This is a genomic window from Microcoleus vaginatus HSN003 (assembly GCF_022701255.1).
Lineage (GTDB): Bacteria > Cyanobacteriota > Cyanobacteriia > Cyanobacteriales > Microcoleaceae > Microcoleus > Microcoleus vaginatus_B.
In genome coordinates, this window is sequence record NZ_CP031705.1 from 1,432,955 (window position 1) to 1,490,625 (window position 57,671).

Consider the following 57,671-nt stretch of genomic DNA (forward strand, 5'->3'; position numbering starts at 1 on the left):
AAATGTGGAAAATGTAGTTCAAATGGTGGAAGCAATTCGGGATGCGCTAATCGAAGTGTCGCCGGAAGATCGGGAGAAGTTTACGCAGAATGCTGTGAAACTTACTCAAGAGTTAAAACGTTTGGATAGTTGGATCGAACAAGAGATTAAAACTATTCCCGAAAATCAGCGCAAATTAGTCACAAGTCACGATGCTTTTCAATATTACAGCCGCGCCTACGGATTGGGAAGTGCTGGAAGTTTGATCGGGATTAGTACGGAGGAACAGCCGAGCGCTCAAACGGTGCAAAAGTTAGTAGAATCCGTGAAAGCTGCGGGAGTTCCTGCTATTTTTGCTGAGACTACAATTAACCCGCAACTGATTAAAACTGTAGCGGAGGAAGCGGGAGTGAAATTGGTGGCGCAGGAACTTTATTCGGATTCGATTGGGGCGGCGGGAAGCGAGGGCGATTCTTATGTGAAAATGATGTCGGCTAATACTCGCGCCATCGTCGAAGCTTTGGGTGGGAAATACACGCCGTTTGAAGTTAGCAAGTAGCAAGTAGGGTGCGTCTGAAGAGTTTTATTTTATGTGCGGATATGGTGACAGCTAACTGATAGGGGTTTCAAACAAGAATGCAACTGTAGGTAAACTCCCAACGCCGATAGTCATCCTTGATTCCCCATCTACAATCTAAAATCTAAAATCTAAAATTGTATGGCGCACCCTACAAGTTTCAGTTTACCTGCTTCGACAAAATTAAATTAAGCACGTTCAATTCGTTGGAACTTAAAAGATATTTATCTGTGAAAATCTTTTCTCGACTTTGCTCTAAACTGTAGCTTCTAAACACGATAAATGGAAAGTCTCGATACTTGTGCCCGATCGGCATTACACTATCTACAGGGTAGATCGATCGCACATAAGCCGACAAAATATCCCGAAACCGCCTGTCTTCCGGTTCTTCCAGCTTACTGTCAGCAAAATACTCTTTCATTTCCTCCCCGCTGACAAAAGCAAACAGCGGTATGGCATAATAGCGATCGAACTGCTGACTCTGCTCTTCAAAATACTGAGTTTTCTCCACATCGCTGTTGAGAAATTGCAATAACTCGATCGCACCGCCTCTAATTGCCGATATTACATTCTCCGGGGACGAATCGCTATCCCTAATTAGACGCATTTTTTTCAGCAACTTCTTTTCTAGACATTCCTTGATTTCCCGATGCAGCGACATCTGGTATGTTTCTCCCAAAGTGCGATCGGCTAGAGGTACCATCAACAAACTACCGCAAACATGACCGATCTCTAAATTATCATAGCTCAGCAAACCATCAAGAGGATTGCACTTTTCCAAAAACTTACGATTAAAATCATCCCGCATTTCCAGATAGGAATCGCCCTTTTGACGAGACTTATCAGAATTTGTCAAAACAAACTCCCCGCGACCCAAAAGCTGTTCCAGACTCGTATAAACCTCCTTAAACAACATATTTCCTCGCTGGCTCTCGCTCTTTAATGCCTTAATTAGAGCAGCCATTTTGCTGCTAAAAGTATCCCCTACGGCGGAAACCGACTTACCACCAATCGGAATCATCAAAAACTTATCCCTACCTAAATAACCGTATCCCGAAATTCGCGTCATCACCGCAGTCTTCAGAATTAGCAATAAATTCAACAAACTCAATTTGCTTTCTTGCAGGGAAAGTTCCGCATCCTCAGCGTAATAAACTGCGGTATCAGACAGATAAAAAACCAATTCCTTATCTTCACCATCAAGGGTTTTACCGTTCTCATCTTCTCCGCGTCCCCGATAAATCACCTGTATGACTTCCATCAGATTTTTCTCAATTTGGAAGCGGGGAATATCCACTAAAATGTGCTTGGTTTTCGGGAAAGAAAGCCCCCGACTTCCCGATGCAGTCATAAAGATTACTTTAGCTGTATTTTTGTATTCCTGTATTTTTTCTTTCTCCTTTTCCGAGATATTCGCGTGAATTTCCAGATAATCGGTAAACTGCTCAAACTTTTCGCGACTATCTTTAATTTTTTCAATTAATTCTGCCAATCTTTGCTTGTTTTGAATATATACTATAATTTGTTCCACACCGGGGATGGCTAATCGCTGATTGATATCCTGAATTATTTCAGACTGTACCCGCTTGACTAAATTGCTCTTCTCTTTTAAAGGTGCATTTTCACTGTACTTAACCGTTTCTACAAATACCTTGTAAGTTATCTCTAAACTGCGGGCAGGGTAGGAATTAGCATTGATTACCGTTGCATCTAGATTCTTGAATTTAAAAGGAATGACTTGTAAAGGTTCAATTACATCAGAATTTTTGGCTAATTTTTTAAAGTAGATTTTATCCGGTTCCGGTGACGTGTTATCAAGGTGTTGTTTAATCACATCGGAGTCAACAATCGAAGCATCTGCCACAATAATTTTAGTATTAAAACCGTGTTCCCGCTTGTGCAACTCATATTTTTTTACAATCTTGGCAATTCCGTCTAAAAACTCAACGCCGCCGTCATCTCCGGTAATTTCATCTATCATAATGAAAATATGTTTGATGCGACTGGAGATTTCTTGCATCTTAGCGGTAATGACCCGTTTGTCGCGTTTATTGTAAGTATCTTGAAAAATTTTATCTAAATGCTCTAGGGTATTTTGCCGGTTCTCTTTCATCTTCACCGATTGAATAGAAACGGTAGCTACGATATTATTAGATACCTGACAATTTATCAGCGCGTATATACCTTCGCAAATGGTCTTAAGCACTCCATTTCCTTTGGGATTAACGGGTTTGATTACTGTTTCTCCCTTTTTTTTAAGTTCGGATTGATGATATTCCGTCCTCTGAATTTCTGAATCATCCTTGAGGAAGCGAACAGTTTTTTTGGGGAAATCTTCGCGATAGCTATTCGATGCGTACTTGACGGTACAGTGTCCTAAATTGCTTTTGATGATATCCGCGTTAGTGTTGATACAAAATAATCGATCGTCGCACAGCCCACCAGTATTTTTATCTTTGAATTTTTCGATGATATCTAAGTTTACTTGCTTGCGGGGACTGACGTATAGGAATAAGAAACCGTCGTCTATATGGGTTTTGAGGAATTTGGCGATCGCAGTTGTTTTCCCAATTCCCGGATTACCCGTCAAAAAGATATAAGTTTCATCAGATTGAAGCGCTTTTACAATCAATTGAGCGTGAGCCTTTCTCAGATGTAATCCGCGCTCGATTTGCAAGTTATCTGCCAGTTTATCTGATATAATATCTATGGAATTAGCAAAATTATCAATCCGTTCTTTATGAAAGACTGGGGCAGTATTTTTGCCAATTTCTAACAGAGGATTTACTAATTTTTTGCCGTCTTTGAAACTGCGAGCTGCGTTAAGTTGAATAACATCTAAAACTTCGCTGCGGGCGTCGCTAATCTCTTTATCTTTCGCTTCATTCTGGTAAATCTGAGCGCAAGTTGCTAACAACTTGATTTTGTCCTGGCGTAGGGAAATAGCGCTAATATTGCGATCGCCATAACCAACCACATTAAACAAAACCTCAGCATCACTTGAAATTATACCAGTTTGTTGTAGAAATCCATAGAAACTGTGAGCATAGCTACCAGCCTGAATTAACTTAGTGCTTTCCTTATCCTTATACTTAAAAGCTGTAAAAAATCGTTTTAAATCCTCCGAAAAATCAACACCTAAAGTGCTGGTATCCACCCGCAGATTAGAAAACACACTTTTCGATCGCAAATAGCTAATTTCTCTCATCAAATATTTGCGTATCACCTCTATTTCATTGATATCCTCCGGTTTTGGAGCTAACATCGGAGAAAACACAGACAAATCAACGCAGAGAATTCTAAAATCATTTCCATACTGTAACAGCATCAGCGTATCAGCCTGCAAAAACTCACCCTTTTTCGAGTAGCGGCGGATGTACGAATTAATCTCCTCATCTGATAAACTAGGTTGGGCAGTTTTTAACTGAGACAATAGCTCTTTAAACGATTCTTTGTCACCCTTGTTATAGGTTCTGATACTGTTAGAATCACTAAAACTGCACTGACAATACACAATTTCCAGCCGCTGCAAATTCCAGCCAGTAGATTTGACGTACTCCCGGAAAAAATTTAACCCACCCAAAAAGCCTTTTTGGACAAAGAATAAACTCCATTTCTCAACGATTTCAGCATCTAAACTAGCCAGCAGATTGGCTTCCCTGACGATTTCCGCCGTCATCTTTGGCAATTTGAGCCTCTGCAAATCCAGACGGTAGGAATCGCCAAAATTGTGACTTAAATTTTCCCGCTGAATATATGCCAGAATCCCGATATTGAAGCCTACCTCAAATAGCCGTCCCAAATCTTCACCGATCATTATTTTGTACCTCCCTCAGTTACGCTCAATACTTCTCTTACCTTATTCAAAAAAGCCAGCGAGTTAAACTCTGCACTCCCGGTCGCATGACGAAAAACAGATAAAGCACCAACCGAATCATCGCCAATTATCCGCTCGTAGGGGTCAAGTTTTAAACTAATGTTGTGGCGAGCTTCATACCTAGAAAAGTGGAAAATTGTTAGATAATGCAGCAAAGTATCTTTAATTTCACCATCATATATCAAACCTTGGTGAAGGTCTTGGTCATCCAGAATACCGTCGTATATATGCAACAGCGTCGAGTAAGAAATCACACCGTTGTAAAAGTTTTTTTCTCCCGGCTGCTTGACTGTAATCCCGTTAAACAAGTTGAAAAACATCACAGCTTGCTGATTGCCTTTTGCGGACAAGCTTTCAAGCTCCATTGCATCCTGAATGTAAAAAGATTTTCCTTTATCACCTAGGAAACTGCGAACAAAGTATTTGTCAAAAAATAGCGGATAAATTTTGATATCTCGCCGCTCTCCCTTCAAAGTTCGGAGCAATTTTTTTGACATGAAAGACAATTCCTCATCTTCCTCAGTCTTAGTAATGTGCAGCGTACTCATGTAAGGTGCTTGTGAAATATATGCGAAATTCCGATATCCTTGCTGATAAAGCTGACTCATTGCATCTTCAAGAATTAATGGTTCAGTATACAGACGGCTGACGCTGTAATTCTCGGAAAAGGTTTTCAGCATTTCGACTTGAATTGTAGTGTCGTCTAGGCGATTAATTCCGACAACTTCTCCGATGAAGCTGGCTTGTCTTTGCAAGCGGTTTTGATTACCTTTTCTCGCGTCGCTATCCCGACTGGAAACGACAAGAATCGCCAACTTATCCAGCTCTGGAGATAGCTGCACATTGTCGAAGCTAAACTTTTTAGGAAGTATTGAATACATGGAACTCAAACCGTTACGGATACGGAAACTATCAATTTTTTCTCTAATCCGAAATCCCTGAGAAGTTGAACGGTGTTTTTCACTCAAAATGTGAGACAATGTTTTGGAAAGTTTAGCCATAAACTCTTCTGACGGCGAAGGGTGATTATGGTCGCCTTCGTGAAGTCTGACCATCGGAATAAATAAGTTTTTCGCAGCATTTTCCAGCAAGATTCTCAGACAGATATAGGACAGCAGCAACATGGTAAATTTATAGACAAAAGCCGCCGCCGGTTGTAAACCTTTATCGCCACTGTCTAGTCGTCTGTCCTCATAAGGAAACAAGACTAATTTCGTCTGAAAATGCTGGTTGTAGATTTCTCGAGAACGATTTGCTTTAGGTGCAGAAAGTACAGGCAAAACATCGACACCTTCGATATTGTATTCCATGCTGAAAGTTTGGCGTTCATCAGTAGGAAAATAGCGGACATCTTCGATGGTAATATTGACTGGTAGCTGGCAAATAGATCTTTCGTTGACAGTAGGTTGCTCGACGGCAATATAATGGAGTGTCTGCTTATAATTTCGCTCCATAATATCATTAAAAAATTTCCCCGTCGTCAAAATATTGTCAATATCCTCTACCAGACCCATTTTGAGGTTGACGTGTCGCGTTTCAGTTCGGCTTGGCAAAATTGTTTGCTGTTTCAGAAAGTTTTTCAGCAATTCCTTGAGACGGTTTATTTTATGTTTAACATTAACTTCCTTAAACCGAGTCACAAAATTTCGGAAAAGTCTTTTTTTGATTTCCTCATTATCACGACTCAATACATCTTTGATTAGTTTCTCAAAACCAGGAAGAGGATTAAAGTCAAGTTCTAATTCAGGGTTGTAATTTTCCGTTTCTGGGTTGTGGGGAGATGCAAAGACAAAGTGATACAGCAATGCTATTTTTAACACCTTCCGGGCGAATGTTTCGGTAATGGAATCTTCCGCAATTGCTGCTTGGTGCTCTTCACTGTCAGGATTTAGTAGATTCAGATAATATTCAAATACTTCCTTTCCACCGAGCGATTGAACTGGGTTATTAAATTTGACTTTGAGAGCAAAGATAAATTTACGTTCGCTTTGAGGGGTGTCGGTGCTTTCTCCCAAGTAACCTTCTACAATTGAAATAATTGGCAGTGCATCTAAAACTTCCGCTCTGGCAAAAATCTCTCTGTAATTAAATCGGAATCCGGCATAATTTACTTCATATTCGCCATGGGCTTTACTGCTGTCATTGATGTATTGTTCTATCAATCTGAGGCGGCGAATCAAGTCTTGTAAATAGATGATACCTACAGTATCTTTGCTGCTAGCGCGGATGTGTTCTAACAGATACTCTAAATAAGTAATTTTTGCTTCTTTATTAAGTTGTCCCAGGGTTTCTTTGTCTACCAGTCGGATTAATTTGTGAAAATCTGAGTCGGGATTTTCAACCATCTCATCAAGACGATGGTTAAGTTCTTGCCTATCGTCGCTATTCTCGGCATTTTCCCTAATGTAGTTTTCCAAACCGTCCTTTAGCTGTTGTTGAAAAATATCGGTGTTTCGCACAGCAATCGTCAACTTATGCAGTTTTAAAGTCGCGTGGCTGCCCGAATCCAGGCGTTGCAAAGTTAGCTTTTCTTTTTCTAAAGAAGTGTGGCGTTTGCCAAAATCGTATTTAAAACCTAACTCTTGACCGCTTCCCCGAAAAGAAGGTGAATTCAAAGGAGTGATTAAGCTAGCGACAAACTTTTCTATAGAATCATTTTGTGGTAATTTAGATTCTAAGTGTTGCCGCAAACACTCTTTAATCTGCCTGACGCGAGCGCCAAAATGATCGTCCACTTCCGCAGGAAAATTAACAGTAGCAGCATCGGCGAAGCGTTCAAAAGAACCCAAGGGTTTCCGTACTTCTAATTTTGCAACCTCAGCAGCAATGGCATCAATATCGACGATCAGACGGCGGCGATCATCTGATATTTTAAATGGATTGTTTCCCTGCAAAACTTCTAAAATCTTGGCCAGCAAATCGCCATAGTCTACGGGGACTAAATCGCTGTCATCCAATCTTAAGATGTTCACCCTGTTAACCCCTTCAAAAAGCTTGAATCCACTCTTTCACATCGTACTCAGTCCAAACCCCATTTACCCAATAAGGATCGGCTTCCACCAATTGTCGCACCTGCGCCTCATCTTCCGCTTCGTAAATTGCAAAAACTTTTGTTAAATCTTTGGTTGGCCCGATCGTACTTAATACCCCCGATTCCTTCTGCTTAGCCAATCCTGCTAAATGAGCTTCCCGGAAAGGAGCGCGTTTTTCGATGACATCCTCGCAGTAACTTCCCCACATCACATATTTAGTCATATCTGTCAACCTCTCGAAAAATCTAAATTTCAGGCTGTCTATCTAAAATCAACCCGATCGCCATTGTCATAATATCATCTCGGTTCACCATCTTGGCAATTTCTTCAACATCATAGATTCCTTCAAAAGCCTCTAAAGCCGCCGACTTTAATGCAGATTCATAGGCATCCTCTAAAGTTTCGACTAATTCTTCTTCTGTGAGATAAGTGCCTTTCGCTTTATGCCGCTTGTTGGTACGTTGAATTTGTTTAACCGCATTAAAGATCGAAGTTTCCCAAGACTTAGTAGTACGGTTTTCAGCAAGTTTTTTGATCAGATGTAATAGCAGAATGATACCATAACTGAAAATTTTGTTAAGCTTATCGGACTTACTCATTTCTTCTAATTCTGCCACTAACACTAGAGCCTCTGCAACCTTGCCTCGCTGTAGCAACTCCTTTAATTCCATTAATTCTTCCATCAGGTTTAATATTGCCGCTATTTAATATATTATACTAAACGCCGATGGTTAGAAACCGCGCCTACACAAACAAAACCCACCTGCGTGGGTTCAAGAAGTTTTCCCTGCCAATGGAAAAAGATTATATTATAATATTACTAAATTCATAGAGGAGCAAGCTATGACTTTATTAGACATTCGTTTATTGACAGTTGAAGAATATCACCGAATGGCAGAAATTGGAATTATTGACGAAGATGAACGAGTAGAATTACTGGCGGGACAGATAGTAAAGATGGCAGCAAAAGGAACAGCGCATGGTGCAGCGTTGAAACGGACTGTAGAGCTATTACAGAACCTTTTATGGGGTTTGGTATTGCTAAGCATACAAGATCCAGTTCGGTTAAATGATTTCTCGGAACCGGAACCTGACATTGCTTTACTTGTGCGAGATCCACTTTACTATGAAGACCGCCATCCAACTCCGTCTGAAGTTTATCTCATTATTGAAGTTGCCGATACTACGCTGAGAACAGATTTGGGGATTAAAGCGACTATTTATGCTGAGTCTGGAATTGCTGATTATTGGGTTTTGGATGTTAATAATCGGCAACTTCACGTATTTCGAGATCCGAATCAAGATGGTTATCAAAGTATAGTAGTTCAGGGAGATGATGCGAGCATTTCTCCTTTGCAGTTTCCCAATATTTCCTTTATGGTTCGGGATATGTTGCGGCCGTTGGTGACAATTTAATTAACGTTAAAAATTGAGTTCGGCAGGGGTTGAAACCCGCATCAAAGCTGAATTCCTCGCTATGAGGACTGAAAAGTTCATTAGTTAGCAATTATGCACTTGAGACGGTTTTATTGCAAGAATTTGAGATGCTTCGCTTTGCTCAAAATGGCAAATTTACCTTGTAATCCGTAAGTCTTGTTAGTCCTCTTAAGAGGACTTTAGCTATCAGCCAGGGAATTCATTCCCTGGCGGTTTCCATTGGTGAGTAGCGGCCTATTTTAGCTTCTCAAACTAACGCCGAATTTCTCTACTAAAACATCGCGCACTTTTTGTTGTGCCGGTTCGACATCAGTTTCGCTCAAAGTTCGATCGCCCGCGCGGTAAACTAACCGAAAAGCCAAACTCCGCTGTCCCGCCGGCACGTTGTCGCCTCGATATTCGTCAAACAGTTCCACCGAATCCAGCAAACTACCCGCCGCCTTTTTCATCGCACTCTGCATATCTACAACCGGAACTTCAACTGGTGCGAAAAATGCAATGTCTCTGTCAGAAGCGGGGAAACTCGAATAACCAGCGAATTTGCGAGTTAATTCGTTCGATCGCCCTAATTCAGTTAACAGCACCGCCAAATCTAATTGAAACACGTAAACCTGCTCAGGCAAATCCTTTTCTCGCTGCAATTGCGGGTGCAACTGTCCAAAAACCCCTAAATGTTTTCCGTTTAACGATAACGCAGCCGTGCGGCCAGGATGCAAGCGTGTATTAGAGGAATCACTTTGATATTCCACCGACAAACCCAACTCCTGAAACACGCTTTCTAAAACCCCCTTAGCCTCAAACCAACTCAAAGGTCGATCGCGCCCTCCCTGCTGCCATTTCCACACAGTCGGATCGCCGCCGATAATCCCCGCAACTGCATCGGCTTCCTTCATTGTGGGGTGGGCATCCTGCCCGCCCTCTTCCTTCCAGAAAATGCGGCCGACTTCAAAACCGTTTAGTGCGCCATTTCCCTGTTCCAAATTGTACTGGAAAGCATCAATCAAACCCGACAGCATTTCTGTCCGCAAAGCCGAATACTCCACAAACAACGGGTTCGCCAGTACAACCTGATTATCTCCCTCAGTTTTCACCAAAGAATAGTGCATCAGTTCCGTCAAACCGGCCGCACGAAAAGCCGATCGCACATTCCGAATTGCCGCATATTCTACTGACAAGTAACCGGGTTCCGTTTGGCTGGGCAAAGTATCGCAGAAATTGTCATAACCGTGGAGTCTGGCAACTTCTTCAATTAAATCAATTTCCCTTTCTAAATCGCGGTAGCGGTAAGGCGGCACAGTCACATTCCAAACCCGCTCTTTTTCCGTCGGAACAACTTCGCATCCCAAGGCTGTGAGAATATTTTTTACCTCTTCCGGTTCCAGATATTTAGAACCGCCCGTTTCTCCTCTTTTCAACTGTCCCAAAACCAGATTTACTCGATCTAAACGCAATTCGAGCGATCGCGAAAAACTCAAATCCTCGCCGGAACTCGCCGTTTTCTGCCCCGTCGCAGTGCCTCCAGCCAACTCCAAAATTAGGGCGACAGCGCGGTTGCAGGCCGTCGCCAAGGCCGCCTGATTCACCCCCCGCTCGTAGCGGATCGATGCCTCGCTACGCAGGCCTTGAGCGCGCGCAGAACGGCGAATCGTTGCCTGGTCAAAAATCGCGGCTTCCAAGACTAAATTTTGCGTTCCTTCGTGAACTTCCGTATCTTCGCCACCCATTACCCCAGCTAAGGCAACTGGTTTGTCGCTAGCAGTAATTAACAGATTTTGAGCTTGCAAATTGCGGTTTTGTCCGTCCAAAGTTTTGAAGGATTCGCCTGTTTTGGCAAAGCGGACGCCGATGCTGATATCTTGAGTACCCGTGAAAGATTGTAGGCGATCGCGATCGAAAGCGTGCAGCGGTTGTCCCCATTCCAATAAAATGTAATTAGTTACGTCAACCACATTATTAATTGGCCGCACTCCCGCCGCCTGCAACCGCTGCTGCAACCAAGCTGGAGAAGCAGCAATTTTTACACCTTCAATTGCCGTGCCGATGTAAATCGGGCATCCTTGCGGTTCTGATATTTCTACTGCCAAACCAGGACTTTCTTTGCCCTCAATCGCCACACCATTCGCTTCGGGAATTCTCAAACTCGCCCCAGTCAGCGCCGCCACTTCCCGCGCCACGCCCACCATGCTCAAAGCATCTGCACGGTTGGCAGTTGCTGTCAAATCTAAAATTACGTCATCTAAACCCAAAAGCGGGCGAATATCGCTGCCCAATTCGGGATTTTCTAAATCGAAAATGTGAATCCCGGCTGACTCTTTAGATAGTCCCAATTCCGCCAGAGAACAAATCATTCCTTCGGAAGGAACGCCCCGCAATTTAGCAGGTTTAATCTTTAAATCAATAGTCGATAAATAAGTGCCAACAACAGCGACAGGCACGTAAATGTCTGCCCTAGCGTTCGGTGCGCCGCAAACAATATTCAAAGCTTCTGAGGAACCCACATCCACTTGACAAACTCTCAATTTGTCTGCATTCGGATGCTGTTCGCAGGCAATTATTTTGCCCAAAACTACGCCGCTTGCCCACGGGCGGCGGTCTTCAATTTCTTCCACTTCAAACCCAGCCATTGTCAGGGTTTCGGCTAATTCTTCCGGGGATATCGCCACATCCACCAATTCCCGGAGCCACTTTAGAGATATACGCATAATTTAGTCAGGAGTTAGTTGTCAGTGCTCGGTAGTTATTAGTCAAAAGTCCCCGCCGACAGGCTACGACTTTTGAGTCCCAGAATTTATTCGGGAAAGCTTTTAATAGCATACTAATTGAATTTTGTCAAGACTGACATAGTACACATAAGCCAAAAGGAGGAATATGTCTAAAGGTAGATGTCTAATGGGGGATGAGTAGCATTCTTATTCAGAGAATGAGGTATGCTAGAGACATCTAACAACGCAAAAAGCACCTAAGTTTAGAAAGACTTTACACAAAAAAGCACAACTTTAGCAAGTCTTTAAACTATCTTCAAGGATAATCAACCGAAAAAACTCAGACCAGCGAGATAATCAAAATAGGGAAAAGATATCGGCATAAAAGACTTAGGTGCAATTCCAATTCGCAATCGAAGGCACGACCTGCCGAAAACTGATAGATTAGTATGTCTACCAGAAGCAGGAACAGGCTATTTGTGCAGTCGAGCGACGCTGACAAGATCAGAACAACATAGGCAAACTCAATCAATATGAGCTACTGCGTAAATCCGGGCTGTCCCCATCCTCAAAACCCTGCTGACTCTATTATTCAGTGTCAGACTTGCGGTGCGCGGTTATTGCTGCGCGCTCGCTACCAAGTCATTGAACCGTTAGGACAAGGAGGTTTTGGAGCTACATTTCTGGCAAAAGACATCTCTTTGCCCGGTCAACCGAGTTGCGTGGTCAAGCAACTGCGACCCAGTAGTTCGTCGCCGCGAGTTTTAGAGATGGCGCGGGAATTATTCAAGCGAGAGGCGAAAACCCTCGGCCAACTGGGCGACCACCCGCAAGTACCGAGGCTGCTAGACTATTTTGAAACGGAACAGCAATTTTACTTAGTTCAAGAGTATGTTAAAGGCTCGACTTTGAAACAAGAAGTCAAGCAGTCAGGCCGTTTCAACGAATCGGATGTTAAAAAATTTCTATTAGAAATTCTGCCAGTAGTGCAATATATCCACAGCCAAGGAGTAATTCACCGAGACATCAAACCCGCAAATATTATTCGCCGAGTTCAAGACAGCCACTTAGTTCTGATTGACTTCGGAGCGGTAAAAGACCAAGTTAGCCAAACAATATTATTAGACCCCGCCGACCAAAGCGCCAACACGAAATTTTCAGTCGGCACATTTAGTTTTGCCCCCCCGGAACAAATGGCGCTGCGGCCGATATTTGCCAGCGACATCTACGCGGTGGGTATGACTTGCTTGTACTTGCTGACAGGAAAATCGCCCAAGGATTTAGATTTTGATGGAGTAACCGGCGAAATTGTTTGGCAGCCCCACGTTCAGGTGAGTGCAAATTTTGCGCGGATTCTCGAAAAAATGCTGAAGCCGATGGTTGGGCACCGCTTCCAATCGGCAGCAGATGTCCTCAGAGCTCTCTCGGGCCAATTTGAAGACCCAAGTCTTGTCGATGGCTTAGCAACTCAATTCAACGGCTCTTCTCGTACAGTTGAAGAACCGACAATATTTAATGACGAGGGTTCTTCGTGGTCACCGCCGAGGAGCAAAATTAATCAAGATTTACGATCGAACCACACGCGCGCTGGTAGAACTTCCTTCACCCAATCCGGGAACACGGGGATGCAGCCGAGAGTTTCCCGAACTCTGGCTGAGTCCGGCAGAACTTTCGGAACCGTTGGACCTTCTAGCGGCAATTTAGCAGCGTCAAAACTATCGAAAGTTGCTCCTAAGTGGGACCCCAACAGCGTGCGATCGGCATATTTTAAAGGAAAGCGCGATTTTTCTGACTGCGAACTGTCTGGCCTGCAACTGCAAAAAGCGCAGTTAGCGGGGGGGAATTTTTATCAGGCTAGGTTGGTGAAGGCAAATTTGCAAGCAGCGGATTTGTCGGGGGCGAATTTGGGTCACGCGAGGTTAATTCAGGCGAATTTGCGAGATGCTAACTTGACTGAGGCTTATTGCAGCACTGCCAATTTTGAAGGGGCGGATTTCCGAGGTGCTGACTTGACGGGGGCTTATTTGACTAAGGCGAATTTGCGGGGAGCAAATTTGTGCGGGGCGAATCTTACGAACGCTACAGTTTCTGAGGAACAACTGGCAATGGCAAAGACCAATTGGCTTACTGTTAAGCCGGATGGCAAGCGGAGTTTTGGATTTTAACAAGTCATTAGTCATTGGTCAGTAGTCATTAGTTAGTGGGTAGCTGCTACGAATAACAACAGTCAACAGTCAACAGTCAACAGTCAACAGTCAACAGTCAACAGTCAACAGTCAACAGTCAACAGTCAACTTCCCACTCCCCCAGTCAGGTGAGTCGTCAGGAGGAAGTTCGATCGCCCCAATGCCGCCTAAATTAAAAACTAGGAATGGAGGATTCGATCGCACCTAAACATGAAACTGCTCAACCGCCGCACTCGAACGCTTCTGTACACCGGCATCCTGGCCCTGGCCTACTTTGTTACCGGAAAACTCGCAGTGTCGATGCTGGGACTGGTGCAAGCCGAACCCTCCCCCGTGTGGCCGCCCGCCGGTATTGCTCTAGCAGCACTGCTACTGCAAGGGCGACGGATGTGGCCGGGAATTGTCCTCGGTTCAGTGCTGTTAAACTCTACCGCCGGTATACCGTCGGCTGTCATTGTCACATCTGCCTTTAGCGTCGCCCTGCAAGCGCTGGCTGGAGAGGCTTTGCTGACTAGGAGCGGATTTTCTACCAAACTCGATCGATTGCGAGATGTTGTGGCTTTAGTGGGGGGCGCTGTCATCGGGTCTACTTTCCTAGGCTCTATCCTCGGCAACTTGGGAACGTGCATTTTTGGTTGGGCTCAGTGGAGCAATTTCTCTCGCAACTGGTGGACTACGTGGCTCGGAGATGGCATGGGAATTTTGATTGTGACGCCCGTGCTGCTGACTTTGAATCACGCCGTTAACAGTTTTAAATTTCCACTAAAACTGAGATCTTTCATTCTTCTCAATTACTTGTTTAGGAACAGGCAAGATGCCTGTTCCACAAGAGATGAATTTGATTGTGGAACAGGCATCTTGCCTGTTATTGATAAAGGTTTAACAGGTGAGAGAAAATTTCGGATTATTTCGAGTTTAAAAGCATTTTTTAATAGGGAAAATTCCCACTTACCCATTAAAAATAATTCCCGCCGATTTTCTGCCACTGAAAACCGCTATCATCTTCTATTTTTAATTATTAATTATTCAGAAATAGCGCTCTGGTTGACTCTCTTGCTGAGCGTTAGCTGGCTGTTTTTTTGCTCGAAAATACAGGCGGCGATCGCTCAGTATCCGCTGGAGTATCTGCCTTTTCCTCTGATAGTTTGGGCCGCCCTGCGGTTTCAACCGGCGGGAGCGATTTTTGCTTATTCGATCGTGTCTTACATCGCGATTTGGGGAGCGGTGCAGGGAGGTGGCCCGTTTTTGGCTAAAAGCGATAATCTCAAACAAGCGGTTTTGTTTTTACAAGCTTTTACCGGTACGATCGCCCTTGTGGCTCTGATGTTGGCGGCCGCCGTAGCAGAACGCCAGCAAGCGCTGGTGGAGGTGCGCCGCACGGCGGCGGCACTGCGATCGCGGGAAGCTAGTCTGGCGAACGCTCAGCGCATCGCTCAGTTGGGCAATTGGGATTTAAATTGCACCGCCGTCGCCGCAACTGAGAACTTTCAGGAATCGTCAGAACACTCTACACCCAACAGCGAACTGCGGTGGTCGGACGAACTTTACCGCCTCTTGGGTTTTGCTCCGGGAACCGTCAAACCCACACCTGAAGTTTTTTTGCAGGCTGTACATCCAGAAGACCGAGAATTGGTGGCGCGATCGCAGCGCCAAGCTATGTTTGAGCGCAAACCCTATTGCATTAACTACCGAATTGTGCTGGCAGACGGCTCCGAACGCACTGTCTGCGAACAGTCGGCCATTCAGTCAGGGGCGATCGCCGCCACAGTCCAAGACGTTACCGAACGCCACCGCGCGGAAACCGCTTTGCGGGCGTCCTCCGATCGCGATCGCTTGCTCTCAGAAATCGCCCTGCGAATTCGTAACTCCCTCGACCTCGAAGAAATTCTCAACACTACTGTTGCCGAAGTCCGGCAATTTTTCAAGGCAGACCGCGCTTTCATCGGTATTGTGGACGCGGACGGGGTACATCTTCCTAGCCCGGTGTACGGTAAGGTTGTGGCTGAGTCTGTGGGAAGCCAATGCCGTTCTATTCTCGGGTGGGTGCTCGCTGATGAGAATCACCTCGAAAACTTGAGAACGTTTTATGCCACCAACCGTGTCCGATCTATCTCCGATACTGCTAGCGTTCAACTCAGCGGTGCAGTTGCCAAAATATACGGCGACTATCAAATTAGAGCGACGTTAAATGTGCCGATCGTCCTAGGGGATGAATTGTTCGGGATCTTGGCCGTCAACCAGTGCTCCGGGCCCCGCCAGTGGCAGGAATTTGAAATTGATTTGTTAGAAAAACTCGCTACCCAAGTGGCGATCGCTCTTCAGCAAGCCCAACTTTTACAACAGGTAAAAGCTCTCAATGCCAACTTGGAATCTCAAGTCGAGGAACGCACCGGCCAACTACAGCAAAAAATGCACGAACTGCAAGAAAGCAACCGCCTGAAAGACCTATTTTTGCACGCAGTTTCTCACAATCTCCGCACTCCAGTTATGGGAATGTTAATACTGCTGAAAAATTTGCTCAACAAATCGGCCTCTGATTCTCTACCAGATGTTCCGGTTTCTCGATCGATTTTGGAGCGCATCGTTCAGGGCAGCGAACACCAGTTGACTATGGTTAATGCCCTGCTCGACGCTCACGCTAGCGAGGTCAAAGGTATTGTTATCAATACTGTACCGCTGCACTTACAGTCTTTAACTTCAGCACTTGTTGGCGATTTAGAACCGATACTGGCCAAAAACCAAGCAACTTTAACTCAGGAAATACCGACGGATTTGCCGAGAGTCTATGGCGACAGCAAACACTTGCAGCGCGTGCTAGAAAATCTACTGACTAATGCTATTAAACACAATCATCCGGGAGTTAATATCACTTTTAAAGCCGAGGTAATAGAAGTTGAAAAAACGCTAAATTTTGAAGTAAATTCACAGGTTTTAACATCTCAAAATACTCAGCTCGCCCGCTGTATCGCTAATGGGATATCTACTGCGGGCGATCGTCCTGGGGTGTGCGAAACCACCCATAAAAATCAGGAAACCCTGGCCACATTTAACCTCGATGGCAGTTGCAAGCTGCCCCGCTATCAGGGTCAAATTGGCAATATCGGCAGCAAATTGCCCGGAGTCACCGTAAAAATGGTTCGCTGTACTGTAACAGATAATGGAGTGGGAATCAGCGCCAAACAGCGGGAATCTCTATTTGAACTTTACGTTCACGACCCTAATAGCCGACAATTAACAGGGCTGGGTTTGGGCTTGTACCTCTCCAAGCAAATTATTAAAGCTCACGGGGGCGAAATCGGCGTCGAAAGCACTCGCGGAGGTGGCTCGACTTTCTGGTTTTCCCTGCCTGCTGTCAACTCGGACGATCTATCTTTCTCAATCTAAAATCTACAATCTAAAATATAAAATGGTATGAACTATTTGGGCAATGCAAAATCAGTTCAGGGGTTAACGGTTTATGAGGTGTGGCGCGATCGCTTCCTCCGAGATCGGCTGCGCCCTGCTGTCGGAATTGCCATCTTTTTTGCCTTGACAATAACTGTGTATTTTCTGGGCGAAAGATTCTTCGCTGACCAGGAGTTTAAAAGTGTTTATTTGTACACGAGCGCTGCTGTAGAATTGGGTTTGTTGACCTGTTTTGTGTTGCAAAAAACCTCCTTCGGACAGCGCTATCCCGGTTTGCTATTTTTGGGTTTTTCATGGTCGCTGACGGTGGTTGTACAGCTTGGGCTAGCTGTCGCACAAGCCGGGGAATTACCCATTTTTACCTGGAGTTTAGCGTTTCTGATCCAAGCTACGCTGATGCCCGTCCGCTGGCGCCTCCACCTGATTTCTCAACTCGGCGTTTTGTGTTGCCACGTCGGAATAAATTTGGTTTTAAATCTAAGTTTTGCTAAGTATACTCCTTTTAAGTTGACCGGGTTTTACTTATATTTGTTTTGGTTTTGTTTGATTTGCGATTTGTCGGTTTATTGGTACGAATGTCTGCAACGCAAAGAGTTTAGTACCAGGCGTGAGTTGGAATCTGCTTACCAGCAGTTGGAGGTGGCGGAGGCGAAGTACCGTAGCATTTTTGAGAATGCCGGCGAGGGAATTTTTCAAAGCACTCCCGACGGCCGCTACATTACTGCAAATCCAGCTTTGGCGCGGATTTACGGCTGCGATTCTCCCGAAGAAGTGACGGCAAAGTTTACTGATATTGATCGGCAGTTGTATGTCGATCCGGCTCGCAGAAATGAGTTTTTGCGATCGATCGAGAAAAGCGGCACAGTATCGGATTTTGAATCTAAAATTTACCGCTCAGACGGCAGTATTGTCTGGATTTCTGAGAAGGCGCGGGCGGTACGGGACAGCAGCGGCTCCCTGCTTTATTATGAGGGTTTAATTGAGGATATCACGCAGCGCAAACAGGCACAAGAATCACTGCGGCTGTTTATCCACGCTCTTTCTCACGACTTGCGAAACCCGGTGGCGGGAATGTTAATGGTGCTGAAAAATTGGCAGACGAAAACCGGGGATGCGATCACAATTCCCCGTTCAATTTTGGAGCGGATGATTCAAGGTAGCGAGCAGCAGTTGCGGTTGATAAATTCGCTGTTGGAAGTTCACGCCGGGGAATTGCGCGGTTTGGTTTTGCACTGCGAATCGGTTGATTTGAGGGCGGTAGTTGAGGCTGCTGCGACCGATTTGGAGCCTTTAATAAATGAGGGGAAAGCTACTTTTAAAAATTTGGTTCCGGATGATTTGCCAGCCGTGAAGGCGGACAAAACTCAGTTGTGGCGTGTGTTCTCTAATTTAATTGCTAATGCTTTGAAACACAATCTGCCGGGATTGAATTTAACAGTTTCGGCTGAAGTAATTAAGGCGGGGAAATTAATTATAAATCAAAGCACAGCAAAACAAGACATCGACAAATTACCGATTACCAATCCACAATCCCCAATCCCCAATTCCGGAAGTAGGATGATTTACTGTACCGTGGAAGATGACGGGGCGGGAATATTGCCGGAACAGTGCGAACATCTTTTTGACCTTTACGTTAGGGGCGATCGATCTCGACACTCCGTCGGTTTGGGTTTGGGTCTATATCTTTGTCGCCAAATTATTGGCGCTCACGGCGGCCAAATTGGTGTAATTAGCACTCCCGGTGCTGGGGCAAGTTTTTGGTTTACTTTGCCGCTGGCTGAGAATTTTCGGTGATTTTTTTGTATTTTTAATTACATTTTATCAACCAATCGTGCCAGATATTTAGAACGTTATTAATTGCTAAAACCCTTGCGAAATATGCTTCTGCCTTCGGTCTGTGGCTATACTTTTGTTGTGCCGTCGCAGGTGCTTTTTGAGTGGTTCAAGCCAAATCAGTCGATCGGACTATTCCGATCGGACTATTGATATTAATTTAAAACCATGGTATAATGCCCAAAAGTTTTTAAAGGAAAAATAAATTTTCAATCTTCACATTTTCTTTAGAAACATCATTTAATCTAGAAAATCTCTAAAACTAGATAAAAAATATGCAATTTATGTGTGTCGAGCAAAGCTCAGAAAATACAGCTAAAGACGATGGAACTAAGTACGACTCAGCTAAATATAACGAGCGGTCGTTCTCAACTTTAATTCGGGCGCTCCGTCTTTCCCAAGGTTACTTTTCTTTTGTTTTAGTTAACTGCAACTCGCTGGCTTTGCGGCAGCAAATAGTCGATCGGCTGCAAGCAAATTGTTCCGTGAAACCGCGGCAACTGTTTTTGCCCAAATCGGCGACAACTCTTTACAGGACGATCGCAGCAGAAATAGACGGCGAAAAGCCTCCAGCTTTAATGCTCCTCGGTTTGGAATCAGTGGAGACGATCGATCGATTGCTGGTTTCTACCAACCTATTATGCAGCGAATTCAGCAAAACATTTTCGTTTCCCCTCGTCTTTTGGGTGACGGATGAGCTTCTGAGAAAAATCATTCGCACCGCCCCGGATTTATACAATCGGATGACGACAATTAGATTCATCAGTAATTAGTAATCAGTCGCTCGATTTTAGATTTTAGATTTTAGATTTTAGATTTTAGATTTTTAACAGTCAACAGTCAACAGTTAACAGTCAACAGTCAACAGTCATCAGTCATGAGTCAAGTGTTAAATTCGGCTTCCCAAATCAAGACTAATTCTCGCGCCGCCGCAGTTCCCTCCGCAGGAAAACCTGCCAAAAAGTCTTTATCCGCCGCCCCGTCGTAAGGCCCTTCCTTAAACTCCAAAATCACAGTATCCTGTGTCAAAGCTACTAACGTGTGGATAGTACCCTCTGGAAGTTCGACAGCGCGAGTCGGGCCGGCCGCGCTGACTCGCAAAGAGCGCAGGATTTGACCGTTTTCGTTCAAAATAACAATACCGACTTCTCCTTGAATCACGGCAAAAAACTCAAAACCCTTAACTCCAGGCGGGCGCAGGTGTTGGTGAGGGCGGACGTAAGTGCCCGGTTGCAACACGTTGACAAACCGCTGCACTTTTTCAGACAAATCGTCGTGGAAATTGTAGTTTTGTCGCTGGCGGGGACTGCGGCGGGAGGAAGCGGCAATTTCGTCTAGCAATTCTTGCGTCAGCAATTTGATCGAAGGGGGCTGCACAACAGATATCCTGTATTTAATAGTTTTTGAACAAATGGGCTAGTCTGGGATCATCGTTATCAGCATCTCTTGACACATGGAAATCGCAACTCAGGTGCGTATCACTAAGGCAATGCGTTTGTCAAGTATCTTTACAAAAAGTATTAGCCCGATCGCCCTTTCGACTATTCTAGTCTGCGCCAGTAACGTTTCTGCATCTGAACCGAGGGTGGCGGCACTTTTGGTTCAGCAGGAATTCCCACAGCAGCAACTGAAAGACGAAATTCGCGATCGAGTTCAAGAAGAAGTTGACATTGCTTTCGGGCGCACAGCCGTACTGCTGAACGGGCTGATAATTGCCTTAACTTTGTTTCCGACAGCAGCTGGAGTCGGTGTGTGGTTTCTGTTGAGCAAATTGTCGAAGCAGACAACAATTGCTCGCCAAGAAATAGAAAGTCTTCATTACGATACAATCTCTCAATTAAAACTATTAATTTCGGACGCTGAAATTATCTTAGGCGAAATTCAACAGCAAAGTCACCCCGCAGAGGTAGAAACAGACCTGTTATTCCCCGATGCCCAAATTCAAGAATTTGCTCCGGTTAACTATGGCAATTACCAACAGTTATTGACGGCCGGCGACTATGCTAAACAGGGAGATGCTTGTTTCTTTGAAAACCGTTATGAAGATGCGATCGCTGCTTACAATCAGGCCCTGCAAATTCAGCCGGATTTAGCCGATACTTGGAATAACCGGGGAGTAGTGCTCACAAGAATGCAGCGGTATCCAGAGGCGATCGCCTCTTACGAACAAGCTACTACAATTCGTCCGAATTATCCCGATGCTTGGAACAATCGAGGCGTGGTATTGTTGGAGTTGCAGAAGTACCAGGAGGCGATCGGCTGTTACGAACAAGCAATTCAAGCCAAACCAGATTATGCCGATGCTTGGAACAACCGAGGCGTTGCTTTTTCCAAAATGCAGGAGTACGAACAAGCAGTAATTTCTTACAATCAAGCCCTACAAATTAAAAATGATTATACTGACGCTTGGAACAATCGAGGCGTTGCACTCTCTAAATTGCAAAAATACGAAGCTGCGATCGCTTCCTACGACAATGCTGCTAAAATTAGACCTGATTTTTACAGAATTTGGTACAATAAAGCCCGATGTTATGCACTGCAAGGTAAAATTGAATTAGCAATTGAAAATTTAAAGCGCGCCCTCAATCTCAATCCGAATGTGTGTAAAGAGTTGGCAAAAAGTGAAGCTGATTTGGAGAAGATTCGCGAACACGACGCATTCAAGCAGTTGATTAATTGAGCGGAACTAAGTAGATGAGTAAGAAAATACATACAGCCTATTCCAGGTTTATGAAGTTTAGGGACAAAGGTTTTCGCCTTTTCCCTACGGGGATAGAACGATAGGCGGGGGTACTTCATAAACATAGAATCTGCTTTAAGTAGTCAAAAGCGAGTGAAACAAAGCTATTGGCTTTCGGTTCTGGCAGTTGTACATTCGGTTATACAGCAAGGTTTATTTGTGCCTACCTACTTACTTGTGTTTGATTACTACCAAAGTAATGTCATCAAATACTTTTTGCTCCCCCATGTATCGCCGCACGTCGTCAATAACAGCTTGCTTGATTTCTGTTGCTGACTGTTCCCTGTTAAGGACAACAACTTCAATCAAGGGCTCGATACCGTATTGATCTTTCTTCATATCAAAAGCTTCGGTAATTCCATCTGTGTAGAGTACGACAACATCCCCCGCATTCAATTGTATTTCAGTAGTAGCAATGAAATCAGCAATATCTGGTTCCAAGGCGATGGGAAAGCCTAACTCCATGGTATCAATCCGCTCTACTTCGCCGCTGGAACGCACGACAATCACCTCTTCGTGCTGTCCGCTCAAACGCAGGATGTTGTCCCCCCGATATTCCAGCAAAGAAAGGCTCATACTTTTACCACAATTCATGCGCTCTACGTTGTCAAAAAGCGTTTGGTTGACTGTCTGCAATAATTTAACTGGGTCGGTTTCATTGTGAACCAACAAAGTGCGAATTGCTGTTTGTGCCATAATCATTAACACGCCGCTTTCTAAACCGTGTCCTGTCACGTCGCCGATGCCAATTGTGGCTTTACCCCCGTGATTTAGTACGTCGTAGTAGTCACCGCCAACTTCATCAGCCGGTTCCATGAATGCAGCTATTTCTAGCCCTGCAATTGACTCTAATTCCTGCTGTTGAGGCAAAATCATTTGTTGCAGGCGGCGGGTTACGTCTAGTTCGGCACTCATGCGAAGGTTTTCTACTTTTAGCCGTTCGTTCAAAAGCAATATTTCTCTATTAGCTTGGGCTAATTGTGCGGTGCGTTCTTCTACTTTTTGTTCGAGGGTTTGATAAAGTTGGGCATTTTCTAGGGAAATAGCAGCTTGGGCAGAAATTATGCTCAATACTGCTAATCTGTCTGCTGTAAAAGCGCCAGTTGCGAGATTGTTTTCTAGATACAAAATGCCGATGAGTTTGCCTTGATTGATGATGGGCGCGCACAAGACTGATTTAGGTTGATTAATTGCAATATAAGGCTCTGCGGTAAAGGTTCCTTCGCGGACGGCATCGTTTAAAACTACATCTGACTGAGTTCTTGCGACATAATTGATAATAGATGTCGGGAGATTCTCACTCTTATTAACAGCAAGAGATTGCAAGACTTGGACGGAACCGTCAACGTCCCCGGCAGCTTCAATTCTGAGTTCGCCCCTGCTGTTTAGCAAGATGAGAAAACCTTTTTGAGCTCCGGCATTTTCAATGGTAAGTTTAATTAAGTTTGACAGTAAGGATGCTAATACTACTTCGCCGGATATTGCTTGCGATGCTTTGATTACTGTGGTAAAATCCAGCATAAACGAGTTGCTGCTGCCTGTCGAGGTTGGCGGAAGGGATGTGGTGGTTATGGCAGAAAGGTTTGTACCTGTTGATGTTTGTCTCAGCCATAGCTGAGGGTAGCGCTTTTCTAAGTCTTTAACTTTGGCGGCTGCACCCCAGCGGAGATAGTAAGAGCGGGCATTTTGCAGGTAGGTATTGGCAATCAATGTCTTATTTTTAGATAAGTAAAATTTGGCAGCTAGTTCGTAGGAGAGGGCTTCTTCGTTGATGTATTCGTTTTCTCCAGCGGTGGCTATCGCGCGATCGTACCAGTCCATTGCTTCAAAGTTTTCCCCTTTAATGCGGCACAATTCTGCTTCTATTAGTTCTACTTTCTGCAAGTAATTCATCGGTGCGTGAGTTGCCAATACTTTCAGTTTATCCAGATTAACGGTTACTTGTTCTAACATTTGTTCGCGATCGCTCTGGCTGACATCAAAGTAAACCGCAAGTCGCACGAGAGAATCGTAGAAATAAAAGAGAGGAGCGAGAAGCGAACCAACTACTCCTGCTAAGTCTTTTGCTGCTAAGTCAGCATATTTTACAGCTTCAGCAAATTCTCCAAAGAGATAGCAGAGAATGGTTTTTTGCAAGTAAATAATGTAAACCGCACTGCGATTTTTGGCTTGCACCATCATTGGCAACTGGATGTCTTCGTTATAAGCTTCACCGATTAATTTACAGGGATTTTCGGAGTCCTCTATTAAATTGAGAACTGCCTGCCGATAGATTTCATTAAAATTCAAATCTGCTTCTTGCTTTAGTTGGCGCATCATGTCGCTGTAGGCAGCTAGTTCTCGTTCAAGTTCTGTTAATTCTTTGCCGATGAAATATGCGTGCAAGGCATACATACTAGCCGCGTGACAGGCATATTCTATATCTCCCGTTTCCAAGCCGATCGCGCAAGCATCCTGCGACAGTTTTAAAGTTTTTCGGACCGATTCTTTGCAATGTTTGACAAAGCCATTCACAATGTGAAGTGTTTCTGCTTTGACTTCGTTGGAGTTAATCCTGTCCAGCAAATTTAAAGCCAGTTCGCCAAATCTGTAACCAGATTCGATGTCATTGAAAATCGCGCTCAAAAGCAGTCCACAATTAGCATAACCTGGCAAAGAATAGGGAGCATTGCCGTATTCTATCGATAAATTGACTTGTTTAAACGCAAACAGCGGCAGGATTTGAGGAAAGGAAAAATAGGCAGCAGCAAAGGTGCTTGATATCATTTGCATGGCTGCTAATTTGTCTGGTGCTGTCATTGGCGGCAAATCGATTAAATCTTCGATTTCTCTGCCTGTTAGGGCTGCCTGAGTTGCTTGCAGCGCCGCCTCAATATCTGTCGGATTGGGGTGTTTGGGAAAATATATATCTAACAGTTCTAGCACTGATAAAGCTGTGTCTACTGCTTGCCGGAACTGGCTTTGCGCTAACTGAGCGAGAATTTTTGCTTGATAGACTTTTACTTTGTCTAACACTGTTTTAGCTTGTTGCAGCACGGGAGTTGCTAATTCCTCCATCTGCTCGAAATCGGTACTAATATAAGCGGCTTCTGCTGCTTCTTCGTAGATATTCAGGGTTAAGTCGTATTGGGTTTGCCAACTGTCTGCACTTAATAATTGCCTGCCCGCCGCGAAGTAATCCAGTGCTGATTTATAAGCAGCCGAAACTTTGGCTTTTTTGCCTGCTAAAAGGTTTAGTGCTGCCAGTTCATTGCGCTGCGGCTGTGCAGTAATTAATTCGCTGCCAAAGTTTAGGTGATTGACGATATCAAAGATTTTCTGTTCTCGCTGTTCCGGCGCAGTATTTTCCAACAAAAGTTGTCCGACTCGGTAGCGGACAACTTGCTTTTCTGGTTCGGGAATTAGAGAATAGGCGGCTTGCTGCACGCGATCGTGCAAAAATTTGTAATAAACAGTTAAATCTTCTGAATTTTGCTCTAATTCGAGAAATTTGTAATCATTTCCCACGGGAATAATTAAAGTTTCCCTAACTGCTTCCAAAAGTTTCCCGTTAGTTGCTTTGACTGAATTTTCACTAACAATCGCCAAGGTTTTTACGTCAAATTGATTGCCAATGCAAGCAGCCAATTTTAATAGTTGCTGTGTTTCCGGCGACAGTTTTTGAATTTTTCCTGCCATCAGCTCGACTACATTATCAGTAATTCCCTTGGCTTGAATTTGCTCTAAATCCCACTGCCAGCCTCCCTTGGCCCCCCCAAGCTTCGGAGAGGTTACTCCAAATTTCAACAGTTTCTCAGCATAAAGTGATTTGAGAAACTCGTTAATAAAAAAGGGATTGCCTTGAGTTTTTTGCAGGACTAACTCTGCTAAGGACAGGGCTTTTTCGAGATCGCATTTAAGAGTATCTGCAATTAAATGATTGACATCATTTAACTTTAAAGGTAAGAGGGAAATTGAATTAATAACGCATCCCGTTTTCTGAATCTCATTAATTGTTAACATCAGCGGATGGGCTGCACTGACTTCGTTATCCCGATAAGCCCCAATCAGAAACAGATATTGCATATCTGGGTCGGTGATTATCAATTGAAGCATCTGCAAACTTGCGGAGTCTGCCCACTGCAAATCGTCGAGAAACATGACTAAGGGATGTTCGGGCTTGCAAAATACGCGGATGAAGTTATGCAAGACTAAATTAAACCGATTTTGCGATTCAGCGGGAGGAAGTTCGGATAATTCTGGCTGCTTGCCAACTATCAATTCTAATTCGGGAATTACATCAATAACGACTTGACCGTTAACTCCAACTGCTGTTAATATTTTTTCGCGCCACTGTTGGAGTTTAGCTTCTGTTTCTGCGAGCAACTCCCGCACTAATTCTTGAAAGGCTTTAATGACGGCGCTGTAAGGAATATTTCGCTGAAACTGGTCAAATTTCCCGGCGATGAAATAACCTTTTTTTCGGGTAATGGGTTTGTAAATTTCTTGAACTAATGCTGATTTGCCAATGCCGGAATATCCGAATACTAACATCATTTCGGAATGTGGTCGGCTGTTGGGGGAGGGCTGAGTTTCTGAGGTTACACTTTCTGCTTCTTCCTGCAAGCTACCGGCAACTCGCTCAAATGCCGCCAGCAGGCTTTCTATTTCTGTTTCTCGGCCGTAAAGTTTTTGAGGAATTTGAAACTTATCTGAAATATCGTGCTGACCAATAGTAAAGTCTTCTATCTTGCCTTGAGTTTGCAGTTGAGTGAGACATAACTCTAAATCTGCTTGAATTCCCCAAGCGCTTTGATATCGATTTTCGGCGGTTTTTGCTAACAGCTTCATTACGATATCTGAAACAGGTTTAGGAATCTCTGGATTGAGTTCTTGGGGCGGAATGGGTTGTTTAGCGATGTGACAGTGTACTAATTCAATCGCGTCATTACCTTCAAAAGGCAGTTGATTGGTTAGCAGTTCGTAAAAAGTAGCGCCCAGGGAATAAAAATCAGCGCGATAATCAATGGCGCGATTCATTCTTCCGGTTTGTTCGGGTGCGATATAAGCTAAAGTTCCTTCTAAAACATTGGGACTTTTTAGGGTAGGATTTTCTATAGACAAGACTGTCGAAATGCCGAAGTCAATAATTTTGACTTGCCCGGTTTTGGGGTTGATAATTATATTAGATGGGTTAATGTCTTTGTGGATAATATTAGCGCTGTGAATCTGACCCAAAATCTCGACAGTTTTGATCGCGATGGGGAGAAATTTCGCTAAGGTTATTTGATGTTGCTGCCGCCATAAACTTAAAGATTCAGCGCCATCATCCTCGAAGACGATGGCAAGAGAATTATGATATTTTTCTAAGCTGTAAGCTTTAACAAAGCCTGAAAAATTCAGAGTTTGACTGATTTGGTATTCCTGCTGGTATCTGAGCAGTTGTGCTGGCGTTGGCAATTCTTCTTTCAGCAGCTTGAGGATGATCGGTAGGCGTTCGGCGTAGCCGTCACGTAGCGAATCGCGATCGCGAATTCCGCGATAAACCAAGGAATTCGCGCTTTCATAGATTTGGGAGAAAATCTGATATCCAGGAATGCCAAGCATAGTTTAAATTGTCCGTTTTGAGCTTTTGGGCTTTCTGTGCAGCAGTTGCGACCTTATCTTGCCATTATTGCTCATATATCACTGCAGTGGTAGCTCGATCGCTGCCCCTGCATAAAAAACGACTGTTTGCAAAATCGGGGTGCTTCCTAGTGCGAGAGATTCAAAAGTAGCTAGAGAAGAGCTTTGGATATTTTCGGAGATGTCTATTGTTAAAAAAGTTGATAGGAAATGGATCTTACTCCTGACTTCTGACTCTTGACTCAGGACGAATGCTAGATATACAAATATTTCTGCCTTCTCCCCATGATGTAGGGTGCGCGCTGCACACCTTACACATGGGGAATCACCTATAACCTAATGATTGCAACTTAATTTCAACTACAAATACTTCTGCAATAGCAAACCCATTTTCTCCTTAGTTGCGGCCGGCACTTGATCCAGCCGAGTCAAAATTGCATATTTCAAAGCTGAATGCGACTCGGAAACGGGGGGATTTTCTGTTAACCTCCGTACTGTTTCTTGAATAACTTTTTGGGCATTTGCGGCATTGCGGTGCAAGTTTGCAACTACCATTTCTACAGTTACGCTGTCGTGATCCTCATGCCAGCAGTCGTAGTCTGTGACTAATGCTAAAGTTGCGTAGGCAATTTCTGCTTCTCTGGCTAATTTTGCTTCCGGCAAATTAGTCATCCCGATGACTGTCGCCCCCCAACTGCGGTAAAGGTGGGATTCTGCTTTTGTGGAAAATGCGGGGCCTTCCATGCAGACGTAAGTGCCGCCCCGGTGGAGGGTAACGTCGGGGAGGTTCAAAGATTCGATCGCACTTGCTAACACTTTAGCCAATTCGCCGCAAACCGGATCGCCGAAAGTGATGTGACCGACTATTCCTTCTCCAAAAAAGGTAGAAACTCGATTTTTTGTACGATCGATAAACTGATCGGGCACTACCATATCTAAAGGTTTCGCCTCTGCTTTCAGAGAACCAACCGCCGACGCTGAGATTAAATACTCAACTCCCAAACTCTTCATTGCATAAATATTTGCGCGATATGGCACTTCTGAGGGCAAAAAAGTGTGGTTGCGGCCGTGTCTAGCCAGAAATGCTACTGGCGTACCGTCCAATTTTCCCACAATTGCGGCATCCGATGGCGCTCCAAAAGGTGTATCAATTTTCACCTCTTCAATATCTTTGAGGGCCTCCATTTTATACAAACCGCTGCCGCCGATAATTCCGATTTTTGCTTGTGCCATTTTTACCCTCTGCTGGAGTTTTACAACAGTGATTCTATCGGGCCATCGTTAAGTTGGGATAAAGATAATTGAAGATTTCCTATAATTGAAGATTTCCTGACAAAAGTCACCCTGTATACACTATTTTGTCACAAAAATTCTGTGATCATAATCACCAAGCAACTTCACAAAATCTTTAAAAATAAAGATACACAGTTCTGTTACCTACTTTTAGCGTGTTAAGACCATGACAGTCAGTTCTGGTAACGTCCCCAAAATCACGATCGAGGCGATCGTCCAGCGCATTTTTGCTTTTCGCCAAATTACCCCCCTTGACAGACGGCTGCTGAAGTCAGCAATGCTATCCGAGAAAGGTCTTAACGAAAAAGACCACTCTCACATCAACCGAGTGTGTCAGGGCATCCGAAACGGATTGATTTTAGTTGTAGAATAACTTCGCAGCACTATCTCTTGCTGACTCAAGAAGCTGTTTTAAAATTTATGCTTGAGTCTGTATCGGCGGGAAGTGAATTCGGGCGGTGTTTTACTATTTTTCGGCGCGCGATCGACCTCATAAATAATATTATTTACATTTTATCGCTCAAAATTTAACAGCCAAAAGCCTGTATAAGTCATGCCACTATCATCGGGCTGGACTAACAAAAAATGTAATCCTTTAGTTAATTGCTTACGCTGTTGGTAAATTTGGGCCGCAGCTTTCACCTCGCTATCTTCAAAAGTAGCCACAACCCACCTCTCTACTAACCCAGCTTCCAATATCAATCCGTCGGGTTCTCCAGCGATATAATTCAAAGCAAAAGGTTTGGCATCCTGAAGCCATCTAGCCAACCGCATAGACTGGCGTCCGCCGTCAATTACAACTCCCGGTACGGGTACTGTTGAGGCCAAGCCCAAATTCAGCGGTAACAGCAATTCTGGCATTTCCAAAATTGGCAGGGGACGCCCTTGGAAAGCATCTTCAATGTCGCCGGCGGGTAGGGAAGCAAAACGCCAGCCATCGCCCCAGAGGTTTTCGGGTAAAGGCACCGGCGGCGGCGAGTCAAGGGCGATCGCACTGTAAGTTTCACCTGTATAATTAGGCATACTCGAATATTCCTTTGCGCGTTGTTGCAGCAGCAATTTCAGAGCCGCAGTGCGCCGAGTCGCTTCTACCTTGACACCCAAAACTTTGCCCGCCGCTTCGATTAAGCCCAGAGACTGAGGCCTAAATACTTGAATCAATTCGGGCAAATTTTGGGTTTGAGCTTGCTGCTGCAACTGCGAAGCTAGCCAAGTGGAATTTGCGTCCCCCTGGCGGCAAACAGCGCTAAATTGAAAACTGCCTTCCGAGTCGCAAATTAAGAGTTCCCAGAGTGGTTTGCCAGTTTCGTCTTGGAGAGGACGGCGGTAAAAATCGGCTTGCCAAATACTCATAAATAATTAAAATTTAAAATATACAACTCGATCATTTTAATATAGCTTGGGGGCACTGCGATACAATACCGCTCCTCTGAGAAAAAACTTCGATCGATATATTCTCAGTTCATAGTTGAGTTTTATTTCCATATCTAACGCCCGTTAAAAAAACTGCAACTGTAGGCCAGTGATCCAAACCGTGGTAGTAATCACTAATTCCCACTTCCCCATTCTAAAATCTAAAATCTAAAATCTAAAATCGAATAACTGCTCGCTTAGCCCTTTTCCCTTAGCAATTAGCCATTCGCAAATTTATTTAAGATGGCGAACCAAATACATATCCAATTCGCCCTTATTTTTAGCATAAATTTTTCCTCGGTATTCGCATTCAAAAAAATCTTTAACGAATTCAAAGGTTGCATGAGAGATATTGATATTTCCAGGTACGCCGGAAGATTCCATCCGAGATGCAGTATTGACTGTATCTCCCCAGACATCATAGGAAAACTTTTTATTGCCAATTACCCCAGCAAGTATTGGGCCTGAATGAATGCCAATGCGGATATCCCAATAAGGGATATTTTGTTGAGCTTTCTGTATTTTTCGCAAAGCCATGAACTGTCGAATTTCTATGGCAGCAAGTACAGCGTCAAAGGCGTGTGTTTGGCGAGGGGTAGGAATTCCCGCCGCGCACATATAGCTGTCGCCAATAGTCTTCAGTTTTTCCATAGAGTATTTATCCATCACGCGATCGAAATAAGAAAAACAATAATCTAGTTCGTCAACCAACTCTCGCGGCGTCATTTTTTCAGATAACTGAGTAAAGCCTTTAAAGTCAGTAAATAAAACCGATACGTTATCATAATAAAGTGGTTCCACTTTGCCGTTATTTTTGAGCTCCTCGGCAATTTCAAGCGGGAGCACATTCAACAGTAGCTGGTCAGATTTGTGCTTTTCGGCATCGAGCTCGGAATACAGATTATTTATCTCTTTAAAGCGTTCAGCATTGCGGATGGCTGAGGATAGTTGCAAAGCCAAAAGATAGCCAATCCGCAAGTCTTCTTGAGTGTAAGCCCCCGGCTTGGTTGTGGCAAAATTAATGGTTCCTAAAACCTTACCTTCGCTTTCCAAAGGAAGGATAATCTGCGAAGCGTAGGGGGATAAAATAGCAGTAGCATCCGCTTGTTGAATTAATTGAGGTTGACGTGTTGTGAAAGCTTTTTTAATAGGGCCGCCCTCTGTCAGGGCTGAAATATCTACAGGGATATGCGGGCCAAATAAGGTCATGCAAGCGTTATTGCTGTGCAGGCAAACGCTACAGTGCTCAAAGTCCAGCAGCCATTTGGCTTGCTTGCCTACTACCCGCAAAATCTGACCCAGATCGAGGGTGCGGTTAATGGCAGTGGCAATTTCGTTGACAGCGGAAATGCGGATGGAAAGCGCTTGAGCTTCTGCTAACAAACGGCGCGCTGTCAACAGAAGTTCTTTTCGATCTTGATCTTCTAGCCGATCGCCCATAATAGGGGTATAAAATATAGATTACAAAGCATCTATTTCGAGGGCTATTGAATCCGTATATCGGTTGACAAAGCTAAACAAGTCTGCTGTTGCAATAATCTCAAATATTTCAGAATCATCTAGCCCTAAATCCCGCAGGTTTTGGTAATCAGTTTCTGTCATTTCCAGGGGCTTTGTAGCAGCGAGCAAGCCAAACCTAATTACGGCTTTATCACGTTTTGGCAAAGGGCAGTTGGCAAAGTCAGAAACTAGGGTTCGCAGGATTTCTTCGCTCATCCCCAAGGCTGACAATCCGTGCAGATGAACTTGGAGAGCGTACTCGCTATTATTTGATTGGGAAATAGCGACACCGACCATTTCTTTAAGCGTGCGGGGTAAGTCTCCCTGCAGAATGGTTCCCCGGAATTTTTTCCAATTTGCTTCTAATAGGTCAGGGTTGATTGCCATTGACTTGAACAGGTTGGGGACAATACCAAACCCCAAGTCTGTCAATATTTCTTCGTACACTCCTTTGGCTTTAGGATCTGTAAGTTGCTCGTATTCTATAAGTGGAAAGTGGGTCATTGTTGTGTTGAACTTGACGGCAGTTAAGTTTGGTTGGGATTTACGTATTTGTTATGTAACACCACTCAAAGGGTGAGGTTAGGAGCTATCTGGGCTTTAGTCGCATTGATGATAAAATGCACCGCTGTCAGCAAACCGCGAATCATGAAAATGAGCTAGCAACAAATCTGATTCTTGAGGCTGGATTAAAGCTGCAATTATAGCAGTAACCGGAGCCGATAAAATTCTGTTGCGATCGGGTTATAGTGCTAATCTTAGATGTTTGCAATGGCTGCTGTCAAGTATGGGCAATTCATGGGGCGCGGCGGTGTGAAATCTTACCAAAACTCTTGAATTAGATAATGCTGTTCCGTTCGCTAATTTTGAGGCAAAAAACACTGTGCGATCGCTCGATCGGGCTCCACCAATGCCCTGAATCTTATGATCCGGCGCGCGCAGAGGGGAAAAACAAAATGCTGTGCGATCGAGTTTATTAAATTAATCAGATGCTCGATCGACAACCCATGTCCCAGACAAGCTAGGCTAACACCTGCGACTGGAGTTATCATGGGTAAACTGTAAACTTCTATCATTGTCGCTGCATTTGCTATGAACCCTGCCCTGACTCAATTTGGCGCTCAGATGTCCCACCTCACGGGAGTTCGGGCAATTATGAAAGATATTATTGAAACACTCAGAGCCGGCAGCGGGCAGGAGTTTATCAATTTGAGCGCCGGAAATCCGGTGATTTTGCCGGAAGTCGAGCAGTTGTGGCGCGACTGCACTGCGGAACTTTTGGCGGGCCCGGAATACGGCGAGGTGGTTTGTCGCTACGGTTCGAGTCAAGGCTATCAGCCGTTGATTGATGCGGTGCGGACGGATTTTAATCGCCGCTACGGACTGAGTTTGACCGATCGCAATATCCTAATTACTCCCGGAAGTCAATCGATCTATTTCTACGCAGCCAACGCTTTCGGCGGCTACACCGCACCCCCCCCATCCCCCCCTTACGAAGGGGGGGCTAGGGGGGGTAGCCTTAAAAATATTGTTTTACCGCTGAGCCCAGACTACACCGGTTACGGCGGCGTTAGCTTGATTCCCGAAGCGGTAGTCGCCTGCAAACCCACCCTCGATATTGATGCACCCGCCCACAGGTTCAAATACCGGCCGGATTTCAGCCAATTGTCGATCGACCAAAGCACAGGTTGCGTCATTTTTTCCCGTCCCTGCAACCCCACCGGCAACGTTCTCACCGACGACGAAGTTAAGAAAATTGCCGATTTAGCGGCCGCTTTTGACGCGCCGGTGTTCGTTGATTCCGCCTACGGCCCTCCCTTCCCGTCCTTGAATTTTACCGAAATGACGCCGATTTTTGGCGGCAATATCGTGCACTGTATGAGTTTGTCGAAAGCCGGATTACCGGGAGAAAGAATCGGAATTGCGATCGGCGATGAAAAAATCATTCAAATATTAGAATGTTTTCAGACCAATATGTGCATTCATTCGCCGAGATACGGACAGGCGATCGCCACTCGTGCCATTGCTTCCGGCGCTCTTGCCGACATCTCCATCAACGTAATTCGCCCATACTATCAAAGCAAATTTGCGATCGTAGAAAGCACTCTAGAACAAGCAATGCCGAAAGATTTGCCGTGGTTCTTGCACCGGGGCGAAGGAGCAATTTTCGCATGGTTGTGGCTGAAAGATTTGCCAATGACTGATTGGGAACTGTATCAAGAGTTGAAAAAAGTCGGCGTAATTGTCGTGCCGGGAAGTTCTTTCTTCCCCGGTTTGCGGGAAGATTGGCAGCACAAACATGAGTGTTTACGCATCAGTTTGACTGCGACAAATGATGAGATTGAAACTGCAATGAAACGCTTGGCTCAAATGGTAGAAAAGCTTTATCAGTCTTGATTTATTATACCAAATCCGCAGAAATCCACCTCCTTTCTGATTCGGCGGTGGAAACCGCTCTACAATTCAAACTTTCCTCCGCCTCCGCAGACAAGCGAGATCAAGGGGGTATTTAAGCCGAATTTGGTATGATTTCTCACTCTTGCGTAGGTGGAGTTCGTTTGTGTAGTTTGAGGTCAAAAGCGATTTCAATCGCCGACTATGAGCGAGGAGTTTTTAACAATTAAACCACCCGATAAACAAAACTCAGACTTGCCCAAACTTTCACATCCAAAGCTAAATCGTCCGTCGATATCCCCGCTTTCTGCACCCCTGGAATGCTAGCCGCGTGCAAATCTTCGAGTACCGCCCGCGCCACATTTAAAGGATTCAACAACACTCGAATTGGCAGGGCATCCCTCGTTTGCTGCATTTCGGCTTCTATTGCAGCCAGAGTTTGAGCGAAGGGACTCTCACTAAATATAATGAAAGTTTCCGCAACTCCGATCGGCGCAGATACCGCCCACCCGTTAGCGAAGCCCTCGAAGAGGATCGCCCCAGCCGCCGGCACCGTCACATTCTCCCCAGGAGCGATCGGCCGCGACATCCCCCCCACACCGTTTTTGCTCTCAGCGCCGATCACTGACAGCCGTCCCGCGCTGCCCGAGTCAAACACCGCAAAGTAAACCGGGCGATCGCTGTCGTTATACAATCTACACTGAAGTCGGCTGCTTTTACTCATACTTAGTATATGAGCATTGGCTGATTTCTCGCTTTCCCCGCTCAAAGGTTCCAGGCGGTAAGACTTTTCGGTCCGCATCGGCTCTCGCTGCGCCACGGCCCGCGCTTGCGGTGCGGTAGTTGCCAGCTCCGCCCGCACCTTCAGGCGTGAAGACCCCTCATTGACTGTCAGCCGCAGCAACTTCCCAGCCTGCAGCGCTTTCAACTGCGGAGTCAAGCGCTGCACCGCCACCTTGACTGCTTCTCCCCCGTCGCCCTGAGTATCGGGAATCAGCATTTGAGCCAAAGAAAACAAACCGTAACGCCTTTGAGACAAAGCAGGCTCGTGAGGCGAGACTGTTTCGGCTAAAGTTGTTTCCGGGACTCTGCCGAACCGACAGTCAGCCAATTGCTCGCTCCCTACCGCCGAAACTTGTGGCACAGTCGCAAAGGCACTGGTAGCGTCCACCCGCTCGATGCGTTCCAAACCCGAGTCCAAAGCTACTGTCAAACCGATGTTTCGCGGCAATACCCGAATTTCTTCCCTCACCAGTTTGCCGGCTGTTAATGGGCTGTTTGTTCGATCGAACCCGTCTAAAACTTGGGCTTTAGCAGAGAGGCCCGTGCGTCCCCGCAGCAAAAGCCTCGCGCCCTCGGAGGAATCCACAGCAAACACAGAACCCCCGGAGCACTCCAAAACCCCCGGCGACAACCCACCCAGCCACAACTGCACAGTTTTGCCCCCGTCTTCCACCGCCGTTACAGCGCCGTCAGATGCAGGGGAATTCAAAATTAAATTTGAAAAATTCACCGCCGGCGCGGCTGTTAAATCGTGATTGAGAATTTGCGGTTGCTGCGATAACCCCGCAATTTCCTCGACATTACCCGCCGCGCGACTGAAATTGACGCTGAAGCTGCTAGCGGGAGTTGCCCACCACAAAGTTTGGGTGAGGGCGTAGGTAAATAAACCTGCGGTAAATCCGTTCCACTCTTGTTCGGCGGCGAGTTCGGAATTCGCACCCGCGGCCAGTACGGTGGCGGCAGGACGGAGATTTGTGCCGGATCTGAGGTCTTCGGCGAACGTTAATTCTGCGAGGCTTGGCTCGCCGATGGTGGGGCGGGGGCGGGAGCGAAGGCGAAAGTTGCCGTTTTTGGAGAAACCCCGATAGGGGTAGCTGGCGTCGAGGATGGCGATCGCATTTTCTGTCGCGAGCGATCGCATCAACAGCAACAGCGTTTCCTCTAAAATATCGTTCACCGCCCGGTTAGCTAACAACGGCAAAACATCATTCACCGGCACCAAACTGTTGTGCATTATTCCGGGAGACTCGCCCAAACTAATTCGACTACCGCAGCCGCTAAAGTGAAAAACTACCACGTCACCGGGTTTTGCTTGTTCCCTCAAGTGAGTTACAAACGCCGTCTCGATATTCTCCCTCGTAGCTTGAGCGTCAGTCAAAGTCAAAATGTCAGACGGCACAAACCCAAACCGATATATCAGCAGTTCCCGCTGCAATTCCACATCGGTGACGCAGCCGTGCAGGGGCGAGTCTGGATATTTGTCAACGCCCACCAACAAAGCCAATTTCCTGGCTGTCGGCTGCGCTAAGGCTTGGAGGTAGCGATCGCCCAACGGCAGCCACAGGGCCTCGCTGATTCCGATGGCGGCCAGCACCCGGCCAGCTTGCTGCAAAAATTCCCGCCGCTTGAGTCCCATTTTTAAATAGCTTTGAATTTTAAGTTTTGAATTTTCAGTTAAATTCCCCTCAATAATTTTAGGGGATTTAATAGTGTTTAGTATTAAAATCGCATCCGGTTGCATCGAAATGATTAAACCGCGAAGGCGCAAAGGACACGAAGGAAGAGAAAGAAGAAGGTGCAGTTCTTCCTTCGCGCTATGAGCGTCTTCGCGGTTCATTTAATCTTACGACCTAACAGAACTCGATCTAATACAAGTCCGAATCAAACGGAGCTGATATAAGATATTTTTTTTTAGTTTTAACTTTTGAGCTTTAAGTTTAAAACTGTAAAATTTAAACTCAAAACTCAAAATTCAAAACTCTTGAGAATGTCGCCCACACCAAAGTTCAAGATTTAAATCTCGTAACTAAAAATATTCATGGCCTTGGCTAATTCAGCAGCGACTTCCGGCCGAGAAAACTGCGGCGGCGGCAATTTTCCAGCGCGCAGCATTTCCCGAACTTTGGTTCCCGACAAATGCACCCGTTGTTCGGGAGTGCTTGGGCTTGTTTTAGTTGTAGCCATTTGTTCGGTCAGCGTGCAATAGAAAGCGTGCTCGAATTTCATCGGCACAATTCCCAATTCTCCCGGCTCAAATTCGTCAAAAATATATTGGGCATCGTAAGTGCCGTAATAATCGCCAACTCCAGCGTGATCGCGCCCCACGATAAAGTGAGTGCAGCCGTAGTTTTTGCGGATTAAAGCATGAAAAATTGCTTCTCGCGGCCCGGCGTAGCGCATCGCCGCCGGATTAATTGCCAAAATTACGCGATCTTTTGGATAGTATTTTTCTAGCAGAATTTCGTAGCAGCGCATCCGCACATCAGCCGGGATGTCGTCTTCTTTTGTCGTCCCGACTAGCGGGTGCAGAAACAAGCCGTCTACTGTTTCTAAGGCACATTTTTGGATGTATTCGTGGGCCCGGTGGATGGGGTTTCGGGTTTGGAAACCGACTATGGTTTTCCATCCTTTTTCTGTGAACAGCATTCTCGATTTCGCCGGGTCAATTTGGTATTGGGGAAAGCGGACATCTAGTTCGCGTTCCAGTAGCCAAACGTCGCCTGCGAGGTTAACGGGTCCGGATTGGTCTACTACCTGGACACCGGGATGTTTGAGATCGTCGGTGCGGTAGACGTTAAGGGCTTCTTCTTCTTTGCTATAGTGGTATTTTTCTGCGAGTTCCAAGAGTCCGACAAATTCGCCCGCCGGGGTGTCGAGGCGCACTAAAGTTCCTGCTTTCAGGGGGGCGGCGACTTCTTCTGTTACCGAGAGGGTGATGGGAACCGACCAGGGAAGGCCATTGGAGAGGCGCATTTGTTTAACGACCGATCGATAATCAGCTTCGTTCATGAACCCTTTGAGGGGACTCAGGGCGCCGATGGCGATCATTTGCAGGTCAGAGATCGATCGATCCGAAAGCTGGACTCGCGGCAAGACTTCTGCTTTATCGAAAAATTCTTGTCTTTGGTCTAGTGTGGCAATGCGGTTGACCAGGGTGCCGCCGTGAGGGGCAATGCGGTCTGAATGCTGGCTCATGTCGATTCGGGATTTTAGATTTAAGATGTTGGACTTTAGCTGCCAGACTATATCCTACCAAAGTATTGTTACCATTAATTAATTTTCCTCAGTAGGTCGGCACACATGGTTTTGAATGTTGGGATTAACCATAATTTATTTTGCCACTCATGACACTTTATAATTTATTAATGAAATCTATCGATTTCTGGCAAAAGCATTCAGGATTGAGAAATCTCAAAACTCATATTCTTCTCAAATCCTCTACTCTGACTCTTTAGCGCTCAATTTAGGCGCCTATTTCGGTTAATTTCGCAAAGCGACAACTCGCCACTTCACTTGTCGGTGTTACCCCATATAAGCACTTACTTCTGTGTATTCTCAACTCCCAGAAAATCGCTTAGTTAAAAATTTTAATTAGGCTATATCAGACCGAAAAAAGCCATTAAAAATATATATTTCCGATCGTCGAAATGTAATAGTATTAGTCAGGAATCTGCTAGTGTCTACGGCCTTCAGGGAGAGATATCAGTGGATGGTATCACTTTAGAAACTTTTCTGAACAACCAGAGAATCGAGTTAGTTGATTTGTTAAAGATAGATATTGAAGGTGCTGAAGAAGCCGTTTTTAACTCAACTAGCGATGCCACGCTCTGCAATGTTAAGCAGATAACTATATAGTTTCACGATTTTATGCCAGCTTCTATTAGCACTGAGGAAGTTAAGAAAATTACCAACAGGTTAAAAAGATTGGGTTTTATCTGCATCCCATTTTCATACCTGTTCCCTGACATGGATACCTGTGATACCAATTTCCTAAAGTAGTGCTACAGTTAGTAGGTGTCTGTGTTGTCAATTAGTACCCAAACATAAGAAAGAAAAATGTCAGGAGTTGCCAAGATTGAAATTCGGGAAACAGCAGCAGAATTGAAAGCTCTTCTGCGTCAAGAAAAAGATGCTCAACGCTATGAAAAACTGCAAGTTCTGTATTGGCTCAAAACTCAAACGGTAGAAAGTGTATTGTCGGCTGCTGTGCGATTAGGTAAACATCGTACCAGAATACAAAGATGGCTGTCTAGCTATCGCTCGGGGGGAATAGAAGAATTATTAATCCAGAAACCCCGTTCGGGAAGACCGAGAATAATGAATCCCGAAACCGTAGAGAAATTATCAAAGGAATTGCAACAACCCGAAGGATTCAGTAGCTATAAAGAAGTACATCAATGGTTGACAAGCTGCTGTGAAGTAAAACTAGCATATCGAACAGTACATCAGTGGGCAAGATATCGGCTCAAAAGCAAATTAAAAGTGCCGCGCCCAGTAAGTGAAAAGCAAAAACCAGGAGCACCAGAGGAATTTAAAAAAAACTGTCATCCTTAATCAAAGGCAGCCTGAGTCAGAGTGAGAGCTTTTTAAAGCAGTGGAAAAAAGTGCGATATTGGAGTGAAGATGAAAGCCGGATGGGCTTGCATACAATTAGGAGAAGAAAATTAACAGGTCGCGGAATAAAACCGCAAGGAAAAGTGCAATGGGATTTTACTTATTTATGGCTGTACGGGGCAGTGGAGCCACTAACAGGAGAGGGTTTTTTTTACGAGTTTACCCATCTGGATACAACGTGCTTCGAGAAATTCTTGGAGCTATTTGCCAATAAGTAGGGTTTGCTGAATAATCGATCGCAAACTAAGAACAGGAGCGATCGATATATTCAAGCAGAGTTAAATATAAGTTTTTTCTGGATCGAGTCCCCCCATCTATAATTGGGGATTATCTTCAACCCAAAAACAGGTGTTCTTTTTCCAAATAGACATAAAAACACACAAAAAAGCCGACGCCACCAGGTAGCAAGGTTCATTACCAAAAAACTAATTGCAATAACTGTACCAGATGTATTATCAAGTTTTGCCATCACTCGATTGAGACCGAATCTTCGTTTCCCTTGCCCAAACTTGCCCTCAATTGCATTTCTAATTCTCTCATCTTCCAACGCTTGCTTCTTTTTTGATTTACTCACATTTGCTGGGGGTCTTCCTAGAGGGGGCCCACTGAGCCTAATTCCTCTTTCTTTGCACCACGCTCGGTTTGATATTGTACGATAAATGCGATCTGCATGAACTGACTCTGGATAATATCCTGTAAATCTATAATAAGCTTCTACTTGTGCTTTTAAGTCCCCTGATTCGTTAAAGTTATCCCAGCTCATCCGGTCTAAAAATACATATCCTTCAAAACAACTGGCTGACAGTTTGGCTCCAAACTCTACGCTTTTCCCGGCTTTTCCTCTGACTATAGGACGAATATGGGGTTGACTTAAACTTACTATTCTATCCTCAATACTCTGTTTATCGTTGTCAAATAACCACTGTTGTTGGCGAGCGACTTCTGTGAGGACTAGCAAAGTTTTATATTGCTTTTTATTCAGACCTTCTATGGTCGCACCTAAATCGATTAGCTGTTCAATATGAGCTAGGTTTCTTTTGATGTACTGAAGTTGTTTTTTAATTGCCTGTCTTCTTTTGTTTCGGGTGGGTCGTCTTTGTTTGGCTACTGCTAAGTAATCTTTTCGGGCGAGATTACGGTAGGTTCTTGGTTTTTTATGGGTTTTTTCTTTGATTTGTTTATAGAGAATGTCTAGGATTTTTTCTGTATGAACTCTGGCTCCGTTTAATAGTCCTAAGTCGGTCGGATAACTAATATCGGCTGGGGCACAGGTTGCATCTACGATCAACTTACCGCGATTGGGTGACTCATTTTTGCCGTCCGAAGCCTTTTTTTTTTCTGGTTTGATTGGGGTGAGAGAGCGCATTTTTTCGACCATGCGTTCGTTGACTTTATTGATGAGGTTCGGACTGATTCGTTGCCGAAAGTGTACTAATAGAGATGGGTCAAATGCGAGTTCATTACTGTAGCTTGATTGACCGATAAAGTATTGCAGATAGGGGTTTTCGCGAATCTGTTCTACCGTTTCGCGAGCGCTAATTCCCAGTTTTTCTTTGATGATTAATGCTCCCAATGCCATCCGAAATGATTTGGCTGGTGCGCCCTTTTCTGTGGGGAAGTTTTGGGCATATTCTGCTTCAAACTCTGACCAGGGAATTAGTTCGGCCATTTTTACCCAACGGTTGTCTGATGACAACCTTCCTCCAAAGGGCAGTTCAAACTCGGATGGGGGACTTGAGGCAAGCTCAGCTTTTCTGTACACGCTCGCACTGGGTGATGCAAGGCTTTTGTACTATTTTACCTGTTTATCTTGCACACTTTCCTTGATCGGACGATCGCATAACCAAGCCGTGTAACCTTTCTGCACTTATCCAGCAAGCCCTAAGTATCCTCGGGATTTACATATCATACAAGTAGATAATGGAGGGTTTCATAACTCCTTAAATCTGAGCATACCCGAGAATGTTATTTTGCTATTTCAGCCAGCCTACAGTCCCGAAGTAACTCCAATAGAAAGACTGTGGGGGTATGTAAAAGAACAATTAAAATGGTTGAGATTTGAACACATAGAGGAGTTGAGAGCAGCGGTGCAAAAAGAGTTAAACAAGTTGACGAATGAAGTCATTGCTTCTTTGACGGGATGGCAATTCATTTTAGATGCCTTATCTGTAGCAGAGCTTTAGGAAATTGGTATGACTTCTTATTTATTAATACGAATCGATGTAAAATTCCGTATAAAGACGGGCTGGGTTTTCAAATGATTAACTTGCTTCTAACAATAGAAAAAACTAAGTCGTCTCTACTCCGCTCCGCTTTCAAGCGCGAACAAAGTATTGCCAATTAGCGGGGTGAATACATCGACGGCAAAGTCGAGCGGAATCCCATTCAAATCTATCACTTTTATTTCTCTACAATCAGCTCTGGCATGGCAATCAAGCAATTTAGCCCCGGGCTCCCCGGATTGATTCCTTCGCAGACTCAGGAGGGGAGTAATTCTCCCATCCAAAATCCAAAATCCAAAATCTAAAATCGGCTGACCATTTTTTCATGAATCATCTTCATCTGTGACAGTTCTTCCAGCAGTCCCTGCGGTAGAGGAATTTTCACAGCTTCCAGCATACTTTGAATCCGATGTCTCCAATCGTGACGGGCTAAACTCTCAACATAGTTGCGTTTGTATATAGAATTAAGCCTCACCTCGTCCTGTAAAAGTTCATTAATGAATTCAACACTTTTTTGCGGGTCATCGGGCAACTCAATAGTAGCATCTTCCCAATTCATCAACTCATCCATTAGATGTGTAGTTGGACGCTTCCCAACTACCGCACCGCCAGTCGCAGTACCATAAAACCAACGCAGTGTAATAAACGAGTAAGGAAACCGACGCATACCAGGATAGAGCGTGTCAAATGCCAAGGTGAGTTTGCTATGTCTGAGAATGTGGAATAGCAGCAGAGTATCTGGCTCGTCTCTACGCATTTCGTAAGGCAATTTCGGAAATTCCTCTGCTTTTCTGGGCGTAGATTTATAGTAAATTTGTTCGGAACCAGGTTGATTGAATTTATTGCAAAACACAGTGTCATAGTGTGAGGGTATCCGCCCGAAGCTTGTTAAATCTATTGAACGCTTGAGTTGACACGAACCCTGAGCGAGAACATCAGCAGCAAAAGGGATCAGCGATACTGGTATACCAAAACGTTGTTTCAGTTCATCTATAATTTCTGGAAGTGCAACGAATAAATGATCTAAATGATAGACATTTTTTGAATAAATTTCCGGTGCCCAAGAATCGAAAATATAAGCGATGACAACATCAAAACGCTCCCTCCACTTAGGTATACTTGAGAGTAGTTCCAGATCGCCTCCTGATAAACCAATAATCAGTAAAACATTGGGTTTGTCCGACAATTGAGATAAAAGTGGTAACTTATATAAACCTGTAGTAGACTTAACAGCTTTACGGACTATTCGATTGGCTAGGGGATAAAGTGTGGATGACCACTGGATTACATCGCGGGCCGATGGTACCAAAAGTTGTGCGTTGCAGGTTCGTACAACAATATTTTCTAATTCAAAAAGAGGGTCCCAGGATACAGTTGAGGATAAAGCCCGTGAAGAAAGTACAAAAATATTCATAACTGGATTTTAATTTTATTAAATTATCCCGCACATTATACCAAAGACGAGGGGATTAGGGTAAATTCAATCGTGCTGGACGCAACAATCCTATGGATAGGGGCAACCATGGGGGGATTGTCGCTACAAAACGCTATATGTAAAGGCTTTGCGTCCAGGACTGTTTAATTAAATTTGAAATGTCAATTCCCTTGAATCAACTTCCCAATTTACTTAGCTACTAGCTAGCAAATCTAGCCGATCGCACTTATGGCAGCACTTGCAGTGGGTGAATCTATCCCGTAATCAGGAAAAACAATAACACATCTATGGTCTCAATGTCAATATTGATGATTTTTTAACAATATGTATTTTGCCGCTGAGTCGCGATCGCGTGTAGAAAGAGCGGGTTGATAAATGCTAAAGTCCCTAGGATTTATGAACCTTTTCCTTCTTCGTCTTTCCCCTTCTTGAGACTAAACATTTAACCACTCAAGGAGTACCCTGGGCGCCGGCAACAAAATCATTAACAAAAGCCCGATCGCCATTAGCCCCAAAAAATCCCGCCGATCGTCCAATTCACTAACATCATTCAGCGCAGGTTCGTCGTTTAGTGGCGTGAAAAACAAAATAATTGCCCACAGCAGCAAACCCTGTTCCAAAAAAGAAAGCAGCAGCATACAAAGTCTAGCAACTTGCCCGATCGCCATACTCGCTCGCTGGCCGAACATCGCGTGTACGATGTGCCCGCCGTCGAGTTGTCCCACCGGCATCAAATTAAACGCCGTCACGATCAAACCCAAATAACCCGCCACCGCTACCGGATGCAAATTGATCGCAGTTTCCGCATTAAAAGCGCCGCCCAAGGTTAACTTGCTCAACAAAGTCATCAGCAGTGAAAAACTGGGTTTGAAAGAGTCAAAATTTAACATTCCCGACTTCTCAGACAGCGGTACAATAGTCGAATGATTCAAACCCCAAATTAATAATGGCACTGTCGCCACTAAACCCGCAAGGGGGCCGGCAATGCTAACATCAAATAAAGCTCGGCGGTGGGGAATAGGCCCCCGTATTTGAATGAAGGCGCCAAAAGTTCCCAAGAAAAAAGGAATGGGGATAAAATAAGGCAAAGTCGTGCGAATTTTGTAGAATCTGGCAGCTAAATAGTGGCCGGATTCGTGAATTGCTAAAATTGTAATTAGAGAAAGCGAGTAAGCCAAACCCTGGAGCAATATTGATGGGTTGGACTGCAAAGCTTGTTCAGTAACTCCAGCAAGTCGCGCCCCGACAAGCGTAGTCGTAAACACCGTGATCAGCAGCAAAGCTAATGCGAAAAAGGGCCGGGTTACAGGTTCGGTTTTGACAGGAGTTTCCCCTGGTTGGTGGCTGGGATTGGGAACTATAGCAAAAAAAGGTTGACCGCTCAAGCTGTTTTGAAATACTACTAAAAAGCGATCGCCAAAAAGCCTCTCCACATTCTCCCGAATTGTCTGATAAGCAGCCTCCGGGTTCGTCCGCAACTGTCCGCGACAAATTACAGCCTGCGGCCGAAATTCCAAATCTCGCAAAAAGTAAATTGACCAAGGAAAACAATCGCGCAAACTCGCTTCTTCTGCTGCATCGATCGGCCGCACGGGCGGTTTTGGCTTGGCAGGTTCAGTCGCTTCTTCTGCTAGCTGCTCAGCAGTTTCGGCGGTAATTTTCTTGCGCCCCAACTGTACCAAAAACCAATACAAAAAAGGGCAAACCAGAAAAGGTATAATTACCAACTCCGGCGGTACAGTTTTGCTGGTACCGTAAACTAACATCCAACCACTCCAAATCAGCGCCGGCGCCATCATTACCAGCCACAGCAGCCATATCGGAGTCCTGGTGATGCGGCTGGTGCCGTTCTGCAACAAGTAGTACGATATCAGCCCCAATACGAACAACCATAGTAAAAAGAACATAATATTTATCCCATTCCCTTCTGAAATACTTCCTTGAAACAACAGAGTTTAGTCTCCAAACAACCCAGGCCCGTGCTCGACAATATCCTTGCTTTCCCGCCTAACCGGGAAACTCTGGGTGCAACAGCCTATTTCATTGTAGAAAACCAAACTAACATCCTGGTGGATTGTCCCGCTTGGGATGAGATTAACCAAACATTTTTGCGGGAACACGGCGGCGTGCGACTGCTGTTTCTCACCCACCGTGGCGCTATCGCCAAGGCGCGGGAGATTCAGGAAGCCACGGGGTGCGAGATCCTGATTCAAGAGCAGGAAGCTTATTTACTGCCGGGTTTGAAGGTGACGGTTTTTGAGCGAGAATTTGTTGTGAGCGATCGAATGAAAGCATTTTGGACTCCTGGCCATTCTCCTGGTTCCTCTTGCCTTTATCATAGTGGCAGCGGTGGAGTGCTGTTTTCGGGTAGGCACTTGCTCCCCAACCGAGAAGCCGCCCCAGTACCGCTGTTGACGGCAAAAACTTTTCACTGGCCCCGGCAAATTAACAGCGTGAAATCAATTATCGATCGATTTTCGCCAGAAACTTTACAGTATATTTGTCCCGGTGCAAATACTGGTTTTTTGCGGGGAAAAGGATCGATGGATCGAGCTTTTGAGAAATTAGCCAATCTGGATTTAGCTGTTTGTTTGCAGTCAAAACCTGAACCCTAAATGTATTCTGCAACATCAAAAAATGATCTGACGCGCTAATTATAGCGGTAAGGTGCGCCTAGCGCACCCTACATTATTCTTCAGTCTCTCAGAGAGGAAGTTCGTTGGTGAAGTAGCGGTTTAACCGCCGATTCTTACATGGGAAAAAACTGTGGAAAAAACCGAAACCCAAAAAATGCTCGCCGGCGAATTGTATTTAGCTGCTGATGAGCAATTAATTTTAGATCGCCAGCGAGCCCGCCGCCTCGCCCGAATCTACAATTCTACCCGCGAAGACGAACCAGACAAACGGTTAGAAATTCTCGCAGAATTGTTCGGTGCAGTTGGCCCACAAGTTGAAATCGAGCCACCTTTCTACTGCGACTACGGCAGCAATATTTATGCTGGAAACGGATTGTACATGAATTTTGGTTGCGTGATTCTCGACTGCAATCGAGTTAATATTGGCGAAAATTTATTGTGCGGGCCCAACGTGCAAATTTACACCGCTTTTCACCCCACAGACCCGGAAATTAGACTTTCTGGCCGAGAACTCGCCGCTGAAATTAATATTGGCAATAATGTTTGGATGGGTGGCGGCAGTATTATTTGTCCAGGAGTGACTATTGGCGACAATAGCACGATCGGCGCGGGCAGTGTTGTTGTCAAAGATATTCCCGCAAACGTCGTGGCGGCAGGGAATCCTTGCCGCATCATCCGGCATCTACCTTGATGTGGTACGATCGACACAATCGTGCGATCGGCTCTTTGGAGCTTAAGCCAAAAATTTTAGGTATTAGAACAGCCGGTTTGAGATTTTTTAGGTAAAATCCCCGAAAAAAACGCTGGAAAAAATCTAAAATCTCAAATCTAAAATCGCTTAATTTCTCGTTCCCGGTTTCCACACTACCAAGCTTTTCTTATGACGACTGCAACAGTTTATCCCAACGCTCCTGATCTCTGCACCGACGACTACATAGCAGTCGGTGTAGCTACCTGCTTCATCAAAGAAGAAGGCGAAGTTTTTGAAGTGCAAGTAATCGAAGCTATTCCCTCAGCAGCTTTGGAAGCAATTTTGAAGGGAATTCCCACATCTTATTTAATGATTTGCGGGACGACTTTGGGAGCAGTGCTCGACGGCGAAACACCCAAAATGTTGCCAGAATTCCCTACCTCAGCTCAGTTTAGCGAAGAATTTGGCTTTCGGGCGATCGCCGCTGCACGCACTTACAAAATCCGCCCCCAAGCTCAACTTCACATTCCCTTGGGAACAGTTCGCAACGACTTTACTTATTCCTTAGAACGCAAAAGAGTGCTCAACTCCGAGCGCATCATTCGCACTGAAGACAATGTGAAACAGCACGAACACACTCACAAGGTTCTTTAAACAAATCGCGCAACTGGGGCAATTTAACAGTGCCTCAGCCAGCGGATGCACCGAAAATAGTTTCGAGTTTTGAGATGTAATATGAATTCCGGTTGCACTCCTCGATATGATTGTTGACTGTTGACTGTTGACTAAAATTATGCTGTCCGGCTAACTGACTGTTTGGATTTTTGAAAAATACCCATGCAACCGGAAACGATGTAAATTAAAGATTTAACAAGTTTTTAGTTCATTAATGAAGGAAAAACTTTTAATATTTCGTTATTAAGACAAACACCAAACATCTCAATGTAGGGTTCGCAGTGTTCACATCACCTAATTAACATAAATTATTAACGACTGTTAAGAAAAATCTTAAGTTGTTAATGAAAAGTTTTAATTCATCAAAAAAATGGTAGAATATTATTCCAGTTTAACAAGGTGAGCCGGCCGGCGGGAAAAAATTAAAAAATCCCACACTTATTGAAGGCTAGTAGTTTCAGACTACTGGCAGGCGGGCTAGTACATCGCAGGTGAGCTAAGGATTTCAATCTCACAAATTGGTCAAACCATGCGAAGCTTTGCGAAAGTAAAGTGGTGGAAATTAACTCGACTATTGCCAGCGGGATTAAAGGGCGAATACCATCTTGGGTACCAAACTGCGCTCTTAATTTTGGGGGGAACAGTTCTGGCAGCTAGCATCACTGGTTGTATCAGCTATCAAAGCGTTCAGCGCTTGATTATAACCAAAAGCCAGCGAAATGCTTTGTTAGAAGTTAGGGAGCGGGCCAACAAGATCGATCGCTGGCTCGACACTAGAAAGGCTGAGATCGAAATCCTCGCCAACACTCCTCCCGTTCGTTCAATGAATTGGTCAGTGGCAGAGCCTTATTTAAAATCGGAAGTAAATCGACTGCAAGAATTCCAGCACTTGGCATTAATTGATCCCGACGGTTCTTATTTCACCACAAAAGTGGGCAGAGCCTTGATTAATGTAAGCGATCGCCAACACTTTAAAAAGGCGATGGCTGGGGAAGTCTATGTTTCAGATCCTACCATTTCTCGCACGCTCAAAGGACAAAGTATTGTTCCCATTTCGGCTCCGGTGTGGTCAAATTCGGCAAATTCTATTGATAAAAAAGCACAAAAGCCGATCGGAGTAATGAACGGCGTCATTACCATCGACAGAATTGCCGAAGTAGTAGGAAAGCTGGAATATGGGGCAGGAACTTACGCTTTTGTTCTCAATTCTCAAGGAGTGCCGATTGTGCATCCCGACGCTGGATTAATCGGAAATATAGACAAATCGGCTCCTAGTCTTTTAGAGTCGGCAGATGCTAATTTGGCAAATGTAGCTCGGGAGATGGTTTATCAAAAAACGGGCATTGTGCTGACTCAAATCAACGGCGCCAGAGTTTATGTTGCCTATCTTCCTTTAGAACAAGCTGAATGGTCGATCGCCCTCGTAATTCCCCGTGACAATCTCGAACAAGAACTCCTTCCTTTCAAGATACTAGCAGTAGCCGCAGGCGTACTTGCCGCCGCAGCTATTTTCGCAGCAATTGTGGCGCTCAAGCTGTTTGCCCTAAATTGCATTCGCAGTCGCACAGAAGGCCTTCTCCACCGCTTGACCGGCCGGATTCGCGCTTGCTTGCACCTCGATCGCATCCTCCAAACTACAGTAGACGAACTCGGTACTTTACTGAAGCTCGATCGAGCAATTTTCGCATGGTACGATCCCCGACGAGATACTTTAGAATTTGCCTGGGAATATTGCCGGGAAGGTTTGCCGACGGGCTTGGGAATCTTTGGTGTTGCAGGAGGGCCCTCTGGAGATTTAGCTGCACGGCTTCACCGCTGCGAAACGATACTGCTACATAAAACAGCCGCCCCTGATGCCACAGCGTCTGAGGAACACGCCCATATCGAACTCACAAATAGTCACTACGCAGCAGTACCCGTACTGACTCAGACTAATCGGCTCGGATATCTGTTGGCCTGTGCAAATCGGCGGTTTGGGACTCCCGACGAGGTGGAAGTTTTGGAAGCAATTGCCGACTCGCTGGCGATCGCAATTTCTCAATCCCAACTCCACGGGCAAATTCAAGAAGAACTCAAACTTTTGGAAGAAGTATTAGCCAAACTCAGAAGAACCGAAGAGCATTTAGTACAAAGCGAAAAAATGACAATTGTCGGTCAACTAGCCGCCGAAGTTGCCCAGGAAATTAATAACCCGATTAACTTTATTTACGGTCGCCTGATTCACGTTAACGATTATATCAAAGATTTGCTCAATATAATTCGCCTCTATCGCGAACAATATCCCGAGCCTGTGCCGCGAATTGCCAAAGAAATAGAGGCCTGCGACCTAGATTTTATCAGCGAAGAGTTGCCGCAAATTCTCAACCTTTTGAAAATAGGAGCCGATGGCATTCGCCAAATAGTCCTGGCTTTGCGAAAATTTTCGCTTCCTGACGAACCCAACAAAGAACACGCCAACCTAAATGAAACCATCGACAATATTTTGCTGTTGCTAGCGAGTCGGCTGGAGCAAAAAATATTAGTAGTCAAGGAGTACCACAACCTGCCACCCATTTTGTGTTATCCCGGTCAACTGAGCCAGGTATTCGCGAGTCTCCTCACCAATGCTATTGATGCTCTTAAGAGTATGGAAAACTCCGCTCAAATTATTACAATTAAAACAGATATTGTCGAGGATTCTCCAGGCAGGTTTATTGCAGTATCGATCGCCCACAACGGCTCCCGAATTCCGCCGGAAATTCAACACAGAATATTTGACCAGTGTGGCCATACTAAATCATTTAAAAATTTTACAGGATGGGAGTTGTCGGTTTGCTATAAAATTATTGTAGAATTGCACGGTGGCCGCCTTACAGTTGAATCTCCAGTGCAATCTCAAATTAAATCTCAAACTGGGGGCGGTGCTGAGTTTATGGTAAAATTGCCGATCGTTTGATATCGCATCTTGCCACCAGGGAAACCCGTCGCAAATCTTGCCAGCAAGCTCTGCTAAAAGCTTAATTTGGCTTCGTACTCAAGACTTTAGCCCTCATAAAACAGAGCGCTGAAGTCCTCACTACAAACCTCATGATCATTTGTTAACCCAAATTGCTATGATAGGATTATATCGTTTCCGGTTGCATCGGAATAATAAAATCGAGTCAACAGTTAACACTCAACCATTCAGTTTTTCGACCCGCCCGTCAACAGTCAACAGTCAACAGTCAACAGTCAACAGTCAACAATTCCGGAGGAGTGCAACCGGAATTGAGATTAGGGAAATAATAAAGGTGCAACCACCGCAAACAACCAGCCTCCCATTACCAAGACTTCCGCAACAATTAATAAAATATTTTTGTTCATTTTCAAATTAAGCATTTTTACATTAAGAGCGATCGACCAAAGAGCGAATTTTCTTCCACCAAGCAGCCGGCGAATCTTCCGGGCGATATGCGGCATCAAACATCGACAAAATTAGCGGCAAACCCCCCACCTTCGCACTCATCAACAAGTGCATTGCCAGACACAACACCAATACCACCCAACCAGAAGCGTGTAAATAATACCAAACCCGCGTCAATTCCCCAGCCGGCAGCCATTCTTCCTTAACCATACTGCCAGAAGCGAGCGAAAAAGTCAGTGCCAGCAACATCAATGTATTCACAATCCGGTGCAAACTGTACCACCAAATCGGTTTTCCCAACTGCGTTAGTTGCCCAAAAGAATCCGGCTGCACCAAGCGTTTTTGACCTGCGTGGAAACTGTACAATGCAAAAGCCGGCATTATTCCTAACAGCAACATCTTGCCAAAAGTGCCGTGAATCCCGATAATATCTGCAATCTGAGGTACGGGGACTTTGCCAAACCGCCCATCGTAGGTGTTGTAAACCAGAAATGCGCTCAAAATTGCTAAAAGGGCGATCGCAGCGTTAACCCCATGCAGTAACCTGAGCAGCAATGGCTGGTACGGTCTAGATTGCGGCATAGTCAATTCTGCTACTTGATAAATAATCTTTTACAGAATACAGCTAAGCGCTGATATTTTCAACCCTCGCCACTTGTGAAATAAATTGGATTCAAAAATGAATAGATTATGATAAGAACGTAATTATATCAAAATTTAGTGTAAACTAAAACAGTCAAGAGGAACACTTTATTTATAACACCTAAGAGTTTACACAAATGGATGCAGCCACTACCATATTACTTTCCTTGGGACTAGCAGCAGATGCTTTTGCTGTGGCTGTTTCGAGCGGTTTAGCAATCAAACACATGAAGGTCAATAAAGCTTTAAAAATTGCCTTATTTTTCGGAGGTTTTCAAGCTTTAATGCCCGTAATAGGATGGTTAATCGGTCTTAGTTTTAGTTTTTTGATAACACCGATCGACCATTGGATCGCTTTTGGGCTTTTGAGTTTCATTGGCGGGAGAATGATTTATGAATCGCTGCAAAGTGAAGAATGCGAGAAAAAGTTCAATCCCTTAGATACGGGGACTTTGATAACGCTGTCGGTGGCGACGAGTATCGATGCCCTCGCAGTTGGCATCGGATTTGCTGTCCTGAAAGATTCTATCGCTCTTGCGGTGACTGCGATCGGATTTATTACTTTCTTTTTAGCCTTTGTAGGCGTGTTTATTGGGCACAAGTGCGGCAACTTGTTTGCTAATAAAATTGAGATATTGGGCGGAGCAATTTTGATTTTTATTGGCAGCAGAATCTTGTTTCTGCACTTGACAGAAATACCATTAGTTATCGGTCATTAGTTATTAGTCAGGAGTCATTAGTCGAACATTGACATCAGAGTCTCTGGTGACTTCAATTCCCAATTCCCAAAAAATGCTATAACAGCAATATTGTGTTAAAGGATAAAAATTCGGTGCTGAAACTTTACGGCGGAGCCCGCAGCAGGGCCTCAATTGTCAAGTGGTATCTAGAAGAAATAGGAGTTCCCTACGAATTCGTCATGCTGGATATGCAAGCAGGGGCACACTTGCAGCCAGAGTATCTCGAAATTAACCCGATCGCCAAAGTACCGGCAATTGTTGACGGAGATTTCAAACTTTGGGAATCCGGCGCAATTCTGTTGTATTTAGCTCAAAAACATGGTAAAATGCCCGATAATTTGGAGCAGCAAGCTCAAATCGTGCAGTGGGTCATCTTTGCTAACGCCACCCTCGGCCCGGGAATATTTGTCGAAGCAAGTCGCGATCGCGAAACTCCCAAGTTGTTAAAACCGTTAAATGAAATCTTCGAGAAACAGCCATTTTTAATGGGTGATGAATTTGGCGTCGCCGACGCAGCAGTCGGGTCAATGTTGGCCTACATTCCGATGATGCTAAAACTAGACCTTAGTGCTTATCCGGCTGTTGTAGATTACATCAAGCGGATCTCAGAAAGACCGGCTTTCAAAAGTGCGATCGGCGGTAGCTGAAGGCAGAAAGAACAACGAAACAAAACTTAATATCTAAAAGCAGGGGCAATTCAAAAATTGCCCCTGCTTTTTAATGAAATCAAACTTATCTAAATCCGACAGCCGCCTGCCAAACAAAAGCCAGCAGCAAGAAAAACACGGGAATGACCGGCAAAACATTAACCAAAGGCTCAAAAATCGAATAAGCTTCGGGCAGTTTTGCTAAGAGTAATGCAGCTTCCATGAATCAACCTACCTATCCAACACAATTTTCATAATTGTCGCATATCTTCACCCAAGGCAATCATGATTGATCGACTCTCGGTGCCAGCCAGTAGGCAAACTCTTCAGTAAATCGATCGGCAAAAATCGCCTCCCGCATCCTCCCAGTAAAGCGAATCAACTCCGTGACATTGTGAATCGCCAGCAAAGTATACCCCAGCACTTCGTTAGCCCGCGCCAAATGAGCCAAATAAGCCCGACTGAATTTTTGGCAGGTATAACAAGGACAAGACTCATCCAGCGGAGCAAAATCCTCCCGGAACCGAGCATTTTTCAAACTCCAGCGTTCCCCACCCACAAAAGCCGTCCCGTGGCGGGCCAGCCGAGTCGGAATCACGCAGTCAAACATATCTACACCACTCGCCACCGCCAGCGCCATTTCCCGATAAGTCCCAATCCCCATCAAATAACGCGGTTTATTTGCCGGCAACAGAGGCGCAGTCACCTTCACAATCTCTGCGATCAAATCCCCCGATTCCCCCACACTAACCCCGCCGATGGCGTAGCCTGGTAAATCTAAATCTACCAACTGGTTCGCCGCGCGCGATCGCAAATCGGGGAAAACGCCCCCCTGGACGATTCCAAACAAAGCTTGATCCGGGCGCGAGTGAGCTTGAATGCAGCGTTGCAGCCAGCGGTAAGTGCGATTTGTCGCCGCCTCCACCTCTTCCCGCGTAGCGGGGTAAGGGGGACACTCGTCAAAGGCCATAATCACATCAGCGCCCAACTCATTCTGAATTTCGATCGATCGTTCCGGCGTCAAATTAATCATGCGGCCATCGCGGGGAGAGCGAAAAGTCACCCCATTCTCAGAAATAGTCCGCATTTGGCTCAAGCTAAACACCTGAAAGCCGCCCGAATCCGTCAGCATCGGGCCCGGCCAAGCCATAAATTTGTGCAATCCACCGGCGCCTGCGACAATCGCTTCCCCCGGCTGCAAGTGCAAGTGATAAGTATTGGCCAAAACCATTTGAGAACCCGCCGCCTCAAGATGTGCCGGTGTCAAAGTTTTGACATTAGCTAGCGTCCCCACTGGCATAAATTTAGGTGTTTCCACAACACCGTGGGGAGTTGTAAAAACCCCTGCACGGGCTTGGGTATGGCTGCAATTAGCCTGACATTTAAAAGTAAATCTCGCGTTGTCTTCAGTCATTAGTCCCCGACGATCGTTAACCGCTACTCGGCCGTCCGTGTTATCTAATCTATTGTTGTTGACATCGCGACAAAAAACTCATGACCCCGCCCAAAAACGGATACAAGTTTCCCACAATCGTCGTGGAGGGCAAAAAATTTTAGACCTTAGTTCTAACTCCCAGATTCAATGCTGCAAGTAAATCTAAAATCTAAAATCTAAAATCTAAAATCGACTGACTGACGATTAAAAGGGGGAATCATCATCATCCAATTGCAGATCCCAGTTGCCTGAGAGTACCTGATCGACAACCGCATCCAAAGCCGCAGCATTTAAATTCCGGGCGACTTGCTCTTGCAAAGGATTGGAAAGGGGAATTAACCGCAACTGCCGTCCCTCTTGAATCAGGTCAAAATAAGCACCATCTTCAGGGGACTGTTTCAGTTCCAGGTAATCAAAACTATACACGTTCAAATAAAGCGCATGGTTGGCAATCAGGGTAGAACGGTGGGGGTTGGCGAAGACTTCGAGTACATAACCTTCCCCTTCGCTATAAATCTGGCCATCTTGTATGTGAAGGTAGCGGACACGTCCTAAATCAAACAGCAATCTTTTGATATCGCGTTTGTTGACGACAATCCCTGTATCGATGATGCAAGGAGCAACTACCCTGTTATTCAATTGATCGTGACTCATGGAGTAAAAGCCTCTGTTGTAGTATTTTCCCGTCTTGAACATCAGGGAGTTAGCTAGAATTCTTGGGAAGGGAAACGCGGATATTGAGTTTAGTCATTTTAGAGAGGGAGCTTTGGGATCGCTGCCGACAGACGTTTTCCGGGGAAAAGAGCGGGCGACAGGAGGGAGCAACGCTCGATCCAAAAAACTAGGGTGTTACAGTCCAATTCTGGCACACGCTAATCGATTGACAACTGCATACCAGATGAAAAATTTTCTATCTTATGGTGCATGATAAATGGGTTCGCTCTACGATCGACTTTTTCCGGAATCAAGGCGCTGCCATAGCAGCCGCAGTCGCTTTTTATACTTGTTTGCCGGTACCGGTGTCTTGGACTTTGGAGTTTCGGGGCATTGCCCGCTTGGCACCGGCGATCGGGCTTTTGATTGGCGGGATGGTGGGACTGGCTGATGTTGGGTTGCAGTTGTTGGGAATGCCTGCTCTGACTCGATCGGCCTTGGTGGTAGTCTTGGGCATCGCCGTGACTGGCGGGCTGCACCTAGACGGGGCAATGGACGCGGCGGACGGGCTGGCTGTACCCGACCCGGTACGCAGGCTGGAAGTCATGCGGGACAGCGTTACAGGAGCCTTTGGGGCGATGGCTGCGATCGCCATCGTGCTGCTGAAAACTGCCGCTCTCTCGGACTTGAATAACTATCGGTGGCTGGCTTTGATGGGCGTCGCCGGTTGGGGAAGGTGGGCCCAACTGGTGGCGATCGCCCGCTATCCCTATCTCCGGGCCGAGGGTAAGGGAGCTTTTCACAAGGAATCGATTTATTCTCCTTTTGATTTTATCCCAGGAGTGCTGTTGCTGCTTAGTTTGAGCGTGGTGCAAGTTGTCTTGGAGGGCGATCGGTGGCTGTTGGCGGTGGGGATGGCTTTGGGGGGAAGTGCGATCGGAATTTTTGCCGGAGCCTGGTTTAACCACCGTTTGGGCGGCCACACGGGCGATACTTACGGTGCTGTAGTCGAGTGGACGGAGGCTTTGTTGCTGTGTCTTTTGGCGGCTTTGGAAGGTTAAATTGTTTCTGAGTTAACGGCACCATTCTGCATCATCCAAACGAAAAAGCTGAGGATTTGCTCGACTGGGGGCAGAGGATAGACGGATAAGTCGATCGTCACAGTTTGGTTTTCGAGTTTGATAAATTGCCATTGAATGCCATTGCTCACGCTCCCATAGATGATGGGGATGTTTTTTTCTTTGGCTTGATTGAAGCGTTGAGCGGCAACCATTTCGGCAATACACTGACCCAATCCGCTTTTGAGGTCGGTCTTTTTAGCTTCGACAATTACAACGGCGGGGGCTTCAATTTCTAGCACTTCGGACGATCGCGTCAGCAGAAAATCAAACACTCCATTCAGTCCGACAGCTTCGTCGATGGTGAAGTCTTCGCCGGAGAAAAGGCTAATTTTGCGATCGAGAATCCGCCTCACTTCCAGCAGTACGGGATAGATGATTCCTTCCGATCGCGCTTTTTCACTTCCCGATGTGGCGACGATGGGGAGGCTATCTTTGAGGGTGCCGCTGAGGATGTCTGAGGGTGCGATCGGGTTTAGCGGAGGTATAAAGCGAGCTCCCTCTTGGACTGTCAGACCGAAAGCTTGTTTCGCTTTGGCGATCGTAGTAAATTGACTGTATGGCATAATTTTTTTAGTTCACCATTATAGGTTTTGTTTCGCTATTAATTACTGTAAATGAGATGAATCGGGGCTACAATTCTCCTCGAACGGCACAGTTGCTAGGCGAAGAGGGCATCGAGTTGAGTAAGGGATTCTTGGTCGGGTTGTCCAGTTTTGTCGAGTACATTGCGACTCGAAACTCTACCCAACAAAAACTTTACCGCACACCCCACACTACAATTTCCCGAGCGCTGCTCACAAGAGTTTGCCCATCCGAGCTGATGGCAACGGATTTAACCTCGTGTGAATGTCCTTCGAGAGTTCTAATCAATTCCCCGGTGTGCAGGCTCCAAACTTTGATAGTGTTGTCATAACTTCCACTCACAATAGTTTGCCCATCAGGGCTGATGGCGACGGAATTAACTGATCGTGAATGTCCTGCAAAAGTTCTGTTCAATACCCCGGTGTGCAGATTCCAGACTTTAATTGTTTTGTCGTAACCCCCACCCCCGCTGACAAGGGTTTGCCCATCCGGGCTAATGGCTATGGAACTAATTAAATCTGAATGTCCTGCAAGAGTTCTGATCGATTCCCCGGTTTCCATATTCCAAACTTCGATGGTGTTGTGGCAATCTCCACTAACGAAAGTTTGCCCGTCCGGGCTGATGGCAACGCAATTAACCCCCTGTGAATTTCCTACAAGGGTTTTGCTCAATTCCCCTGTGTGTAGATTCCATACTTTGATGGTGTCCCAACCGCCACTCACCAGAGTTAGCCCATTCGGAGTGATGGCAATAGAATTAACCTGGTGTGAATGTCCTTCAAGAGTTCTGATCAATTCTCCGGTATCCAGATTCCAGATTTTGATGGTTTTGTAACTCCCACTCGCAATAGTTAGCCCATCCGGGCTGATGGCTGCGGAATTAACTGCATCTGAATGTCCTTCAAGAGTTCTGATCGATTCCCCGGTGTGCAGACTCCAGATTTTGATAGTTTTGTCCCAACTCGCACTCACAAGAGTTCGCCCATCTGGGCTGATGGCAACGGAATTAACTACGTCTGAATGTTCTCCAAACGTTCCGATCAATTCCCGGGCTTGCAGATTCCATACTTTGATGGTTTGGTCCCCACTCCCACTCACAAGAGTTTGCCCATCTGTGCCGATCGTTACGGAATTAATTGAGCTTGAATGTCCTTCGAGAGTTCCGATCAATTCCCCGGTGTGCAGCTTCCAGATTTTGATAGTTTTGTCCCAACTCGCACTCACAAGAGTTTGCCCGTCCGGGCTGATGACGGCGCAATTAACGCTCATTGAATGTCCTGAAAGGGTTCTGGTTAATTCTCCCCTGTGCAGATTCCTGACTTTGATAGTACGGTCTCCACTCCCACTCACAAGAGTTTGCCCATCCGGGCTGATGGCAACGGAATAAACTGAGTTTGAAGGTTCTGCAAACGTTCTGATTAATTTCCCGGTGTGCAAATT

Annotated in this window: 42 protein-coding genes (2 of these 42 running past the window's edge); 19 read left to right on the forward strand and 23 right to left on the reverse strand. The window is 45.2% G+C overall.

Annotation, left to right across the window (positions count from 1 at the left end; all coding sequences use genetic code 11):
* A protein-coding gene (locus D0A37_RS06070) for a metal ABC transporter substrate-binding protein (RefSeq protein ID WP_445242488.1) crosses the window boundary here: on the forward strand, window positions 1-538 show its 3' portion. It extends 698 nt beyond the left edge of the window; only the last 538 of its 1,236 coding nucleotides appear in the window; its start codon lies off the left edge, out of view; it ends in the stop codon at window positions 536-538.
* A gap of 178 nt (window positions 539-716) precedes the next feature.
* Here D0A37_RS06070 and D0A37_RS06075 read toward each other — a convergent pair whose 3' ends face one another.
* The 4 genes from D0A37_RS06075 to D0A37_RS06090 are packed head-to-tail and all read right to left on the reverse strand — an operon-like array spanning window position 717 to window position 8,148.
* A complete protein-coding gene (locus D0A37_RS06075; protein WP_242722272.1) occupies window positions 717-4,373 on the reverse strand; it encodes a helicase-related protein in 3,657 nt (1,218 codons plus the stop codon).
* Window positions 4,373-7,405 carry a hypothetical protein gene (locus tag D0A37_RS06080; RefSeq protein WP_242722274.1) on the reverse strand — a complete coding sequence of 1,011 codons (3,033 nt, stop codon included), beginning with the start codon at window positions 7,403-7,405 and terminating at the stop codon, window positions 4,373-4,375. The genes D0A37_RS06075 and D0A37_RS06080 overlap by 1 nt, the downstream gene beginning before the upstream one ends.
* A 13-nt stretch (window positions 7,406-7,418) precedes the next feature.
* A complete protein-coding gene (locus D0A37_RS06085) occupies window positions 7,419-7,688 on the reverse strand; it encodes a YciI family protein (RefSeq protein ID WP_242722276.1) in 270 nt (89 codons plus the stop codon).
* 22 nt (window positions 7,689-7,710) lie between these two features.
* Complete coding sequence (locus D0A37_RS06090; protein ID WP_242722280.1) at window positions 7,711-8,148, reverse strand: DUF29 family protein; 438 nt, start codon at window positions 8,146-8,148, stop codon at window positions 7,711-7,713.
* 160 nt (window positions 8,149-8,308) lie between these two features.
* On the opposite strand from D0A37_RS06090, the gene D0A37_RS06095 reads away from it, so the two are divergent.
* Entirely contained in the window at window positions 8,309-8,881 is a 573-nt protein-coding gene (locus tag D0A37_RS06095; protein ID WP_242722282.1) for a Uma2 family endonuclease, read from the forward strand.
* A 260-nt stretch (window positions 8,882-9,141) separates the two neighbouring features.
* Here D0A37_RS06095 and pheT read toward each other — a convergent pair whose 3' ends face one another.
* A complete protein-coding gene (pheT, locus tag D0A37_RS06100; protein ID WP_242722285.1) occupies window positions 9,142-11,604 on the reverse strand; it encodes a phenylalanine--tRNA ligase subunit beta in 2,463 nt (820 codons plus the stop codon).
* A gap of 533 nt (window positions 11,605-12,137) precedes the next feature.
* On the opposite strand from pheT, the gene D0A37_RS06105 reads away from it, so the two are divergent.
* From D0A37_RS06105 to D0A37_RS06120, 4 genes are all read left to right on the forward strand, one after another.
* Complete coding sequence (locus D0A37_RS06105) at window positions 12,138-13,769, forward strand: serine/threonine-protein kinase (RefSeq protein ID WP_242722288.1); 1,632 nt, start codon at window positions 12,138-12,140, stop codon at window positions 13,767-13,769.
* A gap of 231 nt (window positions 13,770-14,000) precedes the next feature.
* Entirely contained in the window at window positions 14,001-17,174 is a 3,174-nt protein-coding gene (locus D0A37_RS06110; protein ID WP_242722290.1) for a sensor histidine kinase, read from the forward strand.
* Window positions 17,175-17,201: 27 nt separating this feature from the next.
* Window positions 17,202-18,989: a PAS domain-containing sensor histidine kinase gene (locus D0A37_RS06115; RefSeq protein ID WP_242722292.1), complete on the forward strand. Its 1,788-nt coding sequence runs from the start codon at window positions 17,202-17,204 to the stop codon at window positions 18,987-18,989.
* A gap of 314 nt (window positions 18,990-19,303) precedes the next feature.
* Window positions 19,304-19,801 (forward strand): hypothetical protein, encoded by a 498-nt coding sequence (locus D0A37_RS06120; RefSeq protein WP_242722295.1) that lies wholly within the window; start codon window positions 19,304-19,306, stop codon window positions 19,799-19,801.
* A gap of 109 nt (window positions 19,802-19,910) precedes the next feature.
* Here the strand turns inward: D0A37_RS06120 and D0A37_RS06125 are convergent, their stop codons facing one another.
* Entirely contained in the window at window positions 19,911-20,405 is a 495-nt protein-coding gene (locus D0A37_RS06125) for a WbuC family cupin fold metalloprotein (protein ID WP_242722298.1), read from the reverse strand.
* Window positions 20,406-20,481: 76 nt separating this feature from the next.
* On the opposite strand from D0A37_RS06125, the gene D0A37_RS06130 reads away from it, so the two are divergent.
* Window positions 20,482-21,708, forward strand: a complete 1,227-nt coding sequence (locus tag D0A37_RS06130) for a tetratricopeptide repeat protein (protein WP_242722301.1) — start codon at window positions 20,482-20,484, stop codon at window positions 21,706-21,708.
* Window positions 21,709-21,939: 231 nt separating this feature from the next.
* Here the strand turns inward: D0A37_RS06130 and D0A37_RS06135 are convergent, their stop codons facing one another.
* Both D0A37_RS06135 and D0A37_RS06140 read right to left on the reverse strand, forming a co-directional pair.
* A complete protein-coding gene (locus tag D0A37_RS06135) occupies window positions 21,940-27,354 on the reverse strand; it encodes an AAA family ATPase (protein WP_242722304.1) in 5,415 nt (1,804 codons plus the stop codon).
* Window positions 27,355-27,732: 378 nt separating this feature from the next.
* A complete protein-coding gene (locus D0A37_RS06140) occupies window positions 27,733-28,605 on the reverse strand; it encodes an S-methyl-5'-thioadenosine phosphorylase (protein WP_242722308.1) in 873 nt (290 codons plus the stop codon).
* Window positions 28,606-28,831: 226 nt separating this feature from the next.
* Here D0A37_RS06140 and D0A37_RS06145 point away from each other — a divergent pair, with 226 nt between their 5' ends.
* Window positions 28,832-29,038, forward strand: a complete 207-nt coding sequence (locus tag D0A37_RS06145; protein WP_242722311.1) for a hypothetical protein — start codon at window positions 28,832-28,834, stop codon at window positions 29,036-29,038.
* 140 nt (window positions 29,039-29,178) lie between these two features.
* Here the strand turns inward: D0A37_RS06145 and D0A37_RS06150 are convergent, their stop codons facing one another.
* The 4 genes from D0A37_RS06150 to D0A37_RS06165 all read right to left on the reverse strand — a co-directional run bounded on the left by D0A37_RS06150 (window position 29,179) and on the right by D0A37_RS06165 (window position 32,630).
* Window positions 29,179-30,018, reverse strand: a complete 840-nt coding sequence (locus tag D0A37_RS06150; protein WP_242722314.1) for a Tab2/Atab2 family RNA-binding protein — start codon at window positions 30,016-30,018, stop codon at window positions 29,179-29,181.
* Window positions 30,019-30,312: 294 nt separating this feature from the next.
* Window positions 30,313-31,518, reverse strand: coding sequence for an adenylate/guanylate cyclase domain-containing protein (locus D0A37_RS06155; protein ID WP_242722317.1), 1,206 nt, complete (start codon window positions 31,516-31,518; stop codon window positions 30,313-30,315).
* Window positions 31,519-31,539: 21 nt separating this feature from the next.
* The gene (locus D0A37_RS06160; RefSeq protein ID WP_242722320.1) at window positions 31,540-32,082 is read right to left on the reverse strand and encodes a carboxymuconolactone decarboxylase family protein; all 543 of its coding nucleotides are present in this window, start codon (window positions 32,080-32,082) and stop codon (window positions 31,540-31,542) included.
* Window positions 32,083-32,438: 356 nt separating this feature from the next.
* Entirely contained in the window at window positions 32,439-32,630 is a 192-nt protein-coding gene (locus D0A37_RS06165) for a hypothetical protein (protein ID WP_242722323.1), read from the reverse strand.
* A gap of 40 nt (window positions 32,631-32,670) precedes the next feature.
* Between D0A37_RS06165 and D0A37_RS06170 the strand changes: the two genes are divergently transcribed.
* Window positions 32,671-33,975 carry a valine--pyruvate transaminase gene (locus tag D0A37_RS06170; protein WP_242722326.1) on the forward strand — a complete coding sequence of 435 codons (1,305 nt, stop codon included), beginning with the start codon at window positions 32,671-32,673 and terminating at the stop codon, window positions 33,973-33,975.
* A 223-nt stretch (window positions 33,976-34,198) separates the two neighbouring features.
* Here the strand turns inward: D0A37_RS06170 and D0A37_RS06175 are convergent, their stop codons facing one another.
* On the reverse strand, window positions 34,199-36,592 hold the full coding sequence (locus tag D0A37_RS06175) for a caspase family protein (RefSeq protein ID WP_242722329.1): 2,394 nt from the start codon (window positions 36,590-36,592) through the stop codon (window positions 34,199-34,201).
* A 176-nt stretch (window positions 36,593-36,768) separates the two neighbouring features.
* Complete coding sequence (gene sat, locus D0A37_RS06180) at window positions 36,769-37,950, reverse strand: sulfate adenylyltransferase (RefSeq protein ID WP_242722332.1); 1,182 nt, start codon at window positions 37,948-37,950, stop codon at window positions 36,769-36,771.
* 462 nt (window positions 37,951-38,412) lie between these two features.
* Between sat and D0A37_RS06185 the strand changes: the two genes are divergently transcribed.
* Both D0A37_RS06185 and D0A37_RS06190 read left to right on the forward strand, forming a co-directional pair.
* Window positions 38,413-38,610: an FkbM family methyltransferase gene (locus D0A37_RS06185; protein ID WP_242725383.1), complete on the forward strand. Its 198-nt coding sequence runs from the start codon at window positions 38,413-38,415 to the stop codon at window positions 38,608-38,610.
* A gap of 201 nt (window positions 38,611-38,811) precedes the next feature.
* Window positions 38,812-39,309 carry a helix-turn-helix domain-containing protein gene (locus D0A37_RS06190; protein WP_242722335.1) on the forward strand — a complete coding sequence of 166 codons (498 nt, stop codon included), beginning with the start codon at window positions 38,812-38,814 and terminating at the stop codon, window positions 39,307-39,309.
* Window positions 39,310-39,637: 328 nt separating this feature from the next.
* Here D0A37_RS06190 and D0A37_RS06195 read toward each other — a convergent pair whose 3' ends face one another.
* Window positions 39,638-41,131: an IS5 family transposase gene (locus D0A37_RS06195; protein WP_242717340.1), complete on the reverse strand. Its 1,494-nt coding sequence runs from the start codon at window positions 41,129-41,131 to the stop codon at window positions 39,638-39,640.
* Between the two features lie 190 nt (window positions 41,132-41,321).
* Here D0A37_RS06195 and D0A37_RS06200 point away from each other — a divergent pair, with 190 nt between their 5' ends.
* On the forward strand, window positions 41,322-41,552 hold the full coding sequence (locus D0A37_RS06200) for a hypothetical protein (RefSeq protein ID WP_242725385.1): 231 nt from the start codon (window positions 41,322-41,324) through the stop codon (window positions 41,550-41,552).
* Window positions 41,553-41,892: 340 nt separating this feature from the next.
* Here D0A37_RS06200 and D0A37_RS06205 read toward each other — a convergent pair whose 3' ends face one another.
* Both D0A37_RS06205 and D0A37_RS06210 read right to left on the reverse strand, forming a co-directional pair.
* Window positions 41,893-43,005: a glycosyltransferase gene (locus D0A37_RS06205; RefSeq protein WP_242722338.1), complete on the reverse strand. Its 1,113-nt coding sequence runs from the start codon at window positions 43,003-43,005 to the stop codon at window positions 41,893-41,895.
* Window positions 43,006-43,460: 455 nt separating this feature from the next.
* A complete protein-coding gene (locus D0A37_RS06210) occupies window positions 43,461-44,933 on the reverse strand; it encodes a site-2 protease family protein (protein ID WP_242722340.1) in 1,473 nt (490 codons plus the stop codon).
* Window positions 44,934-44,966: 33 nt separating this feature from the next.
* On the opposite strand from D0A37_RS06210, the gene D0A37_RS06215 reads away from it, so the two are divergent.
* The 4 genes from D0A37_RS06215 to D0A37_RS06230 all read left to right on the forward strand — a co-directional run bounded on the left by D0A37_RS06215 (window position 44,967) and on the right by D0A37_RS06230 (window position 49,963).
* The gene (locus D0A37_RS06215) at window positions 44,967-45,641 is read left to right on the forward strand and encodes an MBL fold metallo-hydrolase (RefSeq protein WP_242722344.1); all 675 of its coding nucleotides are present in this window, start codon (window positions 44,967-44,969) and stop codon (window positions 45,639-45,641) included.
* 151 nt (window positions 45,642-45,792) lie between these two features.
* On the forward strand, window positions 45,793-46,353 hold the full coding sequence (locus tag D0A37_RS06220) for a sugar O-acetyltransferase (protein ID WP_242722347.1): 561 nt from the start codon (window positions 45,793-45,795) through the stop codon (window positions 46,351-46,353).
* Between the two features lie 189 nt (window positions 46,354-46,542).
* Window positions 46,543-47,007, forward strand: coding sequence for a hypothetical protein (locus tag D0A37_RS06225; protein ID WP_242722350.1), 465 nt, complete (start codon window positions 46,543-46,545; stop codon window positions 47,005-47,007).
* Window positions 47,008-47,557: 550 nt separating this feature from the next.
* Window positions 47,558-49,963 (forward strand): cache domain-containing protein, encoded by a 2,406-nt coding sequence (locus tag D0A37_RS06230; protein WP_242722353.1) that lies wholly within the window; start codon window positions 47,558-47,560, stop codon window positions 49,961-49,963.
* 429 nt (window positions 49,964-50,392) lie between these two features.
* Here the strand turns inward: D0A37_RS06230 and D0A37_RS06235 are convergent, their stop codons facing one another.
* A complete protein-coding gene (locus D0A37_RS06235; protein WP_242722355.1) occupies window positions 50,393-50,992 on the reverse strand; it encodes a cytochrome b/b6 domain-containing protein in 600 nt (199 codons plus the stop codon).
* Between the two features lie 197 nt (window positions 50,993-51,189).
* Between D0A37_RS06235 and D0A37_RS06240 the strand changes: the two genes are divergently transcribed.
* Together D0A37_RS06240 and D0A37_RS06245 are read left to right on the forward strand one after the other, a co-directional pair.
* Window positions 51,190-51,771: a manganese efflux pump MntP gene (locus D0A37_RS06240; protein ID WP_242722358.1), complete on the forward strand. Its 582-nt coding sequence runs from the start codon at window positions 51,190-51,192 to the stop codon at window positions 51,769-51,771.
* Window positions 51,772-51,884: 113 nt separating this feature from the next.
* Window positions 51,885-52,439, forward strand: a complete 555-nt coding sequence (locus D0A37_RS06245) for a glutathione S-transferase family protein (RefSeq protein WP_242725387.1) — start codon at window positions 51,885-51,887, stop codon at window positions 52,437-52,439.
* 85 nt (window positions 52,440-52,524) lie between these two features.
* On the opposite strand, the gene D0A37_RS06250 is transcribed toward D0A37_RS06245, so the two are convergent.
* The 3 genes from D0A37_RS06250 to D0A37_RS06260 all read right to left on the reverse strand — a co-directional run bounded on the left by D0A37_RS06250 (window position 52,525) and on the right by D0A37_RS06260 (window position 54,528).
* Entirely contained in the window at window positions 52,525-52,662 is a 138-nt protein-coding gene (locus D0A37_RS06250; RefSeq protein ID WP_006634808.1) for a photosystem II reaction center protein K, read from the reverse strand.
* Between the two features lie 60 nt (window positions 52,663-52,722).
* On the reverse strand, window positions 52,723-53,853 hold the full coding sequence (gene tgt / locus D0A37_RS06255; RefSeq protein ID WP_242722361.1) for a tRNA guanosine(34) transglycosylase Tgt: 1,131 nt from the start codon (window positions 53,851-53,853) through the stop codon (window positions 52,723-52,725).
* A 225-nt stretch (window positions 53,854-54,078) separates the two neighbouring features.
* Entirely contained in the window at window positions 54,079-54,528 is a 450-nt protein-coding gene (locus tag D0A37_RS06260) for a hypothetical protein (RefSeq protein WP_242722364.1), read from the reverse strand.
* Between the two features lie 263 nt (window positions 54,529-54,791).
* Here D0A37_RS06260 and cobS point away from each other — a divergent pair, with 263 nt between their 5' ends.
* Window positions 54,792-55,589, forward strand: coding sequence for an adenosylcobinamide-GDP ribazoletransferase (gene cobS, locus D0A37_RS06265; protein ID WP_242722367.1), 798 nt, complete (start codon window positions 54,792-54,794; stop codon window positions 55,587-55,589).
* Here the strand turns inward: cobS and D0A37_RS06270 are convergent.
* Both D0A37_RS06270 and D0A37_RS06275 read right to left on the reverse strand, forming a co-directional pair.
* Window positions 55,586-56,212: a hypothetical protein gene (locus tag D0A37_RS06270; RefSeq protein WP_242722370.1), complete on the reverse strand. Its 627-nt coding sequence runs from the start codon at window positions 56,210-56,212 to the stop codon at window positions 55,586-55,588. The genes cobS and D0A37_RS06270 overlap by 4 nt on opposite strands.
* 193 nt (window positions 56,213-56,405) lie before the next feature.
* A protein-coding gene (locus D0A37_RS06275; RefSeq protein ID WP_242722373.1) for a WD40 repeat domain-containing protein crosses the window boundary here: on the reverse strand, window positions 56,406-57,671 show its 3' portion. It continues 795 nt past the right edge of the window; the window shows 1,266 of its 2,061 coding nt (coding positions 796-2,061); its start codon lies beyond the right edge, outside the window; it ends in the stop codon at window positions 56,406-56,408.

What these genes read in the sequence shown, in the direction of transcription:
- D0A37_RS06075 (WP_242722272.1), bottom strand. Translation starts at nt 4,373, where the DNA reads ATGATCGGTGAAGATTTGGGACGGCTATTTGAGGTAGGCTTCAATATC.
- D0A37_RS06085 (WP_242722276.1), bottom strand. Translation starts at nt 7,688, where the DNA reads ATGACTAAATATGTGATGTGGGGAAGTTACTGCGAGGATGTCATCGAA.
- D0A37_RS06090 (WP_242722280.1), bottom strand. Translation starts at nt 8,148, where the DNA reads ATGGAAGAATTAATGGAATTAAAGGAGTTGCTACAGCGAGGCAAGGTT.
- D0A37_RS06095 (WP_242722282.1), top strand. Translation starts at nt 8,309, where the DNA reads ATGACTTTATTAGACATTCGTTTATTGACAGTTGAAGAATATCACCGA.
- pheT (WP_242722285.1), bottom strand. Translation starts at nt 11,604, where the DNA reads ATGCGTATATCTCTAAAGTGGCTCCGGGAATTGGTGGATGTGGCGATA.
- D0A37_RS06105 (WP_242722288.1), top strand. Translation starts at nt 12,138, where the DNA reads ATGAGCTACTGCGTAAATCCGGGCTGTCCCCATCCTCAAAACCCTGCT.
- D0A37_RS06110 (WP_242722290.1), top strand. Translation starts at nt 14,001, where the DNA reads ATGAAACTGCTCAACCGCCGCACTCGAACGCTTCTGTACACCGGCATC.
- D0A37_RS06115 (WP_242722292.1), top strand. Translation starts at nt 17,202, where the DNA reads ATGAACTATTTGGGCAATGCAAAATCAGTTCAGGGGTTAACGGTTTAT.
- D0A37_RS06120 (WP_242722295.1), top strand. Translation starts at nt 19,304, where the DNA reads ATGCAATTTATGTGTGTCGAGCAAAGCTCAGAAAATACAGCTAAAGAC.
- D0A37_RS06130 (WP_242722301.1), top strand. Translation starts at nt 20,482, where the DNA reads ATGGAAATCGCAACTCAGGTGCGTATCACTAAGGCAATGCGTTTGTCA.
- D0A37_RS06135 (WP_242722304.1), bottom strand. Translation starts at nt 27,354, where the DNA reads ATGCTTGGCATTCCTGGATATCAGATTTTCTCCCAAATCTATGAAAGC.
- D0A37_RS06140 (WP_242722308.1), bottom strand. Translation starts at nt 28,605, where the DNA reads ATGGCACAAGCAAAAATCGGAATTATCGGCGGCAGCGGTTTGTATAAA.
- D0A37_RS06145 (WP_242722311.1), top strand. Translation starts at nt 28,832, where the DNA reads ATGACAGTCAGTTCTGGTAACGTCCCCAAAATCACGATCGAGGCGATC.
- D0A37_RS06150 (WP_242722314.1), bottom strand. Translation starts at nt 30,018, where the DNA reads ATGAGTATTTGGCAAGCCGATTTTTACCGCCGTCCTCTCCAAGACGAA.
- D0A37_RS06155 (WP_242722317.1), bottom strand. Translation starts at nt 31,518, where the DNA reads ATGGGCGATCGGCTAGAAGATCAAGATCGAAAAGAACTTCTGTTGACA.
- D0A37_RS06160 (WP_242722320.1), bottom strand. Translation starts at nt 32,082, where the DNA reads ATGACCCACTTTCCACTTATAGAATACGAGCAACTTACAGATCCTAAA.
- D0A37_RS06165 (WP_242722323.1), bottom strand. Translation starts at nt 32,630, where the DNA reads ATGATAACTCCAGTCGCAGGTGTTAGCCTAGCTTGTCTGGGACATGGG.
- D0A37_RS06170 (WP_242722326.1), top strand. Translation starts at nt 32,671, where the DNA reads ATGAACCCTGCCCTGACTCAATTTGGCGCTCAGATGTCCCACCTCACG.
- D0A37_RS06175 (WP_242722329.1), bottom strand. Translation starts at nt 36,592, where the DNA reads ATGAACCGCGAAGACGCTCATAGCGCGAAGGAAGAACTGCACCTTCTT.
- sat (WP_242722332.1), bottom strand. Translation starts at nt 37,950, where the DNA reads ATGAGCCAGCATTCAGACCGCATTGCCCCTCACGGCGGCACCCTGGTC.
- D0A37_RS06190 (WP_242722335.1), top strand. Translation starts at nt 38,812, where the DNA reads ATGTCAGGAGTTGCCAAGATTGAAATTCGGGAAACAGCAGCAGAATTG.
- D0A37_RS06205 (WP_242722338.1), bottom strand. Translation starts at nt 43,005, where the DNA reads ATGAATATTTTTGTACTTTCTTCACGGGCTTTATCCTCAACTGTATCC.
- D0A37_RS06210 (WP_242722340.1), bottom strand. Translation starts at nt 44,933, where the DNA reads ATGTTCTTTTTACTATGGTTGTTCGTATTGGGGCTGATATCGTACTAC.
- D0A37_RS06225 (WP_242722350.1), top strand. Translation starts at nt 46,543, where the DNA reads ATGACGACTGCAACAGTTTATCCCAACGCTCCTGATCTCTGCACCGAC.
- D0A37_RS06230 (WP_242722353.1), top strand. Translation starts at nt 47,558, where the DNA reads ATGCGAAGCTTTGCGAAAGTAAAGTGGTGGAAATTAACTCGACTATTG.
- D0A37_RS06235 (WP_242722355.1), bottom strand. Translation starts at nt 50,992, where the DNA reads ATGCCGCAATCTAGACCGTACCAGCCATTGCTGCTCAGGTTACTGCAT.
- D0A37_RS06240 (WP_242722358.1), top strand. Translation starts at nt 51,190, where the DNA reads ATGGATGCAGCCACTACCATATTACTTTCCTTGGGACTAGCAGCAGAT.
- D0A37_RS06250 (WP_006634808.1), bottom strand. Translation starts at nt 52,662, where the DNA reads ATGGAAGCTGCATTACTCTTAGCAAAACTGCCCGAAGCTTATTCGATT.
- tgt (WP_242722361.1), bottom strand. Translation starts at nt 53,853, where the DNA reads ATGACTGAAGACAACGCGAGATTTACTTTTAAATGTCAGGCTAATTGC.
- D0A37_RS06260 (WP_242722364.1), bottom strand. Translation starts at nt 54,528, where the DNA reads ATGAGTCACGATCAATTGAATAACAGGGTAGTTGCTCCTTGCATCATC.
- cobS (WP_242722367.1), top strand. Translation starts at nt 54,792, where the DNA reads ATGGTGCATGATAAATGGGTTCGCTCTACGATCGACTTTTTCCGGAAT.
- D0A37_RS06270 (WP_242722370.1), bottom strand. Translation starts at nt 56,212, where the DNA reads ATGCCATACAGTCAATTTACTACGATCGCCAAAGCGAAACAAGCTTTC.